Here is a 57,671-nt window from a genome sequence, read left to right as displayed (position 1 = left end):
TTTTAGCACAGTTGCAGGGTTAATGTGAAATTCCCTGGAAATCTCGGTCGTTGACGGCACTTGTTCCCCGGACTTAAAACCATTCGTTAAAATGGCTTCTTCAATTTGTTCTGCCACTTGTAAATAAAGTGGCGTATTGCCATCAAAGTCAAAGTGCATGTTTTTTCTCCAGCCTTAGCTTTCTTTATGTGTTAGCAAGATAAGGATACGCGATTGTCTGTTGCTTCGTCAATCAAGCAATTAACCCTAAAAGCAACTTTTAAATTAATTAGGCGTTCATCTGCTCTTTAGGAATCACTAGCCGTTCATAAATTAATGTTGTGATTCCATAATAAACACCGTATAAAACACAGAAAATCAAAATCGACCAACCCGTCATGGCATTAGGATGATACATCAGCGGCTTAAACACCTGTAATCCGAATAATACATCGACAATGCCCAAAATGCCTGGCAGCGCAAACAGTGTCAAAATTTCACCACGCACCGCCTGCTTCATCAGCACCCGTCTAGTTCCAATCCGGTTCAGCATATTGTAGCGAACAACATCCTTATTTGCGCCCGACAAGATCTTGAACATCAGGCAACTAGCAAGCATCGCCAAAAAGGCAAAGCCGAGGAAAAATCCCATGAATTCTAAGCCACTGAAGAGTGCATTGAACATTTTGTAGGTTTGAAAGCCACCCACTGTCGCCATAGTCGGCGCTGGAAAACGTTGCTGTTGAAGTTTCTCTAAACGGTCCAAAATTTTTCGTTGAGCTAGGACATTATTTAAACGAATGATTGTCACTGTGTGAGTAGTTGCCGTATTTAAATTTTCAAAATCGCTTTGAGTCGCAAACTCACTTTTCTGTTGACCATTTTTCGGGACCAGTCCGGTGAAATCCATATCATTCAAGGCTACCTTTTTAAACTGAGCAATAGGTAGCGTCTTGAGTGAGCCGTCGTTTAATGCCTGACGGCTATCCAACATCGGCAGAGGATGATCAACAAATTCTTGTTCGTTATAGTACACTGTGTTGCCAACAATCTTTTGAGAATAGGTCAACGTGTGCGTGTCGTTCAACTGACTGACCAGATTGTGTTCCTTTTTGTCCATATCGTTAATTGCCATTGTATAGGCACTAGTCGATTTTGCCATCTGCGGTGCTTGTCGTTGAAAACCTGCACCGACACTAATTGCCCCTAACGCTAAAGCAAATAGTAACGACACAATCGTCAGAATCCGCGTATAGCTACGAACTCTAAACATGATCTGGGCTAATGTAAAATTATGCAATTTTTTGTTAGCAAAATTTGTTTGCTTCAGTAATTCAACAGCGCCGACAATAACTGCACTAAATAGCAAATAGCTACCAAGTGTGATCGTCACAAGCGCTAGTGGAACAGCTAGCAACTGCAGCGTCATGATTTTGGCCATAGCAACGTATCCAATTGCTAGCAACAAAATGCCTGCTACAATTTCCGTTAATTGCACTAATGGCCGCCTTTTCGGTAGATAAACCTCATCATCTATGTGTAATAATTTGAGCACTGGTGTTCTGACCAATTTAGTTAAATTGAAAATGCCAGATAAAAGAAACAACCCGACATACAGACAAATTGTGGTCACAATTGCCGGCCAGTAGAGGGCATTAAAATGATGCACAGTCAGCCCCAGTTGATTAAATAAAATTTGGGATAGTCCCATACTCATGCCTATTCCTAAAACAATCCCGACGATGGTGGAAATCACACCAATCAGTAGCGTTTCAATAAAAACCAGTTCGCCAATGCGATTCTTTTTAGCACCCAACATCATAAATAAACCATAATCATGTTGTCGCATGCTTAACAAAAATGAATTCGCATAGGCAATGTACACGATTGTAATCAAAATCAGCAAAATCATGCCGAAGATAAAAACTTGTGAAGCCATGGAAATTTGAGTATTGGATTTAACAAATTCACGATTTGTCGCTAAATTGGCAAACATGTAAAAAACAGCGGCTGAGATAATAAGACCGGTAAGTAAAACTAAGTAATCTTTAAACCGATTTTTAATTCCTGCTAATGATAATTTAGTTAACATGTCATTCCCCCGCTTACTGTTCAAAAGTGCCCAATTGGTTCAGAATTTCTTGATAAAAAGTTTGGCGATTATTGTCAGCTTTTTTTAATTCCTGACCAATTTGACCGTCTTGAATGAACAAGATCCGGTCACAAAAACTGGCTGAAAAAGGATCATGTGTGACCAGTAGGACAGAAACATGTTGGTTTTTATTAATATCTGTCATTAAATCTAGTAAATCACGCGCAGACTTTGAATCTAAGGCACCGGTTGGTTCATCCCCCATAATGATTGCAGGACGATGAACAATCGCTCTAGCGGCCGCTACCCGCTGTTTTTGACCTCCAGACAGTTCTGTAGGGTATTTAGACAACAAATTTTCAATCGACAATGTTGTGGCCACTTCTTTAACTGCCTTTGAAATTTCCGCTTTCTTTACCCCTTGAAGTGATAACGGCAAAGCAATGTTTTCTTTAGCCGTCAAACTTTCTAGAAGATTGAAGTCCTGAAAGATAAAACCAATTTCTTCTGAACGGAAATCTGACAATGCTTTTCCCTTGAACCCGGTTATATCTTGCCCATTCACCTCAACACTGCCACTTGTTGGCGTATCGAGTGTAGATAGTAAGTTGAGGAGCGTTGTTTTACCCGACCCTGAAGCCCCCATAATGCCAACAAATTCGCCTTCATCAATCGTAAAGTCAATTCCTTTTAAAGCTTCATATTGTTGTTCATTCTTACGCCCATAGGTTTTGTGTAACCCACTAACTGAAACTACTGGTGTTTTTTGCATGATATCTCCTCCATCACCTATGCGGTTAATTACTTGTGTGACTAACTGTATAAGTAATGAAGACAAAAGTCAACTTTTTTCTGCAAAAAAAGACGCTAACATAGTATCAGCGTCTTTTGAAAATTGATTGATTTGATTATTTTTTAAAGCGTTTCATTCCTGAGCACAAAACATCCAGTTAAACATCTAACGTTGTTTCACTGCCCTTTGCTGAAGACTTAGCCGCTTTAGTGGATGATGCTTTTGCTGTCTTAGCGTCTTTCGTATCGTTTTCAGTAGATTCCGAATCTTCATCGTCTGCGTTTCCATCCATATTATATGCCTTACGCACTTTATCATAGATTTCTTGACGCATTGCTTGATGCTCATCGGCCTCTAGATAAGCCTTAACATTTTCACGGCCTTGACCGATTCGCTCACCATCATACGAATACCAAGCACCAGACTTGTCGACAATATCCTTGTCAACCGCCATGTCCAGCAGTTCACCCGATTGAGAAATGCCGTGTCCGTACATAATGTCGACTTCCGCAACACGGAATGGTGAAGCTACCTTGTTCTTAACAACCTTAATCCTAGTACGGTTTCCCTTCACTTCAGTGCCATCTTTAATCTGCTCAGCACGACGTACTTCTAGGCGAATTGTGGCATAAAACTTAAGTGCCCGTCCACCCGGTGTCGTTTCTGGATTCCCAAACATCACACCAACTTTTTCACGAATCTGATTGATAAAGATTGCGATGGTCTTTGTTTTGTTAATGGTTCCAGAAAGTTTCCGCAAAGCCTGTGACATCAATCGTGCTTGAAGGCCAACATGAGCATCACCCATTTCACCTTCGATTTCAGCGCGAGGAACTAAAGCAGCTACTGAATCAATGACAACAATGTCAATCGCACCAGAGGAAACTAACGCATCCGTAATTTCCAATCCCTGCTCACCAGTATCTGGTTGAGACAATAATAAGTCATCGACTTTGACACCTAAGGCTTCAGCATATTGGGCATCTAACGCGTTTTCGGCATCGATGTACGCCGCCGTGCCACCCATCTTTTGAACTTCAGCAACAGCGTGTAACGCAATTGTTGTCTTACCTGATGATTCAGGACCATAAACTTCAACGATCCGCCCGCGTGGGTAACCACCTACGCCCAGTGCATCGTCCAGTTTCAGAGAGCCGGAAGGAATCGTGGAAATTTGAGTGTTTACATTTTCACCCAAACGCATAATGGATCCCTTACCAAAGTTTTTTTCAATTTTTTTTAGTGCAGCATCTAAGGCTGCCTGACGTGCATCTGCCAAGGGCAAATCCTCCTTCAATCACATAACCTAATGTCATTATGATACCGAGTAATAGAACAAAAAGCAAGAAAAATCGAACAAAAGTTCGCATCAGTTATGATCGTTGATGGCACGACGAATCAGATCCAATCCGTTTAGTACAGATCGCCAACGATTTAATTGGCGATCATCCGCAAAGTGATATTCATGTGCAACTACTGGTTCATCACGATATGCTAAGCCAATCCAAACTGTGCCAGCCGGATGACCTTCTAGCTCGTCTGGACCTGCAACCCCAGTAAATGAAACCGCGATATCTGTATGCAACAATTTCTTCGATTGCTGTGCCATCCAAATAGCTGTCTGCTCACTAACCACGCCAAATTGATCAATCACAGACTGTGGAACAGCAATCAGCTCGTGTTTCGCAGAAGCCGCATACGTTACAAAACCGCCTGGAAAAACAGCTGAAACGCCAGGAACCGATCCAATCGTACTTTGAAATAAACCAGCAGTTAAACTTTCAGCTGCCGTAATACTTAAATGATGCGCAATAAGCTGATTAACAACTACAGTGGCCAAATCGTTATCGTCTCCGTACCCATAAAAGTACTGCCCAATGCGATCTTGAACGGTCTTCTCCATTTTATCTAACAGAGCATTAGCAACCTGGTCGTCCTTGGCGTTAGCGGTCAAACGCAACGTGACTTCACCGCTTTTAGCATAGGTGGCTAACGTCGGATTCGTCTGATTATCAATTAAATCATCTAATTGACGCGCCAAATCTGCTTCACCAATCCCAAAATACCTTAAGACTCGGGACTTTAGCCGCTCTTCAATTTGATACGTGTCCCTTAAGACCGGCATGACTGTTCGATCAAACATATCGATTAATTCACGTGGCGGTCCTGGCAGGACTAAAAAGTCTGTCCAGTTTGCCTGATGAATAAAGTCACCAACAGCCATACCATTTTCGTTAGGTAATGAACGACCACCGTCCACATACAATGCCTGCAATCGATCGTTATCACCTAGCGATCGGCCAGTCGTTTTATAATGCGTAACAATCTTATTGAGCGCCTGCTCATCAACCACTAATTTTCGGCCTAAATGCCTAGCAACAACTTGTTTGGTCAAATCATCTCGGGTAGGTCCGAGACCACCCATCACAACAACGAGATCACTTCGCTGCTCCGCCAATGCAATGGCATCATCCAAACGTTCCGGATTGTCACCAACTACCTGTTGATGAAATACATTGATGCCTAGTCCGGCTAACCCACGGGCAACATAACTCGCATTCGTGTTGTCGATCTGTCCTAATAAAATTTCCGTACCAACGGCGATAATTTCTGCTTGCAAACGATGTTCACTCCTAACATACGCATTTTAGTCACAAATGTTCGTGCAATTTCAATTATAAAACAGTTTGCACATAACCGTAGCCCTGAAGAATTGAAAAGAGTATTTAAAAAGACACCTTCACAGTTTGCAAAGGTGTCCTAAAAATCGTTATTTATTTAAACCCATCACTGAAGACACTCCGGTTTTGAACGAAGTAATCAATTCCTGAATAGATTGTGAAGAATAAGCAAACATAAAGCAGAATGCCAGCCATCGGTACATGAATGTTATTAAAGAACACATTATTCAAGAACAACAGAATAATTGATAACATTTGCGTGGTTGTTTTGATTTTACCTGGATAAGCCGCAGCCATCACAGTGCCATCATTTTCAACGATTAATAACCGCAAACCGGTGATTGCAAGTTCACGACACACGATAATTGCAACAACCCAAGCTGGTGCCTTACCCATCTCAACTAAAATGACAAAAGCAGTCATTACCAGCATTTTATCAGCAAGTGGATCGGCAAATTTACCAAAGTTTGTGACCAAATGCTGTCCACGCGCAATTCGACCGTCCAAAAAATCAGTTACTGACGCAACAATAAAAATAATCGTGCCAATCAAACTCGTAACCGGAACATTCGTGCCGGCCCACGTAACAACTCCCCAATTAAAAGGAATTGCCATAATGATCAAGAAAACTGGAATCAAAATGATTCGAAAAACCGTTAATTTATTAGGTAAATTCACAATGTGACCTCTGCTTATACGTTATTTCACTTTACTAGTAGCCGCCTGTAATTCAATCGTCAAGACACCAGTATTGCCAGTCCCTTTACTAATATCAACGTCTTTACCGTTGATTTGAATCTTAGTCGCTGGTCGATTACCAAATGAAATTGCGACCGAAGTTGCGCCGTTAGGTAAGGTGACTGTTTGTGACTTACCGCTCTGCATTGTTCCGATATAAAGTGCAGAACTACCTGCTGGTGTAACTTGCATCCAAGATGAAGCATTGTCAGCAGCAATAGTAACTTTGTTCGTAGCAGGGGCATTTTCCAAACGATAGGTGCTGTTACCGCCCGTCGTAGAAACGGAGACTAACTTTGCCTTACTGTTTTTCTTCGACTTATCTGAACTAGAGCTGCTACTTGAATTGCTCGAACTTGAGCTACTGGACGAGCTGCTGGAACTACTTGAACTGGCGCTGCTTGAGCTACTCGATTCAGTATCTTTCGAAGAGCTTACCTTAACTGCACTGCTGGAAATCTGACTATTGTTGCTGGACTTATTCCCATTACGCACCGCAAACACCCAAATGGCACCAAGAATAACCACAACTAGCAACGTTACTAGTGCAATTGGCAAGATTGATCGTAACCGTTCCAATGTTCCGTTACTTTCGCGCACTTGAGGCGTCTTTTCCCGTGTTGCCGGGGCCTCATCAGCTGGCATGACATGTGTTGCAGCCGCCTGTGGCAACTGATCGTTATAATCTTTTAATAGCTCATCACCATTCAAATCAACCGCCTGGGCGTACTGTTTAATAAATGCCCGCACGTAAAAATCGCCTGGCAACTCATCAAACTTGCCGTCTTCAATGGCTATGAGGTAGCGACGTTGAATTTTTGTACTTTGTTGAACGTCATCAATTGTTAAACCCTTTGCATTGCGGGCTTCTTGCAACTTTTGACCAATCGTTGGTGTTTCCTCACTCATAAGATAAAGACTCCATCTTTATAGAATACGTTAATGACACGTTGAATTTAAGTATAGCATAACAGCCTGTTCCTGTTATTGAATTACAAAAACGGTGAATTTTTTTAAGAATTTTCAAGATCTTCCATATCTTCTGTTGGCAAAACATCAAACACACTAATTCCTTCAGATCGAATTAAGGCTTCCGCCAAAGACTGAACGTCCGCTAAAGTTAGTGACTCTAACAGCTGTGTCTCATCAAGTAAATTAGCATTATCAAACAGCTTACCTTCATATGCGTTAGCAATTGCTTCCACCGAGTTCAGCATCATTATGTGATGGCCGATTGCTTCACGTTTAACCAATTCAAAGTTTTCAATAGCCGGTTGACCGGATAGGTAATCACTAACATGCTCTAACACATTAATAATCGCCTCTGAAAAACCGTTTGGATCATCGGTATCACTGCTGACGGTCAAAAAGTGGAACCCACGTTCCAAAGAAAAATCATAGTCAAAACTATCATCAATAATGCCAGCATCGTAAAGCTTCAGATACGTCTCACTGGTGTCTGCAAACAGCATATCTAGCAACAAGGATGCAGCCAAACTATATTTTAATCCATCACGCCCAATGGGCACATCGTCTAAACCACGAAGCCCCACAATTGACTTCGGCATTGTAACGTCCAAGTGGCGACTTCGATAAGGAAGAATCTCCGTTTGATCATGATTTTCAATGATCGTTCGGTCAATTGCAGCCGGTTGTTCAAACGTCTTGCCGGCCTGATTTTCTTTAATCCAAGCCATTACTGAATCAGGCTCAAATGCACCCACGATAAACAAATTCATGTTACTTGGATGGTAAAACGTTTGGTATGTCGACATTAATTGCTCTGCCGTAATCTGACTAATTGAATCGACCGTTCCGGCAATATCAATATGAACGGGTTCTGTTGGATATAAGTTACCCACAATACCCATAAATAACTGCCAGCTTGGGTCATCGTCATACATTTGAATTTCTTGCCCGATAATCCCTTTTTCCTTAGCTACAGTAGCTTCGGTAAAGTAAGGATCTTGAACAAAATCCAAAAGAATATCTAAATTCTCTTTGAGATGACGACTTGCAGCAAACAAATAACTGGTTCGTGTAAAACTCGTATAAGCATTTGCATCTGCACCGTATTGTCCAAACAGATCGAATGCGTCGTGATCTGCTTTTTCAAACATCTTGTGTTCCAAAAAATGGGCAACCCCATCTGGAATGGTCACTGCTTCATCAGCCCCACGTGGTGTAAACGTTCGATCCGTTGAACCGAAGTCAGTTGTCATTAAGGCATATGTCTTATGAAAACCTGCTTTTGGCAGCAACTGCACCAGTAAGCCATTGGGCAGCGTTTCTTCATAAATAGTTTCGCCTAACTGCTGATAATCGTGTTTTTCCACAGTTGTCTCCTTATCAATCAGATACTTTGTAAACTGGCAATTTGAATTTTAGCTGGCTATTTACTAAGTAAATAACTCGTTGCCAAACTCGTTTGCTGTGCAATTACGGCAACATCCTGGGCTGTGACAGCGTTGATTCCATCAACCCAGTCACTTACATTCATTGGTCTAGCCGTTAAGTCACCCAATAATTCAGAACCAACTACCAATCGTGGCGCATCCTGAGCTGCTTCACGTTGATTAATCAACGTTTCCTTAACCTGACTCATGCGGTCCACACTAAACTTTCCCGCCGCCAGATCAGCCAGTTGCTCACCAATGATCTGCTGCACAGTCACCGCCTGCTCTCCATCGATACCGGCTTGTACCAATAACGTTTGATTAAAGAAATTAATGCCTGAATTAGCGTAGTAGGCTAAGCTCTTCTTTTCACGAACGTTAGTAAACAACAATGATAGCGGCGTTCCGCCAAACAGTCCGTTAAAAACCTGCGCCGCAAAATACTGATTGTCACCATAATGAACCGGCAGACGATAAATCAGGTCAAGCTTAGCTTGGGTTATCTGCTGATGTTCCACTTTGCTGGTGACACCCGAAGGAGCCTCCTGTGGAATCGTAATTTGTCGTGACATCGATGGGCGATCCGTTAAATCAAATGAATCAAGCAACGTTGCCACTTCATCAGCATCAACATCACCCATAACATAAATAAACACTTCATCTTCAGTCAAAATACGTCGATATTCATTATAAACTGACTGTGCCGTTAAACTTTCGACGTCAGCTAACCGACCTGCACTGGGATAAGCAGCCGCAGTGTCGCCAAAGTGCAAATGCTGTGCCTGTAAACGTGCGTACAGCATCTTATCATCACTGACTGCGCGTAAGGCAATGGCCAAATTTTCTTTTTGTCGATCAAATGTTTGTTGATCAAAACCGGTAATACCGTTTTGCGTGCTAACCAATGGATTTAACATCACTTCGTTGAGGAAATGAAATCCGTCAGCCAATAAATTAGGTTGTCCTTCTAGATAACGACCATTGGCTAGGGTCAATGCAAACTGAAACTGAGCTAAGTTGCCCATTTTAGTGACATTCGTATTAAAATTTGCACCATACATATTGCTCAGCACTGCGGCCAATGCCGTTTGTGTCGGGTACATCGCCGAACTGGTCTCTAATAGATCAGCCAATAACGAACGCGTCGTTAACGTTGCTAATTGAACCGGTGAGCAAAATGATACCAGCACACTAACTGTTTTAAATTGTGTGGTTGGGAGAACGGTTAAATGAACACCGTTTGCTAAATCCTGTTTCAATTCCAGCCGCCTCCGTTAAAATAAATTTGTGTAGTCATCATTGCTTTATACTAGCTGAAATGCCCCTCAAAAACAATCCTCTCGACTAGAACCACTATCGAAAAAAATCGTATGATACAAATTCTTATGGTCTCTAAATTTGTGTCATACGACTTTTTAATATTTATTTATTATTACTAAAAAATTTAACTGAACGTTGAAAACCGCGAATATTCCATAAAAGCTACTTCTGAATTAATGAATCTGAATCCTGCCCGAACCATTTGTGATTAATCTGACTGAGTTGCCCATTCTTAGCAAGTTTAACAAAGGCCTGGTTGATCTTTTTGCGTAAAGTGACATCCCCCTTACGTAAGCCAACCGCGTAGTCTTCCCCGGCAAAATCGTCAACAATCGTTCGATAAGCAGACGGATTGGGTTCGTGCTTAACGTAATAGCCTGCATATACTTGATCAATCAATAATCCCTGAATACGGTTAACGTTCAGATCAATAAAGGCATCATTAAACGTGTCGTATGTTATCGGCGATCCTTTGATATATTGTTTCAATAGCTTAGGCTTTTGATTAACTAACGTTTGAGCTGACGATCCAGTTTGCAGGCCTAAGATTTTGCCCTTCATATCTGAAAATCGTCGGATGTTTTGTTTTCTCTTAGTTACCAACACCTGACGATTTCTGAGGTATGGTCGGGAAAACGCCACTTTGGCTGCCCGTTGAGGCGTTATGGTATAGCCATTCCAGATTGCATCAATCGTCCCATTCCGCAATTCCGTTTCCTTCATGGACCAGTCAATCGTTTGGAAATCTACTTTGAGACCATACTGGGCAAACGTGGCCTTTGCTAAGTCTACATCGTAGCCAACCAATTTCCCATTTTTTTCGCGAAAACCCATCGGCACAAAGCTATCATCAACACCAATAACGACCGTTCCACGGCGTTTAATATGTTGCCAGGTATCTTGCTGATCCGCACGGGTAGCAACGCTCTCACACCCACTCAAAACTAAAATGCCCATTAGCATGACGACAACTAATGCCGCTAATCGTCGATACCTGCTTATTGTTCGTTTTCGAATCATTATCTTCATCCTCCCCACTATCCCTGGTCAAACTAACATGACCTTAGGCATTCAGTGGTTTAACTGTCACAACCTGATCAGCAATTTTTTCCGCAAACTGCTGATCATGTGTGACAACAATCTGGGTAATCCCTCGTTTTTTGAGGTCTAAAATGAGTTGGCCAACCGTATCGCGAAGCGTTGGGTCCAATGCTGACGTTGGCTCGTCATAACATAAAATAGCCGGTTCCATAGCCAAAGCTCGCGCAATTGCAACACGCTGTTTTTGACCACCTGATAACTGAAATGGATACTGTTTAACGACTCGAGTCAATCCAAGCGAGTCAACCAACGGCTCAACTTGTTCACGGGCCTGTTTTGTCGTCTGGCCTGTTACCATTTTGGGCGCCAACATGATGTTGTCGACCACACTTAGATTAGGAAACAAATTAAAGTCTTGAAATACAACACCGATTTTACGTTCGCTGCCACGATCCTCAACTGGATCGAACGGTTGACCGTCTAAAAGAAAGCTGCCCGAGTCTGGTCGTTCTAATCCAGCAATGCACCGTAACAAGGTCGTTTTGCCGGCACCAGAGGGACCGACGATACTCACAATTTGTTGGTCAGGAACGATCATTGAAAAATTATTTAAAATTTTGCGTTGTGCAAATGATTTGTTAATGTTTTTTAATTCCAGCATAGTTTGTCCCTCCTATCGGTAGTAACTGTAGTGTTTCTCTAATCCACGTAAGGCGTAAGTACAAACCAACGTCAATAAAAGATAGATAATCCCCACTAAGATCAGCGGAACCAATGTGACATCCCTAGCAGATGCCACATTGCCGGCACGCAGCAGATCACCTAACCCAATGACATAAACCAGCGATGAATCTTTGACCAAGTTAATCACTTCATTACCAACAGCGGGGATAACGCTTTTGACCACTTGTGGCAATATGATCTTTCGCAATGTTTGGGTATAGGTCAATCCGAGCACTTGAGCACCCTCATACTGACCGTGGTCAATACCGGCAAAGCCACCGCGGAAAATTTCAGCAAAATAAGCCGCGTAGTTTAAGATAAAGGCGAACAGAGCTGCGGGATAACGGGCAAACACAATATTAACGTCTGGAAGTCCGTAAAAGACAAACATCAATTGAAGCAATAGCGGCGTCCCCCGCATAAGCCAAACGTAAAAGTTTAACACCCAACGAATCGGTGAAAAACGTGACCGCAGTCCCATACTAACTAATACACCTAGTGGTAAGGCACCAACCAACGTCCAAAAGAAAATACGAATGGTCATCCATGCCCCACTAAATAATGATGGCAAAATCTGATTGACGTATGTTAACGACATGTTAACCCCTCCTATGATGAACAACTTTTCAAATTAATGACAACGCATTGCGTTTGACACAAAAAATCCCCTAACTAGCCTAATTGCTAGTTAGAGGACGTTGGTTAACGTGGTGCCACCTCATTTTTCTACCGCCTCACGACGATAAACTCACGGAGTTTATAAACAAAAACACGCCCTCCTTAGTCATTATAATGACTAAAGAGGGCGTGTTCGCGCGGTTCCACCTCAAGCTTTCAATTACTTCACAGTAACTGACTCAACGAGTTTGTTTATAAACTCCTTGGGGTAACGGACCGACCGGTTTAACCTACTTCATAAATTCAGCCAAACGACTCACAGATGTGTTTCAACAACAGTCATGGTAATCATCACAGCAACGATTACTTTCTGAACAAGCCTGTCATCTACTCTTCTGTTCATTGTCATTTCATTCATATTTTTAAGTTAGCAACACTATAGTGTTCTTTACACACTCTGTCAACCCTATTAAAGAAGCCACGCAGTAAAAAAATTTACTGAACGCGTGCACCACGCAAATAAAGTTGTCGCAATGGCACATACAAGATCAACAGAATCACTTCATTTAGAGCCAACGTTGGTGCCAGATCGATTACCATAAAATCAGCGAATGACGTACCAGTGCCACCGATCATTTGTAAGGCCGACCAACTCAATAATGGTTGAATGGTAAAACCTAAAAAACCGACCAGCAATGTCGCAAATAAATTAACGGGAAGCACTTGTCGTAAAGTACGCGCTAACCACACGATAACTGGGAAAATAAACAGGTATACGCCCCAGTAACCGCTGTAAAAGAGGTCAAAAACCACACCAGCGAAAACTGCAAACCAATATGTTGGCATATGATATTGATCTTCAAAGAAAGACGCGCAAAGCAACCACAGGGTAGTAATCTCTGGCACAGCCGTCGCCGAACTGCGGAATAAATGACCAGCGAACTGCTGACTGATCGTGCCATCTAAAAACACACTCAACAGAAGGCCAATAATAAACGTCCAGCGTAAGCTCGATTCACGCATGTTATCATCCCCCTATTTATTGTTTTGCGGCAACTGTAACAACGTTAACCGTGCCAAGATTGCCCGCTGGCTTGATGTAAACCTTGTTTGCCAAGCCATAATCGTCAGAGCTGGTTGAGACAATCGTGCCAACAAACAGTCCCTTAGGGGTTATGCCGCCGAGTCCACTAGTTGTCACTTTATCGCCCTTTTTAATGGCAACCTTAGTCGTGATCTGACCCATTTCTAACAGATTTTTGTCTTTATCATAGCCAGTCACAATGCCATTAACCGTCTCACCCCCGGCATTAGTGACCTGAATAGCAAACCGGTTAGCGGTGTCAGTATCATCAGAAATCAACTCAACTTTACTGTTGGTTTGATTGACCTCAATCACGCGACCAATCAATCCCTTGCCCGCAAGAACAGGCATGTTTTTCTTGATGCCACTGGTTTTACCTTTGCCGATAACCAATTGATTCTGCCATGCCGATGGTGTTCGGGCAATAACGCCAGCCGTAATTGGCTGGTAATCGATCAAGCTATTGTTTAACTTGGCCTCGCTACGTAATTCTTTATTTTCATTTTCAGTTGTTTGCAAACGAACCTTGTCCTGGGCCATTTGATCAACTTGTTGTTTTAACTTCTGATTTTCATCATACGTGCTTAACAACTGAGAAATCGAATTGACCCCAGCACCGACGCCACCAACAGGTACACTTACCACTCGGTCAGCAAAACCAGCCACATCATTCCCAAATTGTTGAATGATCGGTGGTGTATTTCGACGATTACGAACCGTCACCGATAACGTCAATAGTCCCAGGCATGTAATGATTCCCACGGCGATGATTACGAGTCGTCGGTTTGAAAAGAATCTATGCATTGTTACCTCCAAGTCTAAAAACATCACAATCAAAAAGTGCGACACAAACGCGTTGGCGTCGCGGTTATCTAACCACTTTCAACGTCCGTTGACGCGGTCTGGACAAAAACAATGTCGTTTTCACACATTATTTTTGTCGACCAAGACCAATGCTTTGTGCCACACATTTTCGAATTATTAACGGTTGTTGCGCCGTTTCATGACGTCAATACTCTTCAACGATTCACCAGTACCAATAGCCACACAATCGAGTGGTTCATTGGCAATGAACACTGGCACCTTAGTTGCCTCAGAAATAACATCCTGAAGATTCTTCAGTAATGCACCACCACCGGTCAAGACAATCCCATGATCGATAACGTCTGCCGCAATTTCAGGTGAGGTTTCTTCCAGTGTCTCCTTAATGGCAGCAATCACTTCAACAATGGTGTCATGAATTGCTTTGGCAACATCTTCAGCAGTGACGTCAATGGTCTTTGGCAAACCAGAAATCAAATCACGGCCTCGGATTGATGCGCCATCCATACTCTCAGATGCTTCAACCGAAGCAGAACCGATTTGAATCTTTAAGTTTTCCGCTGTCGTTTCACCAATTAACAAATTGTACTTTTGACGAACGAAAGCAACAATTGACTCATCGAGTTTGTCGCCAGCCATGCGAATGGACCGACTGGATACAATCCCACCGAGTGAGATCGTGGCAACATCGGTAGTCCCACCACCAATGTCAACAACCATACTACCAGTTGGATCCATGACAGGAAGACCGGCACCAATTGCGGCTGCAAAAGGCTCCTCAATGACATATGCGTCACGGGCACCAGCCACACGAGTAGCATCAATCACTGCCCGCTTTTCAACTTCAGTAATCCCACTCGGCACACATACCATGATGTATGGCTTTTCAGAAGACCGACCGAGGGCCTTTTGAATGTAATACTTCATCATGGCTACCGTCGTGTCATAATCGGCAATAACCCCGTTTTTCATTGGTCGAATAGCTGAAATGCTACCGGGGGTACGACCCAGCATCTTACGTGCTTCTTGGCCAACTGCAACTACTTCACCTGTATTCGTGTTACGTGCAACGACAGAGGGCTCGCGTAACACGATGCCCTTTCCGTCAATATATACAAGTGTGTTGGCAGTTCCCAAGTCGATGCCGATGTTTTTTTGTCCTAATCCAAACACAGTATTTCTTCCCTTCAAAAGACCCTTGGGCCAAATCATATCGGAAAAAGTATACCATAGAAAAAACAGTGAAAACAGGTCGTTTCCACTGTTATCAAGATTTTTATTCTTCCTTAAACAAACCGAATTACGACGTAGCCGTATCTTTTTCAGCCAAAATTTCCGGTAATGTCACGGCATTAAAGAGATCATGCTCGCCGAAACTAAAATAACTATGACGACCAACGATAAAACAATCTAGTAGCTCAATGCCAAGCAACTGACCAGCCAACCACAGACGCTGACCAAATTCCTGATCACTTGGTGAGGGTTTGGCCAGACCGCTTGGATGATTGTGTGCAACGATCACTCTGGCTGCGTTAGCGATAATCGCCTGATAAAACACATCACGCGGATGAGCAACACACGCGTCCACTGTCCCACGGAAAACTTCGCAACGGGCAACAACCTGATTTTTAACATTCAGTGCTAGCAGCAATAACGTTTCCTGACGTAAATCACTCATTTCATCGCTCAACGCAATCCCGACTGTACGGCTGGACCCCGCTTGAGTACCAACTGTTAATTTTGTCTGCCCTTCTGTTTTTGTACCAATTTGTTTCATGTTTGCCAACCTCCAAATTATGACGTTGACTTAACATACGCAAATTGAGGGTCAGTTGTTCGCCACTTCATCATTATCTGTAAATAAATGACGCACATCAGAAATAAAATACAACGACCCCGTAATAATCAGAACATCATCCGCGGACAAACCGCCTGCTGTTTGTGCAATTGCCACCTGCCAATTGTCAAACTTGGGTACAGGCTGTTTTAAACTAGCTTCCAACGCATCCAAATCTGCCGCATTTCGTTTTGCATTAGGACCTGCGAAATGTGTTAGCACTAAATGCACGTTTGGCAATGCCGCTAGCGTTGGCAACATTTTTTCGTAAGCTTTATCCGCCAAAACCGCAAAAATAATGGTCACACTTTGTTGTCCAAAATGCGTTTTGATTAGCTCAGCAAGTTCATCCACGGCTGGCTCATTATGAGCACCATCGATCACTACCAAAGGCTGGTCGTTCAACTTTTCAAAACGCCCTGCCCAAAAAGCGGTGTTGAGGCCATCACGAATACTTTTAACTGACACTGGCAGTTTTTGTAATTGATGCAATTTCAAGTAAGCCGCTAGTGCTGTGGCCGCGTTGTCACTTTGATAACGACCCAACATGCTAATTGTCAAATCCTTTAAATGTTGATCAAAACCATCAAAACTAAACCGTTCCTGCCACCCCTGAGCCGACTGATAGTGAATCTGATAATCACGGTTCATGGCAAACCAAGGCGTGTCCGTACGTGTAGTGACCTCACGAATAACGGACAATGCGCCGTCGTCAGTGATGTTTCCAGTAATCATCGGGACATTGGGCTTAGCAATACCAGCTTTCTGCCAAGCAATTTTACTAACCGTATCCCCCAACATTTTCATATGGTCCAAGCCAATGGTCGTGATAACCGATAGTAGCGGTGTGATCACATTAGTAGAGTCAAAGCGACCGCCAAGACCGGCTTCTACCAGAACGATATCAGCGTGCCCTTCAGCAAAGTACAGCAACATCATGGCGGTCAACGTTTCAAACTCTGTTGGTCCACCCTCAGGCAGTTCTTCGTCTAACTTTGCTTCAACTGGTTGAATGATTTGAACTAGTCGTAGAATATCTGCATCACTGATAGGTTCACCATCCACACTGATTCGCTCATTGAAACGGACCAAATATGGTGACGTGAAACTGCCCACGGTCAATCCATCTGCCTGTAATAAATTGCGCAAAAAGGTTAGTGTAGAGCCCTTTCCGTTTGTTCCGACAATATGAACCATCTGGATATCCGTTTCAGGATGGTTTAACCGCTCCAGAAACAATCTCATACGATCTAATGTTGGTGATTTTTTAAACTTTGATCGGCCGTGAATATAGGCCACAGCCTCTTCATACGTTTTAACCATGTTAGTGCCCCACTCATTCTCAATTTGTCTACTTGTTATCATACACCAACAACTATGTTAGCCATGCGAAAAGCATACAAAAACGCCGTTCCGTTAACTTATTGCCTTGGTTCAAGTTAACAGAACGGCGCTTTTTCACTTGACTATTTTTCAAGCCAACGTTTGTAACAGAGCGTTCATTTAATTACGGCTCGCTTTAACCTCTGCCAAACGGCTAGTGGCTGCCGTCAGTTTTTGTTGCCAATCAGCTTGCTTACTTCGCTCTTCAGCGACAACTGCTTCTGGCGCATTAGCGACGAAGCGTTCATTACCCAGTTTCTTTTCGGAACGGGTTACTTCATTCTGCAAATTGGCGACTTCTTTTTCAAGACGTGCAATTTCATCATCCAAGTTAATCAGTTCAGCTAACGGAATGTAAACTTCCGCATCAGAAATGATGGCTGACATGGCCAGCTTTGGCGCCACAACATCTGGTCCAATCTGCAAGTCACTCGGGTGACAGAACCGATCCACAAAATCACGGTTCGTTTCAAACAGTGTCTTCAGCTCTGGGTTATTGGTCTTAATCAACAGTTCAACGGCACTACTCATCGGTGCATTAGCTTCACCACGAATATTACGAACCGCAGTGATCAACTCAATTAAGCGGCCCATGTCAGTTTCAGCTTTGGCATCATCAAAGTCATCATGAACAACTGGGTAGTCCGCCACCATGATGGATTCACCTTCATGCGGCATGTCTTGCCATAGTTCTTCCGTTACGAACGGCATCAACGGATGCATCAAACGTAGCGTCTGGTCAAGAACATAACCCAAGACATTTTGAGTGTTCTTCTTAGCGGCTTCGTCATCCCCGTTAAGCACTTCCTTGGTCATTTCAATGTACCAGTCACACAGGTCATTCCAAATGAAATTATAAAGTGCACGACCAACTTCACCAAATTCAAACTTATCGAACAGGCGGTGAACGTCAGCGACCGTTTGGTTCAACCGACTCAAAATCCACCGGTCCGCCAAATTCCAGTTTGCTTTGTCTGGCAATACTGGTTTCTCCATGTCGCCCAAATTCATAATGACGTAACGGCTAGCATTCCAAATCTTGTTAATGAAATTCCACGCCGCATCAAGTTTGGTCGTATCATAACGAACATCTTGACCTGGCGTTGAACCGTTAGCCAAGAACCAGCGCATGGCATCGACACCATACTTATCGATGACATCCATTGGGTCAATCCCGTTGCCGAGTGACTTACTCATTTTACGGCCTTGATTGTCCCGCATTAAACCATGCATCAGCACGTTCTTAAACGGCCGTTTGCCAGTAAATTCGACTGATTCAAACATCATTCTGGATACCCAGAAGAAAATAATATCGTAACCAGTAACCAAATCATCAGTTGGGAAATACCGTTTGAAATCTGGATTATCAGTGTCTGGCCAGCCCATAGTTGTCATCGGCCACAAGCCGGAACTAAACCACGTATCCAAAACATCTGGATCTTGAGTCCAGTTTTCTTCGTCCTTCGGTGCTTCCATGCCAACATACGTTTCACCAGTTTGCTTATTGTACCAAGCCGGAATCCGGTGACCCCACCATAGTTGACGGGAAATAACCCAGTCATGAACGTTATTCATCCACTGTTCATAGGTATCTTCAAAACGTGAAGGCCAGAACGTGACCTTGTCATCTGTCTTTTGGTGGTCCAATGCTTGTTCTGCCAATGGCTTCATCTTAACAAACCACTGGGTTGAAAGACGGGCTTCAACTTGCACACCGGTCCGTTCTGAGTGACCAACTGAGTGAACGATTGGATCAATCTTTAGCATCCAGCCACCGTCCTGCAAGTCTTGAACAATGGCCTTACGAGCGTCAAAACGATCCATCCCGTTATACTTACCGGCATTTTCGTTTAACGTTGCATCCTCATTCATGGTATTGATCCGTTTCAGATTATGACGGTTACCTACCAGAAAGTCGTTTGGGTCATGAGCTGGCGTGATTTTAACCATCCCCGTTCCAAACTCAGGGTCAACGTATTCGTCCGCGATAATCGGAATCTCGCGGTCAACCAATGGTACCTTGATGTGCTTGCCGACTAATTCCTTATACCGTTCGTCACTCGGGTGAACAGCAACAGCAACGTCACCAAACATTGTTTCGGGACGAGTCGTGGCAATTTCAATGTAATCCTTACCTTCATACGTCGTGCCATCCGTGAATGGATATTTAACGTGGTAGAAAGCACCCTTATCGTCCTTGTGGATAACTTCAATATCAGACAACGCTGTGCGGGCTTGTGGATCCCAGTTAATAATGTATTCACCACGATAAATTAAGCCCTTGTTGTACAAGTCGACGAAGACCTTACGAACAGCCTTTGAAAGGCCTTCATCAAGGGTAAACCGTTCACGGCTGTAATCCATGGACAGACCTAACTTAGCCCACTGCTTATGAATAGTAGCGGCATATTCATCCTTCCAGTCCCAAACTTGTTCCACGAACTTCTCGCGGCCAAGATCGTAACGAGAGATGCCTTGTTCACGTAAGCGGGCTTCAACCTTTGCTTGCGTGGCAATGCCAGCGTGATCCATACCAGGAACCCACAATGTGTCGTAGCCTTCCATTCGTTTGTAACGAACTAGCATATCTTGCAAGGCGGTATCCCAGGCGTGTCCTAAATGAAGCTTTCCTGTAACGTTTGGTGGTGGCAAAACAATCGAATAAGGCTTGGCCTTTTTGTCACCAGATGGCTTAAATAATCCTGCATCCAGCCATTTTTGATAACGACCATTTTCAACGGCACGTGGATCATATTTAGTCGGTAAATCTTTAGTTCCCATGTAATCATTCCTTTCAACTCATCCTACTTTTTAAGTCATGTTATCAACGTGTGGTGAGAGCAACTTGTTATGCCTTCAAACGAAAAAACGCCCTAATTTCCATACGGAAATTAGGACGATTTATCGCGGTACCACCTAAATTGGGTATTGCTACCCCACTCAAGCACGGTTTAACGGACGTGACCCGAATTCACCTACTAACGCTCAGCACTCAAGCGGATTCAGCAAACCTGCCAACAAGCTACTTTCGCTACACGTCGTTTACCGGCCTTCCATCAACACCAGCTTGCTATAAAACCACGATTCACTACTCTCTTGTTCAATGCATTATTCGTTTTCAAACATCTTTAATATTTTTTATCATAAACTGTCCAGCATTGACCGTCAAGATGGTTTTCCATCTCACAATTAAAGCGGATCATTTTTCAAACTGTTCTAGTGCGTCTAAAGCGGCCAAATAATCAGGTTCCTGACCAATATTAGGTACCACTTGGCGATAAACGACTTTACCCTCTGCGTCCATTACGTAAACGGCTCGCGCAAGTACGTCTAAATCAGGAACCAACAGATTTGTCGCGTAACCGAACGATTCTTCTTCATCCGACAACACGGATAAATTCGTCACACCTTCAGCCGCACACCAGTTTTTTTGTTCCAACGGTGTATTCTTCGAAACGGTCACAAAACGAACATTTTGATGATAATCAGCCTGCTGATTAAATTTCTTGGTTTGCACTGAACATACCGGCGTGTTCAAATCTGGTACCACGCTAATGACCAGTGGTTTGCCCAACAATTCAGCCATTTTGACCTTATTGCCATCTTCATCAAATAATTTAAAATGCGGTAACGCATCCCCAACGGCCAGCGGTTCACCGACCAGCTGTACTTTATTGTCATCTGCAACGATTTCCACAAGAACCACTCCTGTCTATTTAAATTCACTCACAAAGCACCACAAATTACGGTCATAAGGTGTTCGTTGAGCCTTATTCTAAACCATTTCCCCGTTAAGTAAAGGACTGGCACTTTAAATTTCAGTCTCGATTTATAAAGATTAATAAATAGTGCTGACCAGATTTTAGCAATTGTCGCAAAAACCGCTGATTCATAAGCAATGAGTGCCGATGAATCAACGGTTTTAACACTAGATCAGATTTGTAACAGTTTAATTTGAAGTTTAAACGTCAACTAATAGCAACTATCCCTGCTAAAGGGCGTTAAAGCTGACTACAAATTAACTTCCTTGTCATTAACCGAAACCGTAAGTGGATCACCCGAAATCAGTTTGACGTTTGTTCCGTTTGCATCCACATGAACTTCAATCAGACGACCACGGAACAGTTGACGGAATTGGTAACTCGTCCATTTCTTCGGTAGGAATGGTGCAAAATGTAGCTCATCATTGCGAACTCGCATGCCGGCGAAACCTTGAACGATTGCTAACCAGCTACCAGTCATTGATGTAATATGCAAACCATCGACCGTATCGTTATTGTAATTATCCAAATCCAAGCGTGATGTGCGTTCGTACATTTCAACAGCCTTATCTTCATAATGCAGATCAGCTGCTAAAATCGAATGAATGGCTGCGGACAGACTGGATTCATGAACCGTTAATGGCTCGTAGAAATCAAAGTTGGCCTTCTTTTGGGCAGGTGTAAAGTCATCAATAAAGTCCCAAACACCCTGTAAGACATCCCCTTGCTTAATGTAAGGGGACCGTAAGATTTTGTCCCATGACCAGTGTTGGTTAATTGGCAATTGATCAGCAGGAATCGCACTGACTGGTTCGATATCCTTGTCAAGGAAGCCATCATGCTGAACAAAAATGCCAAGTTTGTCATCGTGTGGCAGATACATCTTGTCGACGATATCTTGCCATTGCTTCTTTTCTTCATCACTAACAGCTAAATCAGCGGCCTGTTTTGCGTCAACCTCTTGTAATACCTGCAACGTGTACTTCAACGTCCATTGAGCCAAGTAGTTGGTGTACCAGTTGTTGTCGACGTTATTTTCGTATTCATCTGGACCTGTTACACCATGAATCATGTACTGTTGATTACGTTTAGAGAAGTGAACACGGTCAGCCCAGAAGCGGGAAATTTCCGTCAACACTTTACTACCTTCGTGTAAGACATAACTCTTGTCGCCCGTGTAACGTGTATAGTTGTATATCGCAAACGCAATGTCACCATTACGATGAATTTCTTCAAACGTAATTTCCCATTCGTTGTGTGATTCAATACCATCAAATGTGACCATCGGGAACAAGGCACCTTTAAGTCCCTGCATCTTTGCATTGTGGTAAGCGCCATCCAATTGTTGATAACGATACATCAACAGATTGCGAGTAACTTTTTGATCCGTTACGCCAAGGTAAACAGGCACTGCAAAGGCTTCTGTGTCCCAGTAGGTAGCACCACCATACTTTTCACCAGTGAAGCCCTTTGGTCCGATATTTAACCGTGAATCTTCACCATAGTAGGTCGAGAACAGCTGGAACAGATTAAAACGAATCCCTTGTTGAGCACCAACGTCCCCTTCAATGGAAACATCACTCTTTGTCCAGCGGTCAGCCCAAACGGCCGTATGTGCTTGATAAAGGTCATCAAATGATTGCTTGTTAACGTCTGCCGTCAAGTCATGCATTCCTGCCGTTAAGGCAATTTGGTCATCATAATCACGTGACGTTACCACGATCACACGTTTTTCCAACTGAGCGGTCTCGCCGGCAGCCAATTCACCACCAAATTCATTCGTGACTTCAGTTGCTGTTTGCACACCGTTTTCAACAGTTGGCAACGTGCTCTTATTGGTCATTTGCATTCCAACGGTAAATTGAGGCGTGCCAAAATTATTTGGCTTGGTCTTAGTGACCACTTCACCTTGGTCACTGGTACCGTCAATATTCAGCACATCCCAGAACCGTTCGTCGTAATTAGCGTCTTCGTTTTGAACATCAGCATCCAACGATGAGTTTAATTCTAGCTTAACAGCCTGATCGCCCACGTTTTTAACACTAACTCGAATAACTGCTAACTCTTTTTGTGCAGCGCTGACAAACCGTTCAAACGTGAAAGCCAACTTAGCTGCACCTTTCGTCACGGTGAATGTCCGGGTCAACAAAGCATGTTGCATGTCCAAATCAAGTTTAAAATCACTCACTTGATCTTTGGCCAAATCAAGCTTTTCGCCATTAATCACAGCATTGACCTTAATAAAGTTGACCGCGTTGATAACTTTACCAAAGTAAGCAGGATAACCATTCTTCCACCAACCAACACGTGTCTTATCTGGGAACCACACGCCCCCAAGGTAAATACCAGGTAAAGTATCGCCACTGTAATCTTCTTCAAAGAAGCCACGGAGCCCCATGTTACCGTTACCAAGACTGGTCATTGATTCCTGTAGGCGCTTGTCCTCTGGATCAAATTTGCGGGTAACCACGTTCCATGGTTCGATGTCAAACGTTTGTTTCATAGTTTTATTCGTCCCTTCTCACATATATTGTTCTCTGCTCAGTGCAAACTGGGCTTCGGCATCACTCTTATTCCGCGTACGTTTCGTGAACGATACCAACGGAAAGTGCACCGACTAATAATAGAATACCGGAAAGTAAAATCATAACAGGCATGGATGAACCCAAAAGTGGGAACAAACCAAAACTAAGCACACTGGCAACAATCTGTGGCAAACAAATTGAACCGTTGAATAACCCAAGATAGGTTCCCATGTTGGCACCAGAAAGTGCGTTTGTCAGGATTGTGAATGGGAATGCCATCATTGAAGCCCAAGCAATACCAATTAAAATAAATGAAACAATTAATAACCAGCGATTGTGGATAAAGAATACTGAACCAAAGCCAACGGCCCCTAAGGCCAGTCCTAAAGAGTACGCCTGTTTGTGCAAGTTGTTTGGTACCCGTGCAATAACAAGTGACCACACAACAGCAGCAAGTGATTGAACAGCTGACATTAAACCAAACCAGTTACCAGCGGCCTGATACCCTGCACTTGCTGGGTTAACTGCCTGCCAAACATTTTTAGAAATCGCACCAGTACCGTATGTCCATAGATACTGGAAACCCATCCAACAGAAGAATTGGACGACCGTAACAGTCCAGAATACCTTAGGCGCATGTGCTAACAACTTAAACATGTTTTCGCTCTTCTTGTTAGCATTTTCATCAATGTTATGATACCGCGCGTATGTAGCAGGATCGTATTCCTTCACACGGAAAACCGTGAATAAGCTACAAATGATCAGGATAACCGCACCAACATAGAATGAAATAACAACAGATTGTGGTACAACACCCTTTTTAGCTGTGTTGGCAACACCAAGTGCTGTCAGTAAAAACGGAAAGACAGAAGCTAAAACGGCACCTGTGTTAGAAAGAAAACTTTGAACACCGTATGCAAAACCTTTTTGGTCATCGTTGACCATGTCACCAACCATCATTTTGAATGGCTGCATCGCAACGTTACTGGATAAATCCATGAACAAAATGGTAATAGCACCAAACCAAAGTGCTGTCAGTGATGCATAACCAAATCCAAAACTACCAGCGTTTGGTAATAACATCATGACAATAACAGCCACAATGGCACCAATTAGCAAGTAAGGAATCCGGCGACCGAGTTTAGGCATCCAGGTACGGTCTGAGTAATAACCAACTAATGGTTGAACAACCAACCCAGCTAACGGTGGCAAGATGAAGAACGCCCCTAACTTGGTTGGATCTGCCCCAATTGTTTGGAAAATCCGACCCATGTTTGAGCTCTGTAACGAAAAGGCCATTTGGACCCCAAGAAAACCAAAACTGATCATCCAAATAACACTAGCAGGTAATGTCGGTAATTTATGCTTTTTATCGACGCTCTGCGATGACGACTTATTCTCTGCCATGCTGCTTCCTCCATTTCAAAAATCAAACCAATAATTGCAAACGCGTTGTTATAGAGCAACGTTGATTAATCGATATTTATTATGCAACCGCTTACAATAAAATGCAACCGTTTGCACAAAAGTTTTTTAAACTTTTTTACTTACTTGTCTTAATTGGTCAAATTGTCTATCAGTTTTACTTTATCAGTCACAAATAAAAGCCATCGCTACCGTGACACCTGTATACGGTGTCATCATAGCGATGGCTTTCAATTTTTTAACGCGTTAATTAGTTCAACTGCTCAAACGGCAGGATGATCCGATTCTCATGGCCTGCTTCCGTTGAATGCTTGCGAAAAACGAGCTCGGCCGCAGCGGCACCCAAGCGTTCAGGATACAAATCAATTGAATGGAAATTGACGTTTGGCAATGGTAACGAAATCGATCGGTTGTAGCTGACCAATGGCACCTGCGCATCCGGATGAACCTGTTGCCACCGTTGATAAAACGATAACCCAATCAGATCATCTGTGGCTAAAATACCATCAATATTAGGATGATTCTCAAGCCATTCAGTTATCGAAGCAATCGGTGCATCAGCACGTGGCAACTGCGTTTCAACAGTCGGCACACCACGCTTAGTAGCAATCTGTTTAAATCCTTGACGACGATTTTGCTCGTATGGCCAGTCCACTGCGGAACTAACAAAGACAGGCCGGTTAGCATGAAGCTTATCAATCAAATACGTTGCCCCTGCCTCACCAGCAGCCACATTGTCATTGTCAACATAATCGTCATCATGGCTAACACTGGGTTGACCAACAATGACAAACCGTAGTCCAGCCAACCGCAAATAATCGGCAACAGGATCATCTTCGTGGGAATACAGTAAGACAAACCGTTTAACCTTGGCCTGATCAACCATCGCTGACACATTGGCCAGAACGTCATCGGACGTTTCACCAATCGCAACAGATAGCACATACTGCCGTTCTGTCAGCACCCTATTGATACCGCGCATAGCGTCAATAAAGAATGGATTGCCCTGCGTGCTACTTTGACTAGGTGGAAACACGACACCGACCACGTTTGCTTCACCACGGGTTAAACTCTTCGCGTTATAGTTGGGGACGTATCCCAAACGTGCTGCTAGCGACTGAATGCGTCGTCGTGTCGCCGCCGAAATCCGCGGATTATCGTTCAAAGCTCGCGACGCCGTTGAAACCGACACCCCCGCTTGATTTGCAATATCCCTGATCGTTATCATGCCTGCACCTGACTTTTCAAAGTAATCTTTTTATCATTATAGCAGTTCGGCGAATACGTCTTCTTGTTGATTCAAGAAAGTTTCACCAGGATGAATCTCTGTCATTTTGACACCAGCCAATGCTTCCTCGAGCAAACCTTCGACGTCAATCCGCTGTTCAAACTCGCGCGTCCGATCCAGGTTAGGCTTTGTCTTAGGTGCTGGTGGTGCAAAAATCGTACAACAATCCTCAAATGGTAATACTGACAAATCAAACGTATCGATCTTTTTGGCTACATCAATGATTTCATTCTTATCCATTGAAACCACTGGCCGTAGGATTGGCATAGTCGTTACATCATTAATAGCCAGCATGCTTTCCATCGTTTGAGAGGCGACCTGACCAAGCGACTCGCCGTTGAAAATGCCTAGTCCGTGACGTTTTTCAGCTAACGCAACGGTCAAACGCAACATCATCCGACGTTGTACCGTCATCAGATAGCCTTCAGGAACCTTCTCTTTGATTTCTTCCTGAATCTTGGTAAATGGCACCTGAATAAACCGAATCTTGCCAGTATAGGCCGTTAACTTAGCCGTTAATTCCATGGCCTTATCCAGTGCCTGTTGACTCGTGTATGGCGGGCTAAAGAAATGCACCATTTCGACTTGCACACCACGTTTCATCGCAAGGTAAGCCGCGACTGGTGAGTCAATGCCCCCTGACAACATCATCATTCCTTTACCAGCGGTTCCCACAGGCATGCCCATGGCGCCAGCAAACGTTTGACTAGACAGAAAGATACCGTTATTACGTACTTCAACCCGCAGCGTTAAATCAGGTTGCTTCATTTGGACATGAATATCCTCAAAAGCGTTTAAAATGACACCACCAAGGTGATCATTCATCTCATACGTGCTCAAACCAAAATGATGATTAGACCGCCGCGTATCGATTTTAAACGTCATGCCTGGCTTGTATTGCTCTTTAACCATGTCAATGGCCTGTTGGTCAACCAATGTTTGATCCAGATCCACCTTGACAGATGGTGAATAGTTTTCGATTCCGAAAACGTTGCTCAACCGCTTCATCACTAGCGCTGAGTCCGCACCATTAAGTGTTAAGTGCATTCTGTCATGATCAGGATGAACCTTTACGTCGGGAATATCATGAAGCACACCACGGACATTATTGCCTAAACGGTCAATAAACGACTTGCGGTTTTTCCCCTTTGTTGATAATTCGCCATAGCGAACCATAATTTCATCATATTGCATTAACGAGCCTCCCTTATTTGTCTTCAATTACTTTATTAGCAGTTGATTACCTGCCGATCGTTTGTCACAAATTCACTCAATCGCCTAGCTATTAATTTTCTTAAACTGCTCATATAGCTGGTCAAACACTTGATTAAATGTGTCTGCTTCAGCTAACGTATTATTTTCATCCAAGCTCACACGAACAGCACTGGTTGAAATTTGATCTGGCACCTTCATTGCTTTAAGCGTGCTTGAGGCCAAATGTTTCTTGGAAGAACAAGCGCTCGTTGTCGAAATGTAAATATCATGATCTTCAAAAGCATGCACAATCGTTTCACCACGAACACCTTCAATAGCAAAGCATAAAATATGCGGTGCAAAATGGTCATTGTCCTGTGAAAACAACGTGACTTTCGGAAAATCTTTGATGTGATTCAAGATTCGACTACGGACTGCCCGTTCATTTGCAACGTTGGTCTCTTCATTTGTCAGTAACAAACGTAGAGCACGAGCCATCCCCGCAATTGCAGGTAAATTCTCTGTCCCACTACGCAAATTGCGTTCTTGACCACCACCGGTCATCAGCGGCGCGATTCGTTTGCCTGAACGAGCATAAATAAAGCCGATGCCACGAGGGGCATGGAACTTATGACCGGAAAAAGTAATAAAGTCAACGCGATCGTTAAAAATCAAATCAGAGATGCCTTTACCAATGCCCTGAACGGCGTCAATGTGGAAGTGAATCGTCGGATAATCCTGTAAAACAGCCGCGATATCCTTTAATGGTTGAATACTGCCAACTTCGTTATTAACTGCCATCACAGAGACTAAAATCGTGTCTGGTCTAATTGCCGCCTTCACATCGGCTGCACTGACACGTCCCTCTTCATCAACAGGTAAATACGTAATCTCATAACCAAGTTGTGCCAATTGTTCCATCGAGTTATGCACTGCAGGGTGTTCCACAGAAGAAGTAATAATGTGGCGACCAAACGCCCGTTTTTCCATCGCTGTGCCTTTAACGACCCAGTTGTCGCCTTCAGTACCACCACTGGTAAACAAAATTTCACTCAACTTAACACCTAATAAATCGGCAATCTGTTGACGAGATTGTTCCAGCAAGTTATAGGCTTGTTCACCAAAATTATGCAAAGACGACGGATTGCCCCAAATGGTTTGACTGACTTTGGAGTACGTCTCCAAAACAGATGGTGCCACCTTTGTCGTTGCGCTGTTATCAAAGTAAATCATGTTGTCCCTTCCTCGTTTTAAATTCGGTTCGACTCGAGTTAAAAACTTGAATCAGTATATCACGTTTGTCCGTCCTCATGCGAACATCTGTCCATTCACGACAACATTCATCACATAACGAGCGTGCCATCGTTAGCAACCATATATGACTATTGCGGTTGTAACGAAAAAACGATCATCCATGCATACTTCACACAGACAATCGGCATTTTCAATTAACGCTCACGAAACAATTTATCTTATTGGAAGAGAAAACCTAGCTACGCTTGTGGAGTCGGTGTTCCCGGCTGATCACCATAGTAACTGTCTTCAATCCGTTTGTACGCGCCTGGTTCAATCTTTTCCAGTGCATTAGCAATTGTCTCTAATGACTCGGAATACTTATAATCGCGATCAAACAGTTGTTGAGCGCGTTGGCTGGCCGCAACCATTTCTTCATCCGAATTTCGATAACGATTAGCATATTGAAGCAATTGCTCAGCCAGCACGGCGCTGTCACGAACGTCATTACTCTTTTCCGTTAAGGTAGCCAAATCGGCCTGAATCATCACTAACTGCTTGGTCACATCTTCCATATTAATCTGAGTTTGGCTCAGAGCACCACCCAGCTTCTCTACCTCATCACTAACAACGTAGAAATAATCCAAGTAGTCCTTAGGCAAACCAGGTAGATTCAGACTCTCTAACTGACGCTTGATGGTGTGCATCTGGTTATCAAACTGTTGGAAACGTTGTCGTGCTTTTTGTTCCTGTGCGCCCAATCCTTTGATGCCATCATTTATTTGACGCTGTTGCTGCTCAATCTGCGTCAAAGTCTGTAACTGGTCTAACTGATGTTGTTGAATGTTGGAATAGCTATCGGTATGCGTCGCTAATGCATTGACATCCGTACGATAGTACTCTTCTATTTTTTCAATTTCTGTTGCCAGTGTTTGTGCATTGTCGAGCTCACCATGATTCAATACATAGCTTTGCCCAAGTCGATCCAATTCGACCTGAAGGGCGCGGTTTTGCTGTTTGGCGTGTGCCAAGAAAGCTTGCAACTCTTCGTTTTGATCATCAACCTCAGGCTTAGCCTTAACTTCTTTTTCAAGAACCGCATATAAATCATCAATTTGAACTTCAATATTATGATTATCAGCGGTCGTTGTAGCAACATCCAAATCGGATAAATGTTGATTGGCTGTCTGAATTTCACCCTTAATTCGGTTTACTTGACCGGGAATATCCACATTACCAAACACAAAATTCTGCGACGTCATCTGTTGGTAACCATCAACAATGTCGTTCAATTGATCACTGAAGCCACTCTTCAGATCACGATATAACGGTGGAATGGTATCAATCAAATGATCCAAGTCATCTGTTCCCTCAGTCAACTGATCCAAGACCTTTTGGGCAGCAACATGATCGCCCTGTTGAGATAAGTTTGTAAACTCATCAAACTGATCTTCGAGTTCAGCAAGGTTGTGTTCTAACTTATCTATACTAGGACCGAAACTTAAATTCTGAGATAAGAGTACCTTTCGCAAATCTTGGTACTTCTTTTCCAATTGATTAACGGCAGCTCGGTGATCACTGTCGACCTTTTTTAGCGCTTCAAGGCCGCCCTGCACGTGCGTCAACTTGTCCGTTGCTTCGTCCAGTAAGTCAGTCGCCTGCTGCAACTCGTTACGGGTTTTAACAAAGTTAATGCCCCGTGCATCTACCATCAGCTGATTAATCACTTGGTCAACTTGTGGTAACGTCTTTGTTTCCACACTCTGGTATTCATCGGTTAAGCCATTGAAAGCAGTCAACGATTGACCCGTCAAACTCAACTGATGACCAGTTTCAACTTGTTTGTCCACATGAAGTTGACGCAGATCCTCGCGTCGATCCTTCAACGCTTGAATTCTCCGACCAGTTATTTTTTGGAACGCAAAGACCGCTCCAAACAAGATAATTGCTAGAATGATGATGCCAATTAAAACTTGAACCATTTTGCACGTCCATCCCCGTTTGCAAGCCATTGATTGCTTGCTTTTTTGAAATAAATCATTAAAATGTACGTCATCAAATTGAAATCTCACTAATTGAAACGTAACTAACTAATGAAAAGTATAGCATAGCCAGTTTTTCGCTTTAGATTACGTTTCTGTGACTTTACACTTTTTTAGGTCTTAGCCAAGGAGGCTCACATGTCTGAAACAACGAAATCCCTATTAAATCAACAATTAGACGCCCTCTTAACTGATGAGCACGATTTAATTGCAAATTTAGCAAATGCCTCTGCTTTATTGAAGCAAACAGTTCCCGATCTTAACTGGGCCGGTTTCTACCTATACCACCCTGCCGACGATGAACTTATTCTTGGCCCATTCCAAGGAAATGTCGCCTGCGTGCACATTAAACCAGGCCGTGGTGTCTGTGGTACAGCATTAACCACCCAGCAAGTACAAGTTGTGCCGAATGTCCACGAATTTGCCGACCATATTGCATGTGATTCTGCTAGCAATGCAGAGCTGGTGATCCCATTAACGAAAAACGGCGTTAAAATCGGTGTCATGGATTTAGACTCGCCAACATTAAATCGTTTTAGCGATGAAGACGCGACTGAACTAACCGCATTCGCACAGGTTCTCGTCAGCCATCTTGACATTACCGCCTAAATCACGGTATACTATTTCAGTTGTAAAATTTGCAGCAGTAGGTGGTAAGCTCGTCAACAGATTGGTGCCGGCGATTGCCTAGTGCCATCGTTGGTTCAACTAGTACCCGGGGCTGCTCCGGTGAACATTGCAAAACAACCTGCACGAATACCGAGCCTACACTTCGCATATTTTACTCCAAACAAATTATTTGGAGGACATTTAAATGTCACGTTATACAGGTCCTTCCTGGAAATTGTCACGTCGTTTAGGCGTTTCACTTTCAGGAACAGGTAAAGAATTAGCTCGTCGTCCATACGCCCCTGGTGATCATGGTCAAGGTCGTCGTGGTAAGGTTTCAGAATATGGTACGCAATTACGCGAAAAGCAAAAGTTGCGTTTCACCTACGGCATGACTGAACGTCAATTTGCTAACTTGTTCATTAAAGCTGGTAAAATTCGTAAGGGCACGCATGGTACTAACTTCCTCGTTCTGTTGGAACGTCGTTTGGACAACATGGTTTACCGTTTAGGTTTGGCTACTACTCGTCGTCAAGCTCGTCAATTGGTTAACCATGGTCACATCACTGTTGATGGCAAACGTGTTGACATTCCTTCATACGAAGTTAAAGTTGGCCAAGAAATTGCCGTTCGTGACAAGTCAAAGAAATTAGTTATTATCCAAGCTGCTGTTGAAGCCGTTGTTGGTCGCCCAGCTTACGTTGAGTTCGATGCTGATAACTTAAAGGGTTCATTAGTTCGCTTGCCAGAACGTGAAGATCTGGATGCTGATATTGACGAATCATTAATCGTTGAATACTACAACAAGTTGTAATTTTCTTACTTCTTGTTCTCGAAACCGATGGGCTCGCCCATCGGTTTTTTCTATGTTCTTTTTAATCAGTAACAAGTCCCAAATGCGCAGTCACATATAATGGTTATGTTATACTAGCCAGTGAGAAATCAACTGGGAGGTATTGATATGGCTGATAATCATGGCACAGACGGTGATACGAACCAACGCCTTTCAAATGCAATTTATGGTACTCCAAAAATCAACCCAGACGAACAGCGTCATTATCTGGGAACATTTCGTGAACGCGTTGCACTGACCATGACCGTTGCTCAACTTAAGAGTGGCGATTACCTCACTGCGTTCGGCAACGATTTGAGTCAACGAGACGAAGTTAATAATACCGTGTTGATGAACGGAAACTTAGGTCAGGACGTTTTAGGACCTTACATTCGGGCCGCAACCATGCATGCGGTCTCATTTACAATTAAAAATGATCCTGAATATAAAGTTGGTGATGATGACTTAGCACTAGTGGTCACTGCCAAAACGGCCATTGACGTTAATCCTGTTGACATCGCCAAAAAATATGCCGACCCAACTTCATCTGATAGTGATCAGCCAAAGCCAGTGAAAAAAGCAAGCTTTTGGCAGCGGTTATTCAATAAATGAAAACTATTACTGAATTCAATCTATAAACGCACTGGCTTCCCTCCCAGGGAACTCAGTGCGTTTATGTCACTAGATCACACACGTAACTGCAACTTACTATTTCTTTTAACCGGAGGAACACCTTGCAACCTTTAGCTTATCGCATGCGTCCTAAACGCATTGAAGATATCGTGGGCCAACAGCATCTTGTTGGTCCCGGAAAAATCATTAACCGCATGGTTAAAGCGAAACTGCTTTCGTCCATGATTCTTTATGGTCCACCTGGTACCGGTAAAACAAGTATTGCAAGCGCTATTGCCGGATCAACTAAATATGCTTTCCGAATGCTCAACGCGGCCACAGACGGCAAAAAAGAACTTCAAATTGTCGCCGAAGAAGCTAAAATGAGTGGCACGGTGGTTTTATTACTAGACGAAATTCACCGTTTGGACAAAGTTAAACAAGATTTTTTGCTACCACTGTTAGAAAGCGGCGCCATTATTCTTATCGGAGCGACCACTGAAAATCCGTATATCAACATTAACCCTGCCATTCGTAGCCGTACCCAAATCTTCGAAGTTTATCCCCTAACTCCTGAAGATATTGAAACTGCCATCGACCGCGCACTGGCGGACGGGTCAAACGGTTTGGGTAAAATTAAGGTCAATCTAGATGAAAATGCCCGTCATCACCTGGCCAGTGCCACAAATGGTGATTTGCGTAGTGCGCTCAATGCACTAGAATTGGCCGTTCAATCTACTGATCCTGACAATGATAAAACTGTCCACATTACACTCCCAATCGTTGAAGAATGCTTACAGCGCAAAGCCTTGTCTGCGGATAAAGATGGTGACGCCCACTACGATGTTATTTCTGCTTTTCAAAAATCCATTCGTGGTTCAGACACTAATGCCGCCCTACACTACATGAGCCGTTTAATTGCCGCTGGTGACTTGACTATCATCTGCCGTCGACTTCTTGTTATCGCCTATGAAGATATTGGGCTAGCAAATCCCCCTGCCACCGCCCACACCGTTTCAGCCGTCACGGCGGCTCAACAGTTAGGCCTGCCAGAGGGACGAATTCCTCTAGCAGACGCAGTGATTGAGCTTTGTTTGTCTCCTAAATCAGACTCCGGCATCAGCGCTGTCGACAGTGCGCTAGCTGATGTCAATGCCAGTAAAAGCGGTGATATTCCCGCTCACCTAAAGGATGCCCATTATAAAGGCGCCGCCAAACTGGGGCACGGCGTAAACTATCAATTTCCACATAACTTTCCTAATGACTGGGTAAAGCAGCAATATTTGCCGGATAATTTGGTAAATGCAACCTATTATCATCCTAAGGACAATGGGCGCTATGAATCTGCACTCGGTGAACAATATGCCCGACTAATGGCGGCTAGCGGGCATCCATTACCACCTAGGAACAAAAAATAATGTTTTTCAAACAACCAACGCTAATAATTGCGTCTTTAAAAGAATCATGCTATGCTCGATATGAATTCTAAGATGTACGCAAGGCTCAACTTACAGTGTTGCCTTACAGTCTTTTTACTTAGGGTGTGACTCTAGTATCGCCTATGATAGGCCTTTTCTCTTGGTAATCAGAAGCCTTAACAGCCACGCCCACCTGCCTTGTCGCGGGTCAACTCTGAAGAGCCGGTTGTCGGCATCACTAGTTTTCATCAAAGTGCATACTTTGGAACGTCAGTCTCCTAGAGGCTGGCGTTTTTCTTTTACTTGAATCGCCAAATTTTAACTACGATGAAAACAATTCGCCCTATCGTTTTAGGCAAGAGTCATTTATAATTAACTCTCACGAGGTAAGACTATGTTAATAAAAATTTTAATCTGCATTTTTGCAGTCATCTTCTTTTTCATCAGTGGTTATCTTTGGCTTCACCGCCAAACGGGCTTTTTATTGTTCACACCTGATCGTCACCCACAAATTGGCACACTCCTCACTTTTTGGGCTATCGAATTGTTCATTGTCGGACTGTTGGCTATCGCAGGTTTATTTAGTCTCGTTGTGATGGTAATCGCTTTGATTGTCGGCTGCCTATCAGGGACGCTGCTCGGATTAACGCTCGTCCGTTTTATGAACTAGTGGCCATAGCAATTAGTGAATTTTCCTTAACACTCTCCTCAAATTCGTCTCCTTGTTTATTATAAATCGCACGCAAAAACGGATTTTTGAATGAAAATACAGCGCTTTCACTTTTGTTTTCAAGCGGTTTACAGTAGAATAAAGGTAGAAAAATAAAGGGGAGTGAATTTCATGGCACAACAATACAAACGGATTTTAGTTCCAATCGATGGTTCACGTGAAGCTGAATTGGCCTTTAAGAAGGCTGTCGCGGTTACACAACGAAATGGTGACGATGCCGAGTTGCACTTACTCCATGTTGTTGATACCCGTGCTTTCCAAAACATCTCAAGTTTTGATACAACCATGGTTGAACAAGTTACTGAAACGGCCAAGAAAACACTCGATAAGTATGCGGCTGAAGCTAAAGAAGCTGGCGTTAAGTGTGAATACTCAATCGAGTATGGCGCACCAAAGTCAATCATTGCACAAGAGGTCCCTAAGGAACTAAATACTGATTTGATTATGATTGGCGCTACCGGGTTAAACGCTGTTGAACGCTTATTAATCGGTTCTGTTACCGAATATGTCACTCGTGCCGCAGTTTGCGATGTCTTGGTTGTTCGGACTGATTTAGCTAACAAGCCTGTCTCAGCTAAGGAAGGCGCTCAAGCCACAAACAAGAAGTAATTTCTACTTAAATCAAAATAAAAAAAGATTCAATCCACAGTGAGCAAACGCGGATTGAATCTTTTTTCGTTTTAATTTACTGCCATTAATTTTATAATGCCAACGGTGGAATTTGATACTTTGCAACATTACTTGTAATACTCTCAGCCAACCGCTGATTCTTAGATACTAACGCTAATGCATAGGCGATATACATATTTTGTTGCGCGTTTTTACCATCATCCAACTTGAGTTGACTAAGCGCCATTGTTTGATAAATATCTTCAAGTAAAAACAAACTGTTATTTTGTTCACTCAGCTTAATCGCCTTCTTGGCAAGCGATAAAGTACGACCATCTTTGCCAATTTCTTGGAAAAACTTAGCTGCCTGCAGATATGAAGATACTTGATCCTGAACAAGATCGTGGCTATCTGAGTCAAATTCATCCAAATCGCGAACGGCTTGGTTAACAAATAATTCTGCCTTGTCAAATTCACCCTTTTTCGCATAGGCAAGCCCTAATCCCAACCGTGACATCAGCGAATAGATATCCTTACTGCGATTATTGAACTCATTCAATAACATGCCAAAGTTGAAAATAGCCTCATCTGGATTGTCATGATTCATCAGTTGCAACTGGCCACGATAATAGTAGTAAGCCTTAATTTCATCATTCTCTTTCAAACTTCGCAGTTTCACACGATCCAAACGGCTCTCTGCGTTACGGTACTGAGCAGTCCGCACTGCATAGCCGACTTCACGAAAGATTTGGACGGCCTGATCGTCTGTTTCAACGATCACATCATTTAATTGAATTCCCAAACGGCTGCAAAGTTTTAATAAAATCTGCATACTCGGAATCTTATTCCGTTTTTCAATCAAACTGATAGTTGCTTGGGTACAAATGTTTTTAGCCAAATCCTTCTGCGATAAACCTCGTGCTTTGCGGTATGCACGAACCCGAGCGCCTAAAATTCTCATCTTTTCTGCCTCATTCATTCTGCTGAATCAGGCGAGGCGCAATGCACTTATTTCAATACACACTCATAGGCCAAACGTTGTGCATTTCCGTCAATATAAATATGCCCGCAGTACTCAAAACCGACTTTTTGGACCACATGTTGCATTACTTGGTTTTGTTTATGCGTATCGACACGAACGGACACAACGCCTTGATCACGCTTCAACGTTGCCATCAACTTTGTAAACAGCGTCTCAGCGAGATGCTGACCACGAAATTGACTTGAGACAGCGACCCGATGAATCGCCGCATACTTAGCAGACGGCATTAGCCAGCTACCGGCTTCAATTAAGCGGTAGTTTGGATCAACACCAACTATCGCAGCAGCAACAGCAGCAATTTGAGTGTCATTGGCAAGCACATACAAACGACTCGCCTTAATATCTGCCAACATATCAGCCTGTGCCGGATAACCATCCTGCCACTGGTCAAACCCTTGCTTTGCAATAAACGTCTGGGCACCACGGATAATCACCATTATTTGATCCATGTCTGCCGTCGTTGCCAGTCGCAAATTAAAGTTACCCAAACACAAACGCCTTCTTCCAAAATGATTGTCGCATCAAGATTAAATTACTTTTACCACGGCGGTAAAAAATTCACACTTTGTGAAATATTATACGTTTTACCATCATCGTCAGGCTCATGAAGCCGCGTGTCAGAACGGTTTCCATCTCCATGTCCGCGATAATTTTTGCCGTTATCATCATCGCATGTTTTCTTAAATTCGTCCAGTGGTATGGACCGATAAATATATTTCTTTTTGGCGATAGCAATTATCTTCATGATCGTTGATAAAGCCCGCCGCTTGTAGGAAGCTGGTGATCGTTTTGGGACCCACTCCCTTAATTCCCCATTCATAAAAAAGTGCGGTTGTTTGTTTAATGAATGTATATTTCACTTGCCCATTTCTCGCCATTTCTAATCTCAGCGGTTGTTGACGTCGCAAATCCCATAACTGTTCCGCCGGCGATATCTTTCCTAACTGCTGTTGTTGCCACTGACGCGCGTTGTGAATCACGTTCTCAATCTTTCTTCGATTGCGGATCATCGCTGGATCAGCCAATAGCAGTTGCGTATCTGCGATGGAAAAGCCGGCTAGTTGATCAATATCAAAGTTTGCTAGTCCTTTCCTTAAAGCTGAGCGTCGTGACAAAATTAGTGACCACGTCAAACCAGCTTGAAATACTTCCAAACTCAACAGTTCAAATAATAATTGATCTTCATATACGGGTACGCCCCATTCGCTATCATGGTAATTCATAACCAATTCATTTCGATCTGCCCATCCACATCGCTGTTGCATGTATAAACCTCCAATAGTGTCCTTTTAGTCAACACACTAGACATACGTAAAAGCGAACCAATTTGTTTTTTATCAAATAAAAAACGGAATCCAATTTTATAGGATTCCGTTTTTAAACTTATTTTTGAAAGGCAGTTTTACAAAATAACACGACAATTTCTAGTTAAATTTCTTCTCACCAACGTGTTCGGTACCTAGCTTGGTGAAGGAGTAACTGATGGACTGATTACGTTTGTACTCTGCTAGTCCGTAATTAATGATCTCATCAATCAAGCTTGGATAATCAATTCCCGAAACACCCCACATTTGTGGATACAAACTGATGTTGGTAAAACCAGGCAGCGTGTTTGGTTCACTAAGATAAGGCACGCCATCTTTAGACACAAGGAAATCGATCCGTGCCATCCCCTTAAGTCCAAGAGCAACATAAGCGTCCAGTGCCATCTGAGTGATTTCCTGTGTTAAAGATTCTGGCAACACAACGGGCAATTCAAAGACGACGCCACTTGCATCAACAAACTTATTATTGTAGTCATAGAACGTATCTGAATCTGGGACACGGACAGCACCTAATTTTGAAGCCCGTGGTTTTTCATTACCTAAAATCGAAATTTCAATTTCTTGAGGGCCATCGATTGCCTCTTCAGCCAGCACTTTAAAGTCATACTGAAGCGCATCTGCCAATCCAGCATTATATTCATCAGCATTCGTTACACGATGAATCCCCACTGACGAGCCTTGATCGGCTGGCTTCAAAAACATGACGCGACCAATTTTGGCAGCTACTGTTTCGTAGTCCATCTGATCCTTGTTCTCAGGCGTAATGACAACATACTCCGTGTTACGGACGTGTGCTTGTGTCAGAATCCGCTTGGTCATGTCTTTATCAAAGGCCAGTGCAGATGCTAGAACATTACTCCCAATGTAAGGTTTCTTCAATAATTTAAACAGACCTTGCACAGTCCCGTCTTCACCCAAATTTCCGTGAATAACAGGATAAAACAAATCAATATCAGACACCTCATTTAATGCCATGATTGGTGCCAATGGGTTGCTTAAATCAATTTTAGGCATCTCTTCGCTAACAACCAAGTCCTCGTCTTCACCATCAAAAATACGGTGTGAAGCCTTATTACCTAGCAGAATGCCGTCCTTGGTAAACATAAATAAGCTGACGTCATACTTGTCCTTGTCCATTGCGTCATAAATGTTATGCGCAGAACGTTTAGAAACATCATGTTCTGACGAGTTACCACCAAACAATAACGCAATGTGCAGCTTTTTATTTTTCATAACGTTGATCATCCTATCTTTTCTTTTTTCCGGTCAGTAAGTGAAACTTAAGTATACCAGAATCGACCAGTGACACCAACTCACTTTGCCCGTTTAGAAAAGATTTTTACTTATTACAGTCTAGGCTACCCGACCACTATGAAAGGAAGTCAACTTCGGCGTTAATTGCGTTGCTAACTTCTTCTGGGTAATCTTCGCGTAAAATCATAGCGGATAGTAGCCGTGATCGGTTAAACAGTCGTGTCCACCCCGCTTCATCTTCTGGTTGAGGTGTATTACTTAAGCGTACACGCCATTGACGCCATTCCTGCAAAAAGGCCTGCTCATATAAGTCGTTTAAATTAACTACCGTAGCTAAATAAGCTGCTAACCGCCGACTTTCCCCAAAAATTAGTGGCGTTTCGAGTCGACGATACTTTTCTAAAATTTCAATCATTAGAAAGACTTTATCGGCCCGTGTAAGGACTTGGCTTTCCGCCAGTTCATCCAGTAAATTACCGATATGTGTATAGGCATGTGCCCAGCCAGAAGTCCCAACAAACCCACGGGTATCATTTTCTAAAGCAATGTAGGTGGCCAGCTGATCAACTAACCTCATAGTGGTCTCAGCGTCTAAAAAATGGGCGTCAACCCGATCTGCATACGCAAGCAATGACAAAATCATCACCGCAAATGACCGACCAAAAATAGCTGTATTTTCTGGTTCAGTAATATGATTAAACAAAACCCGATCCTGCAAAAGCGTATTGACTGCCAAACGTAGCTGAGAATCCGACAACACATGCTGCTGCAATGCGTCATTAAAGAAGAAATAAATTCCCCGATCGCGTACATCAACATCAGGTGACCCTAAGTGATTTAATAATTGCATCAACTGATCATCGGTGATCTTATCCAATGTTGTCGCCCGAATTTGCTGATTCAACATCTTTAATAGGTCTTTAATGCCATCAGTATCATCAGGTAAACTAACTGGCGTCTCATCATTACTTGGTAAATTATCCAATACCGCACCAATTTTTGTGTTTAGCGATTGAAAAACGGCGCCAGCCTGTACCTGTTGACGAAGATTCCTTAATTGTGTTCGAACATCATCAACCTGTTTCAATTCATCTGCCATCATTATTCACCCATTTCTTTTTCTGGTTACAATCTTACTGACGTTTAAGTCGATAAGCAACTCATGTCATCTGAACAATTAACATTTGAGCGTACCGGCATAAATCAACCACACAAACCAACAATTTGCGGTACACTAATCGCAGACAGTTTTTAGAAAGAGAGTTGATTATTTATGAAGCCAATTATTGGAATTGGAACCAACCACTTGGTTCGCCCCAGCCAGCACATGAGTACCAACTATGTTGACTATACACAAAAGAATTACGTTTCCTCCCTTGTTAATGCCGGCGCACTGCCCCTACTGTTGCCAATTTCAGACCCAGAGATGGCGGCGGCCTATGTTGAACGTGTGGACGCGATTCTGCTTACCGGCGGTCAAGATGTCAGTCCCCGTCTCTATGGTCAGGACCCGATTCCACAGAATGAATTAAATGATTGGGATCGTGATCAATTTGAGCAAGGACTCATTCACGCTGCAATTGCTGCTCACAAACCAATTTTGGGCATTTGCCGTGGTATCCAGCTCATCAACGCGGTTCTGGGTGGAACCGATTATCAAGACATTCCAACGCAGGTACCTAACGCTATTGGTCATAATCAATTTCCAACAGACTGGGCGTCTCCGGTTCATCGTATCACAACCACAAACGGCAGTTTGCTTCAGCAAATCTATGGCAAACAAGCTTGGGTTAACTCTTTTCATCATCAATCCGTGAGGAAAGTAGCACCAGGTTTGACTGTCACTGCCACGGCCGCTGATGGCGTTGTGGAAGCCGTCGAAGATTCTGACCGGCATATCTTAGCTGTTCAATTTCATCCTGAAATGATGGCAGCCACCAACCAACAAGCCGCCGCACTGTTTACCGCCTTCGTAAATGACGTTCGCGATACACTAGCTTAAGCCTCATATCACTCTAGTTCTAAACAGAAACGTGCTCATGGAGTTTAATCATCCATGAGCACGTTTTATTTAATCCGATAATTTACTTTGATTCACTCAGTGTTAGTAACCAAGCTTCGTCCCAATCGCCGTTTAAGGCATCCGGACTTTCCTTTAATGCTGGGTTAACTTCCACAACAGTTCCACTTACTGGACTTGGCATGTCGGAAACAGCCTTTTCGGCTTCAATGCTAGCAAAGGTATCGCCGGCAACTAACTTGCTACCTGCCTTAGGCAAATCGATGTAAGTGACGTTGCCCAATTCGTCTTGCGCGTCCTTGCTTAAGCCTAAGCGAACATTGTCACCATCTTTTTTAGTCCAGAAATACTTGTTTTCGTTTTCCACAATCTATTCCTCACTTTATCAACTTATTTGAAGCTGGCTTCACTACTAAACATATAACTCGTGTAATGATAGCGCATCGACATAATTAACCCGACTCCAATCAGATTCCCAATCAGAGCGGATCCCCCCTGACTCACAAACGGCAGTGGAATCCCGGTTAACGGTAGCAGTCCGATGTTCATCCCAATATTTTCAAAAACATGGAACAAAATCATCATGACAACACCAGTCGCGATGTATGCATAAAATTCATTCTTTGTATCAAACGTTACCCTGACCATTTGCCAAATCAAGTAGAAATACAGCATGATCAGTAACAGACCACCAACAAAACCAAAGTTTTCACCAATAACTGAGAAAATCATATCTGATTCACGAACTGGTACGTAAACGTGAGATACATTAAATCCGGTACCAAACAAGCCACCTGATCCAATTGCTTTCATGCTCTGCCAGAGTTGATAGCCTTGATTAGAGGTATCTGCAGCCGGATGCCGCCACGTGTCCACACGGGCAAACTGATAGGCCTGGAAACCCAAATGGCCTAACAGCGTCCGTCCCCAGTCACTAAGCACCAATGTCAGTGCAACACCACCGACAATGACAACGAACGCAAAGGTTGGCACAATAATACGCCAAGTAACCCCTGAAACCAAAACCATACCAGCAAAAATAGCAGCAAACACCAGGTTTGTTCCAAAGTCATTCTGTAACTTCATCAAAACAAAAATGGGTAGCGTCCACAGGAACATTTTACCGATTAACAACCAATCCGTCTTAACTGTGTGAGTCGGATGATCATTGTTATGCATTGTGATTACCCGCGCCATCATCAAGATATACGCCGGTTTCATCACTTCAGACGGCTGAAATGTCAGCGGTCCAATAGCAAACCAACTACGAGCACCCGTCTGAACATAATAAGCACGACTGTAAAACACAAGCACCGCGACCAACAGGAAAATTCCTACGCCATAAGCCAACGGCGCCAGCTTCCACAACTGTTCGGAATCAAACTGCATTAAAATCACGACGGCGACAGTCCCAATGGCATACCATAAGACCTGTGTAATAACCTGTTTAACGACGCTAACTGACTTTGTATCATGACTGGCAGCGACATAAATCGATGCAATACCGATCAATGCCAGCATAAGCACACAAAAAATAATGCCCCAATCAATGCGTGAATCTAAATCTTTATCTTTGTTTTTGCGGCTAATTGAAGTTCGTCCCTGTTGCACGTGCAGCCTCCTTTAACCATGTAAATTAAACTCAGCCAAGATTGCTTGTAGTGCATCTTCCTGACTATTTGCAACAATCTTTTGACCATTAGCGGTCGTTGCCAGAAACTTTTTATCATTTGGTCGAATATCACCAATGACCTGCTTGTTAACAGAAACTTGTTCAATCGTTTCTCCGTCAACATCAACTTCATCAATCGATACCGGCACTGTTTTATCTTTTTTTGCCATGATGCTCCCCATGAAAGTATGCCGCAACAATTGGATCCATATCTTTAGGATCTGGATTACGGCGAATTGTAAAGAAATCTGGAACCGGATCATACCCGCCGCGAATAAAAGGATTACAGCGCAGGATCCGCGCAATTCCCATCACTAGGCCTAGAAAAGCACCATGCTTTTTTAAAGCCGTCAACATGTAGTTTGAACATGTTGGATAATAGCGACAGTTTGGCGGAAATAACGGTGAAATAAACCGTTGGTAACCACGAACCAACTTCGTGAGTAACCATTTCATAACTGCCTCCGTTACAACTGTGGACCTTTTTTACCGTTCATTCGCTCTAAGAGTTCACCGGCACCTTTGGCCACATTATCAAGTGGTTGTTCGGAAATCATGACAGGTACTTGAAGCTCGCGAGAAATGAGCTGATCGATACCTTCTAGCAAGGAACCACCGCCTGTCAAAATAATGCCACGATCAATGATATCTGCAGCCAATTCTGGTTGAATTCGTTCCAGAACACCATGTGCGGCGTCAATGATCTGTTGCAACGTGTCATGCAATGCAGCTTCAACTTCATTAGCATTGATTTCCACGGCATGAGGCATCCCATCAACAGCATCACGACCACGAACTTCCATACTCTCTGGATGTTCTAGATGAATAGCAGTCCCAATTTTAATCTTAATGTTTTCGGCTGAATGTTCACCAATCGTCAGCCCATGTTCACGTTTGACATAAGCCGCAATATCAGCATTCATTCGGTCACCAGCCATGCGTAATGATGTGCTGGCAACAATATCGCCAAGAGATAAGACCGCAATATCAGAGGTTCCACCACCAATATCAATAACCATGTTACCAGTCGCCTGGTAAACGTCTAGGCCGGCACCAATAGCAGCAACCTTAGGTTCATATTCCAAATAAACCTTGGCACCGCCAGATTTTTCAGCGGCTTGAATGATAGCCTTTCGTTCAATTTCAGTAATGTTGGTTGGGGCACAAATCATAATGTTAGGACGCGACATAAAACCCTTCACGTTCAGCTTATTAATGAAGTATGACAGCATTTCCTCCGTAACATCAAAATCGGAAATAACCCCGTCCTTTAATGGGCGAATGGCCCGAATATTGCTGGGCGTGCGGCCAACCATTCGGTAAGCTTCTGAACCCACAGCTAAAACACGCTCAGTTTTGGTATCTACGGCAACGACGGACGGTTCATCAAGAACGATGCCCTTGCCAACAACATAAATCAACACATTGGCCGTGCCTAAATCGATTCCAATATCTTTGGCCATGTTGAACTCCTTTCAATTCGTACAATTTCAATGCACAATTATAGCATATTACCACTTTGTCCGTCAGCAGTTGATCGGTCAAAATCCGCGGAGAAATAGGAATTTGCAAACATTTTTAGGTTTTCGTTAATTTCCATCTCAGACGCAAAACTTGTTATACGCAAATAAGCCATCTCAAATTTTTTCTTCAGACGTCTATCAACATAGAATGTCCCCATTCACCAAAAATGTGAATGAGGACATTTTGCATTGACCGGTTTCTGTTAACTGTGAATCAATAAGTGTCGTGATTCAAGTCAAACCAATCAAATTAATTAAATTACCTTCAGACTCTTCTTTGAAATAACAGCCTTGAGATCCGTATCAATATCAACTCGTTCGATTTCTGCCCCGAGGTTCGCCAATTTTTCATGGAAATCACAATAACCACGGTCCAAGTACTTCAGGTTGGTGACCGTTGTATACCCATTTGCCACTAAGCCAGCCAGTACAAGTGCAGCTGCAGCCCGCAAGTCAGTTGCGGCCACTTCAGCACCGTTAAAGTTTGTTGGCCCCTGAAGTGCCACTGAGCGGCCTTCAATGGTAAAGTGAGCATTCATTCGACGAAGTTCATTCAAGTGATTAAAACGATTTTCAAACACAGTTTCTGTTAACGTGCTGGTGCCATCAGCCATCAATTGAAGAACTGATACTTGAGGCTGCATGTCCGTCGGGAAGCCTGGATGCGGAGCAGTTTTCACATTTGCTGCCATCAACTTGTCAGGTCCAATAATACGGACGCCGTTCTGTTCTTCGCGAACCTCAACGCCCATTTCCAATAACTTTGAAATTAATGGTTTATTGTGTTCAGGAATGGCATCAGCAATTAAAACGTCACCGTGAGTGATCGCAGCAGCAACCATAAATGTTCCTGCTTCAATCCGGTCCTGAACCACACTATGTTCGCAACCATGCAAAGCCGGCACACCCTCGATGCGAATTGACTCAGTGCCTGCCCCAAAGACTTTAGCGCCCATCTTGTTCAACACATTAGCTAAATCAACAATTTCTGGTTCACGAGCCACATTTTCAATGGTGGTCGTCCCTTCAGCTAGGGTTGCGGCCATCATGATGTTTTCGGTTGCGCCGACACTAGGAAAGTCCAAGTAAATGTTAGCGCCGACCAACTTGTCCGCACTAGCTTCGATATAACCATCATGCTGTTCAATTTTAGCACCGAGCGCTTCAAAGCCCTTTAAATGCAAATCAATTGGACGACTGCCGATTGCACAGCCACCAGGCATCGCTACACGAGCACGACCGACTCTTGCTAACAAGGAACCCATGACAACAATTGAAGCACGCATTTTCGAAACGTACTCAAACGGTGTTTCAAAACCAACCTTCTTGCTGGCATTAAAGGTAACAGACTTAACCCGCCGGTCAAAATCGACACTGACATTGAGAAAACTTAGCACCTTATTCATCATAAACACGTCGGACAGGGCGGGAACGTTAGTTAAAATCAATTCACCCGTTGAGGCTAACAGCGATGCAGCCTGAATTGGCAACACAGCATTTTTAGCGCCTTCGATATGTACGGTTCCCTTCAATGGCTGACCGCCATGAACAATGATTTTTTCCATAAAGATGTTCCTCCAAACTCAATTTCCTAGTGCAACAGTTTTAATTGTTAATAACAACAAGCTTCAATCATGGCTTAAATCCAATGATCGACTGAAACAAGTCAATAAAAAAGGAGCTACAAGTATATCCAATGACGATTGCCAGTAAAACTAAAATTGCCTGTGCCTGGCGTGGATATAATGGCATGATTTTGACAAGTGGTAACGGTTTGATTGCCCATAGCGCAAACCAAATAAAGGCCAATTGAAACACGATTTTAATTACCACAGAAAAACCATATATAGCCATCTTGCACCTCTTTGATTGATACAACCAATTCTATCATACTCGTTAAATGAGTTCCTTAAAAAAACACCGTAAAAAAGAGACTTACTAAAAACTTAGTAAGCCTCTTGAGTGACACATTTAATTGTCTTTATCGATTACGTTGATGTGATGCAACATTGATTCGATTGATTGCTCTACGCAATGCAACTTCTGCGCGGCGTAATTCATTCGCATCATGTTCTTGTTGGGCATGCTCAATCGCTTCTTGTGCTCGTTTACGTGCATTCTCGGCACGTGTAACGTCAATCGCATCTTGTTGCTCAGCTGAGTCAGCAACGATGGTTGCAACGTTATTCGAGAACTCAACAAAACCACCATTTACGGCAATTTCATCTTCAGCATCTTGATCACCCTTCACCCTGATTTCGTCAATCTCCAAAGCGGCAATTAATGGCACGTGATTAGGTAAAATCCCAATTTCTCCGTTTGTTGTTTTAGCAACAAACATGGATGCGTGGTCATTATCGTAAGACGTTCCATCAGGCGTCACAATCGTAACAGTTAAATGAGGTTCAGCCATTGGTCACGCCTCCTTTAATTATTACCCTGCAATTGCTTTGCCTTTGCCACAGCCTGATCCACAGTTCCGACAAGACGGAATGCTTCTTCAGGAAGATCGTCATACTTACCATCCAAAATTTCTTTAAAGTCTTCCACCGTATCTTCAACAGAAACGTATTGACCATCAATCCCAGTAAACTGAGATGCAACGGAGAATGGTTGACTTAAGAAGTTTTGAATCCGGCGAGCACGGGCAACAATTGTTTGTTCTTCGTCAGACAATTCATCCATCCCTAAAATAGAGATGATGTCTTGCAACTCATGGTAACGTTGCAAGATTTGCTGAACACGGGTTGCAACATCATAGTGATCCTGGCCAACAATTTCTGGTGTCAACGCTGAAGACGTTGATTCCAATGGGTCCACGGCTGGGTAGATCCCTTGTTGAGTCAGATAACGTTCCAGGTTAGTCGTCGCATCCAAGTGCGCAAAGGTCGTAGCAGGGGCCGGATCCGTGTAGTCATCGGCTGGCACATAAACGGCTTGGATGGAAGTAATGGAACCCTTTTGGGTAGATGTAATCCGTTCTTGTAATTGTCCCATTTCAGTTGCTAACGTTGGCTGATAACCAACGGCTGAAGGAATCCGCCCAAGAAGAGCAGAAACTTCAGAACCAGCTTGGGTAAACCGGAAGATGTTGTCAATAAATAACAACACATCCTGGCCTTTAACATCACGGAAGTATTCCGCAATTGTCAAACCAGTTAAAGCAACACGCATACGGGCACCAGGTGGCTCATTCATCTGACCATAAACCATGGCCGTCTGTTTAAGGACACCTGATCCTTTCATTTCAAAGTACATGTCGTTACCTTCACGGGTACGTTCACCAACACCAGTGAACACTGAAATCCCGTTGTGGCCTTGCGCAATGTTGTGAATTAATTCTTGAATCAGAACTGTTTTACCAACACCGGCACCACCGAAGAGCCCGACTTTACCACCACGAACATATGGGGCAAGTAAATCAATAACTTTGATCCCTGTTTCAAGGATCTCAGTACTAGTTGTCAATTGGTCATATGCTGGCGCTTCCCGATGAATCGGGTTACGTTGAGCATCAGGACCGAAGTCCTCGCCGCCGTCGATGGGTTCCCCAAGGACATTAAATACCCGGCCCAATGTGTCTTCACCAACAGGAACAGAAATAGAACCACCAGTGTCCTCAACTTCCATCCCACGTTGCAAGCCGTCTGTTCCATCCATCGCGATTGTCCGGACAACTCCGTCACCTAATTCCAAGGTAACTTCGACCGTCAAATCCTTTTGGTTGGGACGCTTAACTAAGAGCGCATTGTTAATGGCAGGTAATGTACCGTCCAGAGGGAATTCAACGTCAACGACTGGGCCGATAACTTGAACAATCTTACCAGAACTCATGTACGTTTCTTCCTTCCGCTTATTTTTCAACCATAAACTTTCCTTATGGATGCTTCCAATTACTCTAAGGCAGCTTGACCACCGGTAATTTCAGTAATTTCAGTCGTAATCGCACTCTGACGAGCACGGTTATACTGTAAACTCAAGCTGTCAATAAGGTCATGGGCATTGTCAGAAGCAGTCTGCATCGCAGTTGCACTAGAGGCATGCTCTGACGTTTTACCATCGAGAATCGCACCATAAACTAAGCTTTCAGCATACTGTGGCAATACAACTTGTAAAATCTCCTCAGCAGAAGGTTCCAATTCATATTCCGGTGTAATACTGATCGGCGCAGTCTTAGGTTGAACAACTTCGTCACCATCAGGTTTCGTATCTTCAATCGTGTCACCAGTAATTGGTAACATGCGTGTCGAACGAAAACGTGATGTTAGTCGATTAACAAAATGACTGTAACAAACATACAGTTCATCGAAAACTTCGTTATTGTACATAGCCGTCACAGTTTTAACGATTTCCCGAACTTCAACAAAAGTCGGAACATCGCTAACACCACGGTATTCATAAGCAACATTCATGCCGCGTTTCTTAAAGAAATCGGCACCCATGCCACCGACAGCCATAATGACATAATCATCAGGCGTCTTACCATGTTCATTAATAAAGTCATTAGTCGACTTGATAATGTTGCTATTGTAACTTCCTACCAGTCCACGGTCAGAGGTAACGACCAACAATCCCGTTTTTTTAACAGGACGTTGTGTCATTAAGCCACTAACAGGTACATCATCGTTTTTACTGGTCGAGCTCATGTCAACGTTGCCCGAATCCAATAGATGTGATGCAGCAAGGTGAGTCACAACACTTTCAACCTTTGATGCATAAACTTGATAACCACTCGTATGACGTTGAATTTGACTCAGCTTTGACGTTGAGACCATTTGCATGGCCGTCGTAATCTGAGACGTCTTTTGCGTCGAACTAATGCGGCGTTTAACTTCGTTCAATGCTGCAGGCATTTGCTCACCTTCCTTTCAACCTACTTTGTACCGTCAGTGGCGGCAGCTTTCGTTGGTTGGAAAGAATCAGCAAATGCTGAAATTGCAGCCTTCATGTCGTCATCAGCGGGCAAGTTACCAGTCGTCTTAATGGTGTCCAACAGGTCTGCGTGGTTAGCGTCAAAATTATCGAACAATTCACTCTGGAACCGTGCAATATCAGCCACGTCAACCTTGTCCAAGTATCCTTGAGTCAAGGCGTACAGAATCACAACTTGTTTTTCAACAGGAAGTGGTTGATGCAGTGGTTGTTTCAACACTTCAATCGTCCGTTGACCACGGTTCAAGCGGTCTTGAGTCGCTTGATCCAAATCAGAACCAAATTGTGCGAATGACGCCAGTTCAGCGTATGAAGATAGGTCCAAACGCAATGTCCCAGCAACCTTCTTCATGGCTTTAACCTGGGCGTCACCACCAACACGGGAAACAGAAGTCCCAGCATCGATAGCTGGACGAACACCTGAATAGAACGAATCTGAATTCAGGAAGATCTGCCCATCGGTAATGGAAATAACGTTGGTTGGAATATAAGCCGAAACGTCACCGGCTTGGGTTTCAATGATTGGCAAAGCAGTCATTGAGCCACCGCCCATTTCGTCACTTAACTTCGCAGCACGTTCAAGTAACCGTGAGTGAGTGTAGAAAATATCCCCAGGATAAGCTTCACGACCTGGTGGCCGACGAAGAATCAAGGAAAGTTCACGATAAGCAACGGCTTGCTTTGATAAGTCATCATAGATGATTAACACATGCTTACCGTTGTACATGAATTCTTCACCCATTGCCGCACCGGCATATGGTGCCAAGTACAACATTGGTGCTGGCTCAGAAGGACCAGCAGAAACGACAATCGTGTAATCCATGGCGCCTAATTGACGTAAAGTTTCAACCTGTGCACGCACAGTTGATTCCTTTTGACCAATAGCAACGTAGACACAGATCATGTCCTGATCTTTTTGGTTAACAATTGTATCAATGGCTAATGATGTCTTACCAGTTTTCCGGTCACCAATGATCAACTCACGCTGACCACGGCCAATCGGTACCAAGGCATCAATCGCTTTGATCCCAGTCTGTAATGGTTCACTAACGGACTTCCGTTGCATAACACCCGGGGCCTTAAATTCAACGGGACGCGTGTGATCTGTTTTCAAATCACCCTTGCCGTCGATTGGTTGACCTAGAGAGTTCACAACACGACCAATAAGAGAATCACCTACTGGTACTTCCATGATCCGGCCAGTCCGCTTAACGGACGAACCTTCTTGGATACCATCGTAAGCACCCAAAACAACGATTCCGACATCATCGGATTCAAGGTTTTGGACCATCCCATACACGCCGTTATCGAATTCAAGTAATTCGCCAGCTAATGCATTATCCAGACCATGAGCACGAGCAACCCCGTCACCAACGTAGGTTACTGTTCCCGTTTCTTCAACGGTTAGCTCTTCTTGATAGTTCTCAAGTTGTTGCTTAATCAGAGCGCTGATTTCTTCAGCTTTGATGCTCATGCGGAATTCACCTCTTTGTTTAAAAATTTATCGCGTCAAACTTTGACGGATATGCGCCAGACGGGTACGAATCGAACCATCAATCACAGTGTTGTTACTGTTGACGATCACGCCACCAATAATATCTGGATTAACAATCTGATTTACGTGTACAGTTTTAGCACCGACCCGCTTAGCAATGCTGTCCGCTAGCCGCTGTTTTTGAGTCTCATCGAGACTTACAGCAGTAGTTACATCAGCATAAACTGTTTGGTTTTGTTCATCATAGAGCCGTTTGAACTCATCAATGATTGCGACCGTATCATCCAACCGGCCGTAGTCGAAAAGCATTTGTAAAAAGTTATGAACTAGTGGACTAGTTGAGCTTAACAAAGGCTTCAAGAGGGCTTCTTTCTCGGGGTTCTGTAAACCAGCACCTGTCAAAACCGTTCCCAAATTAGGCACGGATTGAAAAACGCCTTGGACTTGGATGAGCTCATCATAAACCGGTTCCAGTTGCTGCTTTTCGTTTGCCGCGTCAAACATGGCGCGACCATAACGACGAGCAACTTGCGATTTAGCGAGTTTGGTCATCTTTTCCCAACCCTTCGATATAAGAATCAATCAATGCCTTTTGATCGTCGGCATTTAATTGCTTGTGAATGATCTTGGAAGCAATCTCAATAGACAAATCAGCCACGTCTTTACGTGCGCTTACAAGAGCGTCTTGACGTTGTTGTTCAATATCAGAAGTTGCGTTCTCGCGTAACTTCTGGGCATCTGATTGTGCTTGGTTAATAATCTTGTCACGTTGTTGATTACCCGCATCCTTAGCGTCAGCAACAATTGTTGAGGCTTCTTGATGTGAGTTGGCAAGTGCATCACGACGTTGACTTGCTAAACTTTCTGCATCAGAGCGTGACTTTTCAGCAGAATCAATGTCGTTAGCAATTTTCGTGGCCCGGTCATTCATCATTTTCGTAACGGGTTTCCAAGCAAACACCTTAACTAACCACATTAACAATACAAATGCGACCATATAAAACAGCATATCGCCGTAATCAAAACCCTTTTCAGCCGCTAAAACTAATGGTGAAAACATCTATTGGCACCTCCCTTGTCAGAATTAGTACTTCTTTAGTCTTGAAACTACTTGTTCATAACTAAGAAGGCGATAACGATAGAAATGATTGGCATAGCTTCAATTAAACCAACACCAATGAACATCGTTCCACGAAGTTGACCGGATAATTCTGGCTGACGTGCCATACCATCCAAGGTCTTAGAAATAACCATCCCGTCACCGACACCGGCACCGATAGCTGCCGCAGCAGCGGCAATTCCAGCAGCAATTGCTCCCATAATATTGAATCCTCCTAAGAAATTTTTATTCCTCTACCGTAACTTTCCGAGAAATATATACTGTGCTTAAGGTTACAAAAACATAGGCTTGGATTGCCCCGATAAATACCGAGAATCCCTGCCAAACAATCTCAAGTGGTAACGCTACAATAATCGTTGGAAGACCGTGTGAGAAGGCCATTCCGCCAATCAGTTTCAGCAACGTCTCACCAGCGAAGATGTTACCGTAAAGCCGCAAAGCCAACGTTAACAAGTTCGTGAATTCTTCGACGAGGTTAATTGGTAGTAATGCTGCAAATGGTTTGAGATAAGAATTTGAAATATAACCACCAAAACCGAACTTAACCACACCCAAGTAGTGAGCCAACGCTAGTGTAACCATAGCCATCGTCAGCGTCACAACTGGATTAGCAGTTGGACTACGAACATAATCAACGCCGTTCACAGAAACCTGTAGGAACAAACCTAACTGGTTAGCGAAGAAAACGAAAAGAAACGCTGTAAACGCAAATAATCCAAGCTGACCGCCATCACGTCCAGGTAATTGACCACGAACAATACCGTTGGTGAAATCAATTATCCACTCTAAAATATTTTGGCCACCGGTTGGCTTCATCGTAATTCTTCTCGATAAGAAGAAAACGACAAAAAACACGATGGCAAACGCAATTGTAATCGAGATAATGTTGGCGGTGTTAAAAGTCAGCCCCAAAAATTGGAAGGAATCCACTAAATATCACCTCTTTCCGTAACCTTAGTTGTGTTGCAATATTGTGAACCAGCTCGTTACAGTTATGTAAAAATAGCCATAAAATCCGAGCCCCTGCTGTTCAAAATACAGAAATATGATACCACCATTGAAAATCAATCGCAAAAGAATTTCGCATTCTCTAATGTCTGATTATTCTTACTCCGACAAAGATTTTAGCGTTTTGCAACCGTTCTCAACAACTTCGAGAAAATTATTTACATTATTCTCCTTTCATTAACAATTTTTATTAATGAACACTTTTCTGATTGTGAAAAAATTCTAAAAACAGCACAATTGGAAAGTGTTCTTATTATAGTTCAGTCACTGCGAATTAGTGTCTAAATCTTTTTTAGTTTGATTATTTGATTACCGAACACGTTGTTAGCAATACACCAAGGGTGAGCAAATTAAAAAAACTTCCTGACAACTGATCATCAGGAAGCTTTAAATCTCTCATTAAATATTGGAATCAGAAAACAAATAACTACTTTGTGCCAAACAAACGGTCACCGGCATCCCCTAAACCAGGCATGATATAACCATCTTCATTGAGCTTTTCATCCAATGCAGCTGTGTAAATATCAACTTCTGGATGAGCCTTTTGTAAAGCTTTTACACCTTCTGGGGCTGCTACTAAACACATAAATTTAAAGCTGTGTGCACCACGTTGCTTAAGTGCATCAATAGCCATAATTGCTGAGCCACCAGTAGCTAACATTGGATCAACAATAAAAATCTGACGTTGATCAATGTCAGCTGGCATTTTGACGAAATACTCAACGGGCTGCAATGATTCTTCGTCACGATACATCCCAATATGACCAACCTTGGCAGCAGGGATCAAGTTCAAAAATCCGTCGACCATTCCTAAACCTGCACGTAAAATTGGCACAATAGCGACCTTTTTACCAGCCAACTGCTTCTTTACCGTCTTTTCGATTGGCGTTGTTACTTCGACATCTTCCAACGGCATATCGCGTGAAACCTCGTAAGCCATAAGTGTTGAAATTTCGTTCACAACTTCACGGAAGACCTTTGTGCCTGTATCCCGGTTACGAATTATCGTTAATTTATGTTGAATCAACGGGTGATCAAGAACCTCAAACTTCCCCATCGGATGCCACACTCCCTTTTATTTTCTGAACCTAATTCTAGTCGATTTTAGCTCTGAACGCGAGTGTAATTCTTGATTAATTCACATTAATTGGATGCGCATCCGTTAGTTGACGCACCTTAACTGCTACATCACGCGCCACAGTGGCATCTTCGGGATGGTGAATGATTGATAGAATCAATTCTGCAACCTGTTTGCTCTCTGTCTCACCAAAGCCACGAGTAGTAATCGCCGGCGTGCCTAAACGTAATCCAGAAGTAACACGTGGACCAGCGGGATCGTTAGGAATCGCTTCCTTATTCGTCGTGATATCAACAGCATCAAGTAAATCCTGTAAGGCTGCCCCAGTTAATGACGTCCCGGTCAGATCTAGTGTCATTAAGTGATTATCCGTACCGCCGGTCAAAATTTTAACCTGATCATCCGCATTGAATACGCTAGCCATCGCTTGTGCATTCTTAATGACCTGTTCACCGTAAACCTTAAAAGCAGGTTGCAAGTCTTCGCCCAGCGCAGCTGCTTTACCAGCAATAACATGTTCCAATGGACCACCCTGAGTGCCTGGGAAGACAGCTGAATTTAACTTTTTCGCGTATTCAGCCTTAGCCAAAATCAGTCCACCACGTGGTCCACGAAGTGTTTTGTGAGTGGTTGTCGTGACAACATCTGCATATGGTACTGGACTTGGATGTAACCCAGTTGCCACTAACCCAGCGATGTGAGCCATATCAACCATAAGCTTGGCACCAACTGCATCCGCAATTTCACGAAACTTTTTAAAGTCAATGATACGGCTGTAGGCAGACGCGCCCGCAACGATTAATTTGGGATGAACTTCCTGAGCCTGTTTTAAAATGGCGTCATAATCCAACCGTTGGCTCTCTGGATCGACATGATAGCCATAGAAAGTATATGTTTTGCCACTGAAGTTAACTTTAGAGCCATGAGTTAAGTGACCGCCATCATCCAGTGCCATCCCCATCACGACATCCCCTGGCTTAATGAGGGCCATGTAAGCCGCCATGTTTGCCTGCGAACCGGAATGCGGTTGCACATTAGCGTATTCAGCACCAAAGAGTTGTTTGGCACGGTCAATTGCAAGTTGTTCCACAACATCAATATATTCACAGCCACCATAGTAACGGTGACCCGGGTAACCTTCAGCGTACTTGTTGGTTAAAACGGAGCCCTGTGCGGCCCGAACGGCATCTGAAACAATGTTTTCAGACGCAATCAACTCAATGGTATGCTGCTGACGGTTCCCCTCGTTGGCGATTGCTTGCCATAATTCTGGATCTGTGTCTTGATAACTCATCGGCAATTCCTCCTTGACAGGTTCAGTAACCCTACGTGATCTGATGGTATTAATTGTTCAAACCATATCTTCATTTTACGCTAATCGGAAATTATCACGCAATCAGATTTGTGACGTCGTGAAGAAAACATTACCAGCAGACTTTTTTAAACGGTTCATGTATGCCAGCCCAAGTCCGTTGGCTGGGAAACCCTCGGCCAGAATATCTTTAATTTCACCTTCGTCGTCAAAGTGGCGCAATCCCGCAAATAGCAAATGACTAGCGGTCGTCACATTCTGCCCAAGTTCAAATACTTCTACGTTTGTTGGCAATTGCAATCCTGCCAAACGCTCCTCGGTCGCCATCAACCCTATTTGGACAGGCTGCTGACCAGCCCAGTCTAATGCAGACTGCCAGTCGCCATCGTTAACGATGTAAACCTGAGCGGCTGGCGCATAGTGTTTGTACTTCATTCCAGGAGCTTTCGGTGTTTCTTTTGCGCCAACTTTGTGGACTTCCGTTGCAACAGTTTGCTTAATTACCGCTTCGATTTGTTCAGGTGTGACTGCTCCTGGCCGCAAAATGGCGGGTTGATCAGTTGACATGTCTAATACCGTTGATTCAACGCCAACCTTAGTTGGACCATCGTCAACAACACCCGCAATCTTGCCACTTAAATCATGCAACACATGATCGGCCGTGGTCGGGCTTGGCTTACCAGACGTGTTGGCAGATGGGCCTACCATTGGCCGTCCTAAAGCTTTAATTAACGCCAATGTCGTCCTGTTAGCTGGAAAACGAAATGCTGCTGTGTCCAAACCACCCGTGACGGCCTTGGACAATACATTTGGTTTCAATTTAAAAATCATGGTCAACGAACCTGGCCAAAAAGCCGCCATTAATTTTTTTGCAGCCTCCGATAGTGGTTCTGTTAATGCGGCCACCGTTTCAACGTCGGCCACATGAACAATCAACGGATTGTCACTTGGCCGTCCCTTTGCTTGATACACTTGCTTAACTGCTGTTTCATTTGTTGCATCGGCCCCCAACCCATAAACAGTCTCGGTTGGAAATGCAACCAACTGCCCATCTCGTAATGCCTCTGCAGCAGCTTCAATTTCCTGGTTTGAAAAACGTTTCGTTTCCATGCCCTTACATCCTCCTGTTCTAATGTTCCTGTTCACCGTTGAACACGAATCATTCGATCATGACCGGTAATGTCTTGTCGCAATGTCACGTGTGCTTCAGGCAAAGCCGTCTCAAACAAATGTTTGACTGACTTGCCTTGGGCAAAGCCAATCTCGAAGTACGCGACGCCCTGGTCTGTTAAGTGATCGGCCAGTTGTTGCGCAATCCGTTCATAAATTGCTAAACCTTGGTGATCCGCAAATAACGCTTGATGGGGTTCATAATCTAACACATTTTGATCCATCAAAGGTCGCTCATCCTCACTAATATAAGGCGGGTTGCTAACAATCAGGTCAAACACCTTATCTGCCACAGGTTGAAACAAATCGCCAACCTGCCAACCGACGTTTGCTCGCAGCGATTGTGCATTTCGCTTGGCCACCTGAATGGCAGAATCGCTAATGTCTGTTCCTGTTACCTGCCAGTGTGGACGTGCTAATGCCATGCTGATGGCTAATGCGCCGCTACCCGTGCCAATATCCAAGACACTTTTAGCGACATCATCATGATCAGTCAGCACCCAATCAACAAGTTCCTCAGTTTCCTGCCGGGGAATCAATACAGCAGGTGTCACCATAAATGAGTGTCCGTAAAACTGAGTCTTACCGATTACATATTGAGCAGGCTCTCCCTTTGCAATCCGTTGGACGGCCTGCTGATAGGCTGCCCATTGAGCTGCCGTCAGCGCATCTCTTAAACGCATCAATAACTGGGTTCGCGACCAGTTAAACAAATCCATCATAATACTGGCCGCTAAGTTGGGGTCAGTATTTTTTAACTGTTGGTCAAAACAAGAAGAAGCCCACTGCTGGGCTTCTAAAATAGTTGGTTTATCCACGATTTAACTCATCCATCTTCTCAGCCTGTTCGTTTAACAGCAAGGCATCAATAATTTCGTCTAACTCGCCGTTCATCACGCGGTCCAATTTATTCAAGGTCAAATTGATTCGGTGAT

The 57,671-nt window shown here is 43.5% G+C and carries 57 protein-coding genes and 2 other annotated features (2 of these 59 cut by a window edge); of the genes, 7 read left to right on the top strand and 50 right to left on the bottom strand.

The annotated features are described in order from the left end of the window. The 25 genes from GB993_RS10725 to ezrA form a co-directional block, all read right to left on the bottom strand. On the bottom strand, window positions 1-159 hold the start of the coding sequence (locus tag GB993_RS10725) for a GntR family transcriptional regulator (protein ID WP_161000859.1). The gene continues 237 nt to the left of window position 1, outside the view; 159 of the gene's 396 nt are visible here — the first part of the coding sequence; its start codon is at window positions 157-159; the stop codon falls past the left edge of the window. Window positions 160-268: 109 nt separating this feature from the next. Continuing rightward, window positions 269-2,071, bottom strand: a complete 1,803-nt coding sequence (locus GB993_RS10720) for an FtsX-like permease family protein (protein WP_161004281.1) — start codon at window positions 2,069-2,071, stop codon at window positions 269-271. Between the two features lie 13 nt (window positions 2,072-2,084). After that, on the bottom strand, window positions 2,085-2,843 hold the full coding sequence (locus tag GB993_RS10715) for an ABC transporter ATP-binding protein (protein ID WP_161004280.1): 759 nt from the start codon (window positions 2,841-2,843) through the stop codon (window positions 2,085-2,087). Between the two features lie 178 nt (window positions 2,844-3,021). Next, window positions 3,022-4,143: a recombinase RecA gene (recA, locus tag GB993_RS10710; RefSeq protein ID WP_161000856.1), complete on the bottom strand. Its 1,122-nt coding sequence runs from the start codon at window positions 4,141-4,143 to the stop codon at window positions 3,022-3,024. 90 nt (window positions 4,144-4,233) lie between these two features. Beyond that, window positions 4,234-5,484 carry a competence/damage-inducible protein A gene (locus GB993_RS10705; RefSeq protein ID WP_161004279.1) on the bottom strand — a complete coding sequence of 417 codons (1,251 nt, stop codon included), beginning with the start codon at window positions 5,482-5,484 and terminating at the stop codon, window positions 4,234-4,236. Between the two features lie 154 nt (window positions 5,485-5,638). After that, complete coding sequence (pgsA, locus tag GB993_RS10700; RefSeq protein ID WP_161004278.1) at window positions 5,639-6,223, bottom strand: CDP-diacylglycerol--glycerol-3-phosphate 3-phosphatidyltransferase; 585 nt, start codon at window positions 6,221-6,223, stop codon at window positions 5,639-5,641. A gap of 21 nt (window positions 6,224-6,244) precedes the next feature. Continuing rightward, window positions 6,245-7,192, bottom strand: coding sequence for a helix-turn-helix domain-containing protein (locus GB993_RS10695; RefSeq protein ID WP_161004277.1), 948 nt, complete (start codon window positions 7,190-7,192; stop codon window positions 6,245-6,247). Between the two features lie 104 nt (window positions 7,193-7,296). Continuing rightward, window positions 7,297-8,619, bottom strand: coding sequence for an EF-P 5-aminopentanol modification-associated protein YfmH (gene yfmH, locus GB993_RS10690; protein ID WP_161004276.1), 1,323 nt, complete (start codon window positions 8,617-8,619; stop codon window positions 7,297-7,299). Window positions 8,620-8,675: 56 nt separating this feature from the next. Next, entirely contained in the window at window positions 8,676-9,938 is a 1,263-nt protein-coding gene (gene yfmF, locus GB993_RS10685) for an EF-P 5-aminopentanol modification-associated protein YfmF (RefSeq protein ID WP_161004275.1), read from the bottom strand. Between the two features lie 223 nt (window positions 9,939-10,161). Beyond that, window positions 10,162-11,019, bottom strand: coding sequence for an amino acid ABC transporter substrate-binding protein (locus GB993_RS10680; RefSeq protein WP_161004274.1), 858 nt, complete (start codon window positions 11,017-11,019; stop codon window positions 10,162-10,164). Between the two features lie 43 nt (window positions 11,020-11,062). Then, entirely contained in the window at window positions 11,063-11,701 is a 639-nt protein-coding gene (locus GB993_RS10675) for an amino acid ABC transporter ATP-binding protein (protein WP_161004273.1), read from the bottom strand. Between the two features lie 12 nt (window positions 11,702-11,713). After that, window positions 11,714-12,361: an amino acid ABC transporter permease gene (locus tag GB993_RS10670; protein WP_161000848.1), complete on the bottom strand. Its 648-nt coding sequence runs from the start codon at window positions 12,359-12,361 to the stop codon at window positions 11,714-11,716. A 200-nt stretch (window positions 12,362-12,561) separates the two neighbouring features. Continuing rightward, window positions 12,562-12,793: a binding site (T-box leader), on the bottom strand. An 83-nt stretch (window positions 12,794-12,876) separates the two neighbouring features. Beyond that, window positions 12,877-13,404 carry a rod shape-determining protein MreD gene (gene mreD, locus GB993_RS10665; RefSeq protein WP_161004272.1) on the bottom strand — a complete coding sequence of 176 codons (528 nt, stop codon included), beginning with the start codon at window positions 13,402-13,404 and terminating at the stop codon, window positions 12,877-12,879. 16 nt (window positions 13,405-13,420) lie between these two features. Further along, window positions 13,421-14,269: a rod shape-determining protein MreC gene (mreC, locus tag GB993_RS10660; RefSeq protein WP_017261210.1), complete on the bottom strand. Its 849-nt coding sequence runs from the start codon at window positions 14,267-14,269 to the stop codon at window positions 13,421-13,423. A gap of 177 nt (window positions 14,270-14,446) precedes the next feature. Next, window positions 14,447-15,460, bottom strand: coding sequence for a rod shape-determining protein MreB (locus GB993_RS10655; RefSeq protein ID WP_161004271.1), 1,014 nt, complete (start codon window positions 15,458-15,460; stop codon window positions 14,447-14,449). 127 nt (window positions 15,461-15,587) lie between these two features. Beyond that, the gene (locus GB993_RS10650) at window positions 15,588-16,064 is read right to left on the bottom strand and encodes a JAB domain-containing protein (protein ID WP_161004270.1); all 477 of its coding nucleotides are present in this window, start codon (window positions 16,062-16,064) and stop codon (window positions 15,588-15,590) included. A 51-nt stretch (window positions 16,065-16,115) separates the two neighbouring features. Next, the gene (locus GB993_RS10645) at window positions 16,116-17,447 is read right to left on the bottom strand and encodes a bifunctional folylpolyglutamate synthase/dihydrofolate synthase (RefSeq protein ID WP_161004269.1); all 1,332 of its coding nucleotides are present in this window, start codon (window positions 17,445-17,447) and stop codon (window positions 16,116-16,118) included. Window positions 17,448-17,627: 180 nt separating this feature from the next. Beyond that, window positions 17,628-20,288: a valine--tRNA ligase gene (locus GB993_RS10640; protein WP_161004268.1), complete on the bottom strand. Its 2,661-nt coding sequence runs from the start codon at window positions 20,286-20,288 to the stop codon at window positions 17,628-17,630. Window positions 20,289-20,396: 108 nt separating this feature from the next. After that, window positions 20,397-20,620 (bottom strand) — a binding site (T-box leader). 86 nt (window positions 20,621-20,706) lie between these two features. Then, window positions 20,707-21,204: a thiol peroxidase gene (gene tpx / locus GB993_RS10635; RefSeq protein WP_017261215.1), complete on the bottom strand. Its 498-nt coding sequence runs from the start codon at window positions 21,202-21,204 to the stop codon at window positions 20,707-20,709. Window positions 21,205-21,518: 314 nt separating this feature from the next. Next, complete coding sequence (locus tag GB993_RS10630; RefSeq protein ID WP_161004267.1) at window positions 21,519-23,771, bottom strand: glycoside hydrolase family 65 protein; 2,253 nt, start codon at window positions 23,769-23,771, stop codon at window positions 21,519-21,521. 67 nt (window positions 23,772-23,838) lie between these two features. Next, a complete protein-coding gene (locus GB993_RS10625) occupies window positions 23,839-25,200 on the bottom strand; it encodes an SLC45 family MFS transporter (RefSeq protein ID WP_161004266.1) in 1,362 nt (453 codons plus the stop codon). Window positions 25,201-25,468: 268 nt separating this feature from the next. Continuing rightward, window positions 25,469-26,446, bottom strand: coding sequence for a LacI family DNA-binding transcriptional regulator (locus tag GB993_RS10620; RefSeq protein ID WP_161004265.1), 978 nt, complete (start codon window positions 26,444-26,446; stop codon window positions 25,469-25,471). A gap of 36 nt (window positions 26,447-26,482) precedes the next feature. Further along, window positions 26,483-27,700, bottom strand: coding sequence for a tRNA uracil 4-sulfurtransferase ThiI (gene thiI, locus GB993_RS10615; RefSeq protein ID WP_161004264.1), 1,218 nt, complete (start codon window positions 27,698-27,700; stop codon window positions 26,483-26,485). A gap of 84 nt (window positions 27,701-27,784) precedes the next feature. Further along, complete coding sequence (locus GB993_RS10610) at window positions 27,785-28,933, bottom strand: cysteine desulfurase family protein (RefSeq protein ID WP_161004263.1); 1,149 nt, start codon at window positions 28,931-28,933, stop codon at window positions 27,785-27,787. Window positions 28,934-29,193: 260 nt separating this feature from the next. Continuing rightward, window positions 29,194-30,915, bottom strand: a complete 1,722-nt coding sequence (gene ezrA, locus GB993_RS10605) for a septation ring formation regulator EzrA (RefSeq protein ID WP_161004262.1) — start codon at window positions 30,913-30,915, stop codon at window positions 29,194-29,196. A gap of 198 nt (window positions 30,916-31,113) precedes the next feature. Here ezrA and GB993_RS10600 point away from each other — a divergent pair, with 198 nt between their 5' ends. From GB993_RS10600 to GB993_RS10575, 6 genes are all read left to right on the top strand, one after another. Next, complete coding sequence (locus GB993_RS10600) at window positions 31,114-31,584, top strand: GAF domain-containing protein (RefSeq protein ID WP_161004261.1); 471 nt, start codon at window positions 31,114-31,116, stop codon at window positions 31,582-31,584. Window positions 31,585-31,789: 205 nt separating this feature from the next. Beyond that, on the top strand, window positions 31,790-32,398 hold the full coding sequence (gene rpsD, locus GB993_RS10595; RefSeq protein ID WP_017261223.1) for a 30S ribosomal protein S4: 609 nt from the start codon (window positions 31,790-31,792) through the stop codon (window positions 32,396-32,398). A 147-nt stretch (window positions 32,399-32,545) separates the two neighbouring features. Continuing rightward, window positions 32,546-33,028, top strand: a complete 483-nt coding sequence (locus GB993_RS10590; RefSeq protein WP_161004260.1) for a YueI family protein — start codon at window positions 32,546-32,548, stop codon at window positions 33,026-33,028. Window positions 33,029-33,171: 143 nt separating this feature from the next. Beyond that, on the top strand, window positions 33,172-34,446 hold the full coding sequence (locus tag GB993_RS10585) for a replication-associated recombination protein A (protein WP_161004335.1): 1,275 nt from the start codon (window positions 33,172-33,174) through the stop codon (window positions 34,444-34,446). Window positions 34,447-34,840: 394 nt separating this feature from the next. Beyond that, window positions 34,841-35,116, top strand: coding sequence for a hypothetical protein (locus GB993_RS10580; RefSeq protein WP_161004259.1), 276 nt, complete (start codon window positions 34,841-34,843; stop codon window positions 35,114-35,116). Between the two features lie 171 nt (window positions 35,117-35,287). Next, window positions 35,288-35,785 carry a universal stress protein gene (locus GB993_RS10575; RefSeq protein WP_017261227.1) on the top strand — a complete coding sequence of 166 codons (498 nt, stop codon included), beginning with the start codon at window positions 35,288-35,290 and terminating at the stop codon, window positions 35,783-35,785. Window positions 35,786-35,876: 91 nt separating this feature from the next. Here GB993_RS10575 and GB993_RS10570 read toward each other — a convergent pair whose 3' ends face one another. The 5 genes from GB993_RS10570 to GB993_RS10550 form a co-directional block, all read right to left on the bottom strand. Beyond that, a complete protein-coding gene (locus GB993_RS10570; protein ID WP_161004258.1) occupies window positions 35,877-36,746 on the bottom strand; it encodes a helix-turn-helix transcriptional regulator in 870 nt (289 codons plus the stop codon). Window positions 36,747-36,793: 47 nt separating this feature from the next. Then, on the bottom strand, window positions 36,794-37,315 hold the full coding sequence (locus GB993_RS10565) for a GNAT family N-acetyltransferase (RefSeq protein WP_161004257.1): 522 nt from the start codon (window positions 37,313-37,315) through the stop codon (window positions 36,794-36,796). Between the two features lie 192 nt (window positions 37,316-37,507). Then, window positions 37,508-38,092: a DNA-3-methyladenine glycosylase I gene (locus GB993_RS10560; protein WP_161004256.1), complete on the bottom strand. Its 585-nt coding sequence runs from the start codon at window positions 38,090-38,092 to the stop codon at window positions 37,508-37,510. 159 nt (window positions 38,093-38,251) lie between these two features. After that, a complete protein-coding gene (locus GB993_RS10555) occupies window positions 38,252-39,385 on the bottom strand; it encodes a D-alanine--D-alanine ligase family protein (protein ID WP_161004255.1) in 1,134 nt (377 codons plus the stop codon). A 136-nt stretch (window positions 39,386-39,521) separates the two neighbouring features. Further along, window positions 39,522-40,508 carry a DUF2785 domain-containing protein gene (locus tag GB993_RS10550; RefSeq protein ID WP_161004254.1) on the bottom strand — a complete coding sequence of 329 codons (987 nt, stop codon included), beginning with the start codon at window positions 40,506-40,508 and terminating at the stop codon, window positions 39,522-39,524. A gap of 171 nt (window positions 40,509-40,679) precedes the next feature. Between GB993_RS10550 and GB993_RS10545 the strand changes: the two genes are divergently transcribed. Then, the gene (locus GB993_RS10545; protein WP_161000829.1) at window positions 40,680-41,408 is read left to right on the top strand and encodes a gamma-glutamyl-gamma-aminobutyrate hydrolase family protein; all 729 of its coding nucleotides are present in this window, start codon (window positions 40,680-40,682) and stop codon (window positions 41,406-41,408) included. An 82-nt stretch (window positions 41,409-41,490) separates the two neighbouring features. Here GB993_RS10545 and GB993_RS10540 read toward each other — a convergent pair whose 3' ends face one another. The 20 genes from GB993_RS10540 to prfA form a co-directional block, all read right to left on the bottom strand. Next, complete coding sequence (locus tag GB993_RS10540) at window positions 41,491-41,793, bottom strand: glycine cleavage system H family protein (RefSeq protein WP_017261235.1); 303 nt, start codon at window positions 41,791-41,793, stop codon at window positions 41,491-41,493. A gap of 23 nt (window positions 41,794-41,816) precedes the next feature. After that, on the bottom strand, window positions 41,817-43,037 hold the full coding sequence (locus GB993_RS10535) for an FtsW/RodA/SpoVE family cell cycle protein (protein ID WP_347877357.1): 1,221 nt from the start codon (window positions 43,035-43,037) through the stop codon (window positions 41,817-41,819). Between the two features lie 12 nt (window positions 43,038-43,049). Beyond that, window positions 43,050-43,268 carry a DUF2969 domain-containing protein gene (locus GB993_RS10530; RefSeq protein ID WP_017261237.1) on the bottom strand — a complete coding sequence of 73 codons (219 nt, stop codon included), beginning with the start codon at window positions 43,266-43,268 and terminating at the stop codon, window positions 43,050-43,052. Beyond that, window positions 43,252-43,554, bottom strand: a complete 303-nt coding sequence (gene yidD, locus GB993_RS10525) for a membrane protein insertion efficiency factor YidD (RefSeq protein WP_161004253.1) — start codon at window positions 43,552-43,554, stop codon at window positions 43,252-43,254. Before yidD ends, GB993_RS10530 begins: the two co-directional genes overlap by 17 nt. A gap of 11 nt (window positions 43,555-43,565) precedes the next feature. Then, the gene (gene mreB / locus GB993_RS10520; RefSeq protein ID WP_017261239.1) at window positions 43,566-44,561 is read right to left on the bottom strand and encodes a rod shape-determining protein; all 996 of its coding nucleotides are present in this window, start codon (window positions 44,559-44,561) and stop codon (window positions 43,566-43,568) included. Window positions 44,562-44,875: 314 nt separating this feature from the next. Next, entirely contained in the window at window positions 44,876-46,186 is a 1,311-nt protein-coding gene (gene murA / locus GB993_RS10515; protein WP_161004252.1) for a UDP-N-acetylglucosamine 1-carboxyvinyltransferase, read from the bottom strand. Between the two features lie 67 nt (window positions 46,187-46,253). Further along, on the bottom strand, window positions 46,254-46,475 hold the full coding sequence (locus GB993_RS10510; RefSeq protein WP_161000786.1) for a DUF1146 family protein: 222 nt from the start codon (window positions 46,473-46,475) through the stop codon (window positions 46,254-46,256). Window positions 46,476-46,602: 127 nt separating this feature from the next. Beyond that, window positions 46,603-47,034, bottom strand: a complete 432-nt coding sequence (locus tag GB993_RS10505; protein ID WP_017261243.1) for a F0F1 ATP synthase subunit epsilon — start codon at window positions 47,032-47,034, stop codon at window positions 46,603-46,605. A 14-nt stretch (window positions 47,035-47,048) separates the two neighbouring features. Then, a complete protein-coding gene (gene atpD / locus GB993_RS10500) occupies window positions 47,049-48,455 on the bottom strand; it encodes a F0F1 ATP synthase subunit beta (RefSeq protein ID WP_017261244.1) in 1,407 nt (468 codons plus the stop codon). A 59-nt stretch (window positions 48,456-48,514) separates the two neighbouring features. Further along, a complete protein-coding gene (locus GB993_RS10495; protein WP_017261245.1) occupies window positions 48,515-49,474 on the bottom strand; it encodes a F0F1 ATP synthase subunit gamma in 960 nt (319 codons plus the stop codon). A gap of 20 nt (window positions 49,475-49,494) precedes the next feature. Further along, the gene (atpA, locus tag GB993_RS10490) at window positions 49,495-51,027 is read right to left on the bottom strand and encodes a F0F1 ATP synthase subunit alpha (RefSeq protein ID WP_161004251.1); all 1,533 of its coding nucleotides are present in this window, start codon (window positions 51,025-51,027) and stop codon (window positions 49,495-49,497) included. A gap of 27 nt (window positions 51,028-51,054) precedes the next feature. After that, entirely contained in the window at window positions 51,055-51,600 is a 546-nt protein-coding gene (atpH, locus tag GB993_RS10485) for an ATP synthase F1 subunit delta (protein ID WP_017261247.1), read from the bottom strand. Continuing rightward, window positions 51,584-52,108, bottom strand: a complete 525-nt coding sequence (gene atpF / locus GB993_RS10480; protein WP_017261248.1) for a F0F1 ATP synthase subunit B — start codon at window positions 52,106-52,108, stop codon at window positions 51,584-51,586. The genes atpH and atpF overlap by 17 nt, the downstream gene beginning before the upstream one ends. Window positions 52,109-52,155: 47 nt before the next feature. After that, window positions 52,156-52,368 (bottom strand): F0F1 ATP synthase subunit C, encoded by a 213-nt coding sequence (atpE, locus tag GB993_RS10475; RefSeq protein ID WP_017261249.1) that lies wholly within the window; start codon window positions 52,366-52,368, stop codon window positions 52,156-52,158. Window positions 52,369-52,393: 25 nt separating this feature from the next. Then, the gene (gene atpB / locus GB993_RS10470; protein WP_161000782.1) at window positions 52,394-53,098 is read right to left on the bottom strand and encodes a F0F1 ATP synthase subunit A; all 705 of its coding nucleotides are present in this window, start codon (window positions 53,096-53,098) and stop codon (window positions 52,394-52,396) included. Window positions 53,099-53,603: 505 nt separating this feature from the next. After that, window positions 53,604-54,233 carry a uracil phosphoribosyltransferase gene (gene upp / locus GB993_RS10465; protein WP_161004250.1) on the bottom strand — a complete coding sequence of 210 codons (630 nt, stop codon included), beginning with the start codon at window positions 54,231-54,233 and terminating at the stop codon, window positions 53,604-53,606. Between the two features lie 76 nt (window positions 54,234-54,309). Further along, a complete protein-coding gene (glyA, locus tag GB993_RS10460; RefSeq protein WP_161004249.1) occupies window positions 54,310-55,548 on the bottom strand; it encodes a serine hydroxymethyltransferase in 1,239 nt (412 codons plus the stop codon). 102 nt (window positions 55,549-55,650) lie between these two features. Next, entirely contained in the window at window positions 55,651-56,676 is a 1,026-nt protein-coding gene (locus GB993_RS10455; RefSeq protein ID WP_161004248.1) for an L-threonylcarbamoyladenylate synthase, read from the bottom strand. A 32-nt stretch (window positions 56,677-56,708) separates the two neighbouring features. Beyond that, window positions 56,709-57,554: a peptide chain release factor N(5)-glutamine methyltransferase gene (gene prmC / locus GB993_RS10450; protein ID WP_161004247.1), complete on the bottom strand. Its 846-nt coding sequence runs from the start codon at window positions 57,552-57,554 to the stop codon at window positions 56,709-56,711. Continuing rightward, window positions 57,547-57,671, bottom strand: the 3' end of a protein-coding gene (gene prfA / locus GB993_RS10445; protein ID WP_017261025.1) for a peptide chain release factor 1. The gene runs 958 nt beyond the window's last position; the window shows 125 of its 1,083 coding nt (coding positions 959-1,083); its start codon lies beyond the right edge, outside the window; it ends in the stop codon at window positions 57,547-57,549. Before prfA ends, prmC begins: the two co-directional genes overlap by 8 nt.

The organism is Furfurilactobacillus milii, from assembly GCF_009864005.1.
Classification (GTDB): Bacteria; Bacillota; Bacilli; order Lactobacillales; family Lactobacillaceae; genus Furfurilactobacillus; species Furfurilactobacillus rossiae_B.
This window is presented reverse-complemented; position numbering and strand designations above follow the sequence as displayed.

Bases quoted from the DNA above. Each gene is read 5' to 3' on its own strand.
- GB993_RS10720 (WP_161004281.1), bottom strand. From the start codon at position 2,071: ATGTTAACTAAATTATCATTAGCAGGAATTAAAAATCGGTTTAAAGAT.
- GB993_RS10715 (WP_161004280.1), bottom strand. From the start codon at position 2,843: ATGCAAAAAACACCAGTAGTTTCAGTTAGTGGGTTACACAAAACCTAT.
- GB993_RS10695 (WP_161004277.1), bottom strand. From the start codon at position 7,192: ATGAGTGAGGAAACACCAACGATTGGTCAAAAGTTGCAAGAAGCCCGC.
- GB993_RS10680 (WP_161004274.1), bottom strand. From the start codon at position 11,019: ATGATTCGAAAACGAACAATAAGCAGGTATCGACGATTAGCGGCATTA.
- GB993_RS10675 (WP_161004273.1), bottom strand. From the start codon at position 11,701: ATGCTGGAATTAAAAAACATTAACAAATCATTTGCACAACGCAAAATT.
- GB993_RS10670 (WP_161000848.1), bottom strand. From the start codon at position 12,361: ATGTCGTTAACATACGTCAATCAGATTTTGCCATCATTATTTAGTGGG.
- mreD (WP_161004272.1), bottom strand. From the start codon at position 13,404: ATGCGTGAATCGAGCTTACGCTGGACGTTTATTATTGGCCTTCTGTTG.
- mreC (WP_017261210.1), bottom strand. From the start codon at position 14,269: ATGCATAGATTCTTTTCAAACCGACGACTCGTAATCATCGCCGTGGGA.
- GB993_RS10650 (WP_161004270.1), bottom strand. From the start codon at position 16,064: ATGAAACAAATTGGTACAAAAACAGAAGGGCAGACAAAATTAACAGTT.
- GB993_RS10645 (WP_161004269.1), bottom strand. From the start codon at position 17,447: ATGGTTAAAACGTATGAAGAGGCTGTGGCCTATATTCACGGCCGATCA.
- GB993_RS10640 (WP_161004268.1), bottom strand. From the start codon at position 20,288: ATGGGAACTAAAGATTTACCGACTAAATATGATCCACGTGCCGTTGAA.
- GB993_RS10630 (WP_161004267.1), bottom strand. From the start codon at position 23,771: ATGAAACAAACGTTTGACATCGAACCATGGAACGTGGTTACCCGCAAA.
- GB993_RS10625 (WP_161004266.1), bottom strand. From the start codon at position 25,200: ATGGCAGAGAATAAGTCGTCATCGCAGAGCGTCGATAAAAAGCATAAA.
- GB993_RS10620 (WP_161004265.1), bottom strand. From the start codon at position 26,446: ATGATAACGATCAGGGATATTGCAAATCAAGCGGGGGTGTCGGTTTCA.
- thiI (WP_161004264.1), bottom strand. From the start codon at position 27,700: ATGCAATATGATGAAATTATGGTTCGCTATGGCGAATTATCAACAAAG.
- GB993_RS10610 (WP_161004263.1), bottom strand. From the start codon at position 28,933: ATGATTTACTTTGATAACAGCGCAACGACAAAGGTGGCACCATCTGTT.
- ezrA (WP_161004262.1), bottom strand. From the start codon at position 30,915: ATGGTTCAAGTTTTAATTGGCATCATCATTCTAGCAATTATCTTGTTT.
- GB993_RS10600 (WP_161004261.1), top strand. From the start codon at position 31,114: ATGTCTGAAACAACGAAATCCCTATTAAATCAACAATTAGACGCCCTC.
- rpsD (WP_017261223.1), top strand. From the start codon at position 31,790: ATGTCACGTTATACAGGTCCTTCCTGGAAATTGTCACGTCGTTTAGGC.
- GB993_RS10590 (WP_161004260.1), top strand. From the start codon at position 32,546: ATGGCTGATAATCATGGCACAGACGGTGATACGAACCAACGCCTTTCA.
- GB993_RS10585 (WP_161004335.1), top strand. From the start codon at position 33,172: ATGCGTCCTAAACGCATTGAAGATATCGTGGGCCAACAGCATCTTGTT.
- GB993_RS10580 (WP_161004259.1), top strand. From the start codon at position 34,841: ATGTTAATAAAAATTTTAATCTGCATTTTTGCAGTCATCTTCTTTTTC.
- GB993_RS10575 (WP_017261227.1), top strand. From the start codon at position 35,288: ATGGCACAACAATACAAACGGATTTTAGTTCCAATCGATGGTTCACGT.
- GB993_RS10570 (WP_161004258.1), bottom strand. From the start codon at position 36,746: ATGAGAATTTTAGGCGCTCGGGTTCGTGCATACCGCAAAGCACGAGGT.
- GB993_RS10560 (WP_161004256.1), bottom strand. From the start codon at position 38,092: ATGCAACAGCGATGTGGATGGGCAGATCGAAATGAATTGGTTATGAAT.
- GB993_RS10555 (WP_161004255.1), bottom strand. From the start codon at position 39,385: ATGAAAAATAAAAAGCTGCACATTGCGTTATTGTTTGGTGGTAACTCG.
- GB993_RS10550 (WP_161004254.1), bottom strand. From the start codon at position 40,508: ATGATGGCAGATGAATTGAAACAGGTTGATGATGTTCGAACACAATTA.
- GB993_RS10545 (WP_161000829.1), top strand. From the start codon at position 40,680: ATGAAGCCAATTATTGGAATTGGAACCAACCACTTGGTTCGCCCCAGC.
- GB993_RS10530 (WP_017261237.1), bottom strand. From the start codon at position 43,268: ATGGCAAAAAAAGATAAAACAGTGCCGGTATCGATTGATGAAGTTGAT.
- yidD (WP_161004253.1), bottom strand. From the start codon at position 43,554: ATGAAATGGTTACTCACGAAGTTGGTTCGTGGTTACCAACGGTTTATT.
- mreB (WP_017261239.1), bottom strand. From the start codon at position 44,561: ATGGCCAAAGATATTGGAATCGATTTAGGCACGGCCAATGTGTTGATT.
- murA (WP_161004252.1), bottom strand. From the start codon at position 46,186: ATGGAAAAAATCATTGTTCATGGCGGTCAGCCATTGAAGGGAACCGTA.
- GB993_RS10510 (WP_161000786.1), bottom strand. From the start codon at position 46,475: ATGGCTATATATGGTTTTTCTGTGGTAATTAAAATCGTGTTTCAATTG.
- GB993_RS10505 (WP_017261243.1), bottom strand. From the start codon at position 47,034: ATGGCTGAACCTCATTTAACTGTTACGATTGTGACGCCTGATGGAACG.
- atpD (WP_017261244.1), bottom strand. From the start codon at position 48,455: ATGAGTTCTGGTAAGATTGTTCAAGTTATCGGCCCAGTCGTTGACGTT.
- GB993_RS10495 (WP_017261245.1), bottom strand. From the start codon at position 49,474: ATGCCTGCAGCATTGAACGAAGTTAAACGCCGCATTAGTTCGACGCAA.
- atpA (WP_161004251.1), bottom strand. From the start codon at position 51,027: ATGAGCATCAAAGCTGAAGAAATCAGCGCTCTGATTAAGCAACAACTT.
- atpH (WP_017261247.1), bottom strand. From the start codon at position 51,600: ATGACCAAACTCGCTAAATCGCAAGTTGCTCGTCGTTATGGTCGCGCC.
- atpF (WP_017261248.1), bottom strand. From the start codon at position 52,108: ATGTTTTCACCATTAGTTTTAGCGGCTGAAAAGGGTTTTGATTACGGC.
- atpE (WP_017261249.1), bottom strand. From the start codon at position 52,368: ATGGGAGCAATTGCTGCTGGAATTGCCGCTGCTGCGGCAGCTATCGGT.
- upp (WP_161004250.1), bottom strand. From the start codon at position 54,233: ATGGGGAAGTTTGAGGTTCTTGATCACCCGTTGATTCAACATAAATTA.
- glyA (WP_161004249.1), bottom strand. From the start codon at position 55,548: ATGAGTTATCAAGACACAGATCCAGAATTATGGCAAGCAATCGCCAAC.
- GB993_RS10455 (WP_161004248.1), bottom strand. From the start codon at position 56,676: ATGGAAACGAAACGTTTTTCAAACCAGGAAATTGAAGCTGCTGCAGAG.